Below are 57,671 nucleotides of genomic sequence, written 5' to 3'. Positions count from 1 at the left end.
AGCTGGCAGCACAATGCTCGGAGTAATTCTGCCGCCATGGGCTCACGATGGAGGCACAGATAAACTTCTAGAACGACTTAAAAGCCCGGAATTAAGGAAAAAGATGAAAGAAGACATAACTAATGGAATACCTGGATGGGATAATTTTATTGATTTTGCAGGCCTCGATGGCATTTATGTCACATTTGTTAAAACGGAAAAGAACCGAGATGTAGTTGGAAAGAATTTGGTTGAAATCGGCGAAATGAGAGGAAAAGACCCATTTGAAGCGGTATTTGACTTACTGCTTGAAGAAGAAAATGTTGTAGGAATGGTGGACTTTTACGGAAAAGAAGAACATGTTGTAGAGATTATGAAAAGAAAAGAACATAATGTATGCACTGACGGCATTATGGGAGCAAAACCACATCCTCGGCTGTACGGGACATTTCCTCGTATTTTAGGCAAATATGTTCGGGAAGAAAAGGTGCTAGATTTAGAGACAGCAATTTACAAAATGACAGGAAAGCCTGCAAGTGTTTTAGGATTAAAAGATAGAGGACTTCTAAAGAAAAATTATGCGGCAGATATAGTTATTTTCGATCCTGAAAAAGTAAAAGATACTGCCGATTATGTTAATCCTATCCAGTACCCTGAGGGAATTGATTGTGTAATTGTAAACGGGCAAATACTTGTAGATTGTGGTGAGCCGCAACCTAAAAAAGCAGGCAAGGTTTTAAGATTCAGTTAGGTATTAAAATTTTAAGGGAGGTGAGGAAGAAATGAAAAATGATCAAGACTATGACATGAAAGATATAGAAGTCGATGAAAGATTTGTGATAGCTAAAAAGGAAATGCTTATTGTTTTTGCGGTCCAACTATGCTACACATTTATAATGCTTATAGTTGCATATACTGTCGGGAAGGGCGATCCTAGAAATTACAATTTTATATTGGGGATGCCTGCATGGTGGTTTTATGCCTTACTGATTACAGTATTATTCCTAATTTTAATATACTATCTGGTTTCAAAAATATTCATTCCTGTCAGCGTAGAACCGTGGATTAAACAAATAAAAGAAAAAAGAGGTGAGCAATGATGGATATATCAGGCGCTAGAACTACTGTAATAATTTCTTTTATAGTATATTCCTTGATACTACTTGGAATCGGAGAATACTCAAGACGCTCAATGGCTAAAACAAAATTAGACGATTACCTAAGTGAATTTTATACCGGCGGTCGTGGAATGGGAACACTTGTAATTGTATTTATGCTCGCTGCAGGCTTATGCAGTGCCGGCACATTTTTAGGAAGTCCGGGGCTTGCATATAGTGTCGGTCTAGTATTTCCCTTTGTGGTTTTGTCTCAGAGCTTTATGAACTTTGTTGTATTAGGACAGATAGGAAAAAAATTAGGTATTATCGCACGACGTATAGATGCTCAATCATATCAAGACATCTTGACATATAGATACAATAACAGCAAAGCTGTAAGGTGGTTTAGTGCCATTGCTATTTGGATTTTTTATACGTCTAATGTAGTAGCTCAACTTAGCGGAGGAAGCAGATTAATTGAAGTAATGACCGGTCTACCATATGTTACAGCTCTAATGATATTTGGTATGGTAATTTTAATTTACACTGTTACGGGCGGAATTAAAGGCGTATCGACTGCTACAGTCTTTCAAGGGATAGTTATGACTTTGGCAATAGTGATGTTATTTGTCATGCTACTAGCAAAAGTGAGTCCTTTAGAAGCTACTTACAGAACTATTATTGACATCGATCCTAATTTGGTAACTCCTTGGGTTTGGAATCCCGCTTATGCCTTTTCGATGTTTGTTTCACTGGGCCTTGTTACTATAGGTCAACCGCATGGAGCTATGGGTTGCCTAATGTATAAAGATACAAAAGGTATGCACAATGCCATGATAATAGGCGCAGTTGTAGTGTTTATATGGAGCGCTATGATTGTATGGGCAGGAAACTTAGCAAGAGCCGTGGTTCCCAATTTAGATGTACCGGACTATGTAATTCCCTATTTATCAGTAAATATAATGCCTGGATGGATGGCAGGCTTGACATTGGCGGGGGTAGCTGCTGCTATTCAGTCCTCTATCGCAGCTGTCATCATTGTTATAAGTTCAGCTTTAGTAAGAGACATGTATTTAACCATAAAACCAACCAAAGATCCCAAAAAAGTAAAAAGAATAACTACAATAGCAACGATAATTGCCGCGCTAATACCGTTAATAATAGCTATTAACCCACCGGCAGCATTACAGTGGTTCATACTATTTGCAATAGGTGGTTTAACGTCATCCTTTTTCTGGCCCATGTTATTGGGGCTTTACTGGTGGCGCACCAATGAATACGGTGCCTTAGCAGGGATGATGGGCGGCATGGTCACTTTCATTCTCGTGCAAGGAAATATTATCCCATTTAACCTCGGGATGCATGGGATTGTAATGGGACTTATTGTTTCCGGCCTGCTCACAGTTTTTGTAAGTTTAGCAACTCCAAAACCTCCAAAGAAAGTTATAGAAGTTTTCTGGGGCAAATCAAAGCCAAATGAATTAATTTAGATAAAAACTAACCCCTTGGCAATGCAACTTGCAAAGCTGAGGGGTTAGTTTTTATCTTCGTTAGCAATTTCTTTATCTTTCCATTGTTTTTAGACCTTGATAAAAATTAGAAAACAGCTTTTTTCCTTGAGTTAATTTATTAAATCCTGAGTTAACTTAAATATTTTTTATTTTTTCTATGAAGCTTTATATCTATGATTGCATCTATTTCTTCCTTATCAACATCATCAAGTTTTCTATATTTGAGTAAAATATCGATTTCATTAGGGGAAAGCTTCCCTATATCGCTAGGGGATTTATTTTGTTTTTTATCAAAAGCAACATCTGCTTCACCAGTTAAAATCCAATCTATAGAAACTCCCAATTCTCGCTTTAACGATATTAAAGCATTAGCAGAAGGCAACACTTTATTATTTTCGATGTCACTGAGATTTCCGCTAGAGATACCTGTAAGTTTATAAATATCATTTTGAGTCAGACCTTTTAACTTTCGAGCATATTTGATTCTTTCCCCGATTGTCTTTAGACTTTCCATAAAAATGAGTCCCTTCATAAATATATTATTCTCGTAAAAAAGAAATTTATGCTTGATATTCTCTAAAAAACGAGTTATACTAATAATCAAGAAAAAATACTTAAAGTTACTCTGATCTTTACAATTCATGTTTCTTTTGATTTTTACAATTGCTCTTATAAGAAATAATTTAAAAGCTAGGGGAGGGATACCATTGTCACAAGCTTTCTTAATTATATTAGTAGAATCTTTTGGGTAAATTTGAATTCAATGGAAATTATTTATTAGTTCTGCAATAGCTATCTTGGTCAAAAACTAACTTATCGGTTTACTGGAACCCTGGGATAAAACCTTAATGATCTTTTTTAGAAGGCTTTCTTTTATCTGTTTCATATTTTTGAAGGGTGGTGAAATGAATATTATATGCAGTTATTTAGACTATTTGACTATTAATAGACAAAATATCGACTTAAAGAATAGAATTCTAATTTTCTAAAATAGATACAGATGCTTAAGATAATGAATAATAGTAAAGATTGTGAGCTAAATACCTATATAAACAAATAAATGTATTGTCAATTTAAGGCCTTTACGAATTTTATCTTACTATAATTATATTAAAAAAGCAATAATTGCAGAGTATATATTTTGAATATTCTTTAAAAATAGCATAGAATTTTTTGAAAATACTAGATGGGAGGAATACAAATGGATTTTCTAGTTTCTTTGGCAACAAATCTTATTGAATTAATGCAAAAATCGGGTGAAACTTTTTCTGGTATGATAATTGACATTATACCTATGCTTATAGCGCTGTTAACGGGAATGAATTTTATTATTAAACTCATAGGAGAAGAAAAAATAAATAAGTTAGCAATTGCATTTGGCAAAAATAAAATCCTAACATATGGTTTTCTGCCATCCATAGCATGGTTCTTCTTTTCTAGCCCCGGCGGTGTAGCATTGGGAAGATTTCTGCCTGAAAAATGTAAGCCGGGATACGAAGATGCCTTAGGTGCTACGGCGCATCCACTTACATCACTTTTTCCACATACGGTTCCCTTCGAGCTATTTGTGTGGCTGGGCATAGCAGAAGGAGTAAAAAAAGCAGGATATTCTACAACGACCCTAGCTGTTAGATACATATTAGCAGGAATGATTTTGGGTTTAATAAGAGGAGTTTTAACCGAATATATATTTATGAAAATAAGTAGGCGCAATGAGTATAATGTAGATTTTTTATAAATTATAAAATATTTATTTACTACGGGGGGAATAAATTTGTCAAAAGTAGTGAAAGTAACAAAAGGAAAGGGCGGATTTGGCGGACCGTTATACCTAGAACGTAAAGGAAAATGTAATAAAATTGTTTCGATGACCGGCAGAAACATAGATCCAATAGCTGAATATATAGGTAAATTACTAGGAGCCGAAATAGTTAACGGATTTAATACATCTGTTCCTGATGATGAAGTGATCTGTATTGTAGTAAATTGTGGTGGCTCGTTGCGATGCGGCCTATACCCACAGAAAGGCATTCCAACAATTAACATTAATGCGATTGGTCCTTCAGGACCTTTGGCAAAATATATAAAAGAGAATATTTATGTTTCAGGTGTAACAAAAGAAAATATAGAACTTATTGAAAAAGAAGAGACGAATCGGGTAGAAAACAGAAGAAGTTCAGCAGATAATTTTATGCAGGAAAAAAATACGGAGAAGAATTTTGTTAAACTAATAGAAAAACTTGCTAGTGCAATGTCCAAAGTAATTTCTATGCTTTATGGTTCAGGGAAGGAAGCTGTCCAAACCGTTATTCATATGGTTATTCCCTTTATGGCGTTTATTAGTGTAATAGTAACATTAATTTTACATAGCGGAGTAGGCACTTATGTAGCAAATGCACTATCTCCATTGACAAGTTCATTATGGGGGTTAATTGTAATAGCATTTATTTGCGGCATCCCATTTCTTTCACCTTTGCTAGGTCCTGGAGCGGCGATTCAGCAAGTCCTTAGCGTTGTCATAGGTGCCGAAATAGCGATAGGTAATGTACCTGTAGCCTTAGCTTTACCAGCTTTATTTGCGATAGATGTGCAAGTAGGAGCAGATTTTGTTCCTGTTGGCCTATCAATGCAAGAGGCGCAACCACAAACAATTGAATACGGAACCCCCGCATTTTTACTTTCAAGACAAATCACGGGTCCGCTTGCTGTTTTACTTGGTTATTTTATGAGTATTGGGTTATTTTAATTTGATATTTTTAAGAAGGGGTAAATGAGTATTAATAAAGGAAAAACATAAGTTTCGGGAGGAAAATATGGAAAAAATTAATATTGCTGTAATTGGAACGGGGATTTATGGAGAAAATCATGTAGCTTTTTTAGCATCTAGTCAATTAGCAAATTTGAAGTGCATCTGTGACATTAATAAAGCAAGGGCTAAGGGCTGAACTTATATGAGAAAAATACGATGTTAAAACATTTACTGATATTGAAGAAATGTTCGACAGCGAAGATATAGATGCTGTAGTTATTGCTACTCCAGATCCTTTTAATTATGAACCTGCAATAAAGGCGATAAACGCAAAAAAGCATGTGTTAATTGAAAAACCTATGGCTTTGTCGGTTGAGGAATGCTTAAGTATTAATGACTCTGCCATTAAAAACGGGGTAAGGGTAGCGGTAGACTTTCATAAAAGATGGGATCCTGCGGCTATTTCTATAAAAAATAATTTAGAATCAGAGAAATCTGATAAAATACTTCATGGCTATATGAGCATGGATGATATTATAGATGTTCCAACTAAGTGGTTGAGTTGGTCTTATCTTAGTTCCCCTGCTTTCTTTTTGGGAGTTCATTGTTACGATTTAATAAGATGGTACATGCAATGTGAGGCAAAAGAGGTATATGCAAAGGGACAAAAAGAAGAGTTGAAATTAAGGGGTATTGATACATATGATAGCATTCAAGCAATGATTACCTTTGAAAATGGGGCTGTATGGACTGTTGAAAATTCATGGATAATTCCTTCGTCATTTCCCAAATCAAATGATGGCAAAACACTAATTTTAGGCAACAATAGATACATCAGAATGGATTCGCAAAATAGAGGCTTAGAGATATTTGATAATATAAAGTCGTTTACGCCAAATCCTTATTTTATTAATTATTTTGATAATAAGCCTTTTGGGTTCGGAATTCAGCCGCTTGCTGATTTTATTAAAGATCTAGAGCAAAACAAGCCATTTTTGGCTGATGGCAAAGATGGTATTGAAGCTACTCGAATTGCCCAGGCTGTGCATCAAAGTCTAGAAAAAGGCTCTCCGGTTATAATTGACCATTAATAAAAATTCTACAACAGAGCGGAGGATGCCTTTATGGTGAAGCTTTTGTCTACTATAACAGATATAGGTGAAAAAGCAGAATCTTTGTTTAATGAAGGGATGGTTATACTTTTTTGCGAAAATGCCCCTAAAGAGCTAGCTCCTTATTGTGTTTTGCATCGACTTGCTTTTATGAAAGAAGATATAAAATCTGGAGATATTTTAAGCATAAGTGGTATATACTTTAAAATTACTGCAGTAGGAAGTGTAGCAAATAAAAATTTAAAAGAATTAGGTCATTCCACGCTTGTATTTGATAAAAATACCTCAGCTTTACTTCCTGGACATATACATCTTGGAACTTTAGATTTTATGCCATCTTACGAAGAACTAATTAGCATAGGAAGACAGATAATAATCAGTGACAAAGTGGAAAGATATAAAAAATCAGACAGCGTTTTGAAGCGATAAAAATCCCTTGAAAATATAATCTTTATATGATATCATAACTCATAATCAATTTAAAACTTTAAAGATAACAACCTTCAGGGCGGGGTGAAATTCCCCACCGGCGGTAAGCTCGAGAGAGTAAGCCCGCGAACTTCGATGAGGAGCCGATTTGGTGCAAATCCAAAGCCGACAGTATAGTCTGGATGGAAGAAGGTTCATTATATTTTTATAGGTGTATTTGCCCTGGAGAGTGTATTTTCCGGGGCATTTTTATTTTACATAAAAAGCGAGGGATTTTATGGAAACTGATGAGTATTTTATGCAAAGGGCATTGGAGCTTGCAGAAAAGGGCAGAAAAACAACGGGAGAAAATCCCATGGTAGGGGCAGTTATCGTAAAAGACGGCAAAATTGTAGGGGAAGGCTATCATAAAAAGGCAGGGGGACCTCATGCCGAAATAGAGGCTCTAAAGGAAGCCGGACTTAATGCAAAAGGAGCAACTATTTATGTAAATCTGGAACCTTGCTGTCACTACGGGAAAACGCCGCCTTGCACTGAAGCACTGATAAAAGCCCAAATAGCAAGAGTAGTTGCAGCCATAGAAGATCCCAATTCCAAAGTTGCCGGAAAAGGGTTTTCGCAATTGCAAAATGCCGGGATAGAAGTTTCGGTAGGCGTTCTAAAGAATAAAGCATCAAAGTTAAATGAAGTTTTTATTAAAAACATTTCCGAGCAAACCCCCTTTGTCATAGCAAAAATAGCTCAGAGCGTTGATGGAAAGATTGCCTTATCTTCCGGAAAATCAAAATGGATAACATGTGATGCTGCTAGAAAAAAGGGTCACGAGATAAGAAGCATGTATGATGCTATTTTAGTGGGTATAGGAACAGTTCTGGCGGATGACCCGATCCTTGACTGCCGTCTGGCAAATAACGCAGCAAATCCGGTAAAGATAGTCCTAGATTCATCGGCCGTAATTCCCATCGAGTCAAAACTCTTGCAAGGCAAAGGTAAAGTTATTTTAGCCACTACAGCGCAGGCTGACAAAGGGCGCTTGCAAAAGCTTGAGGAGATGGGTGCAGATATTATAATGACATCTCAGAATAAAGTAAACCTTAATGAACTATTGAAGGCTCTCTATAATAGTGGAATTTACAGTATTTTAGTGGAAGGAGGCGCCAAGGTATTTACTTCATTTCTTATAGAAGGGCTTTTAGATAAATTAATAGTTTTCCTTTCTCCAAAGATTATCGGAGGTGATGGCAAGGATTATGTGGAAAATCTTTTTCTAAGAGAAATGAAAGATGTGTATGATTTTTATATTGACGATGCAGAAAAAGTCGGCGAAGATATCATGCTTACAATGTATTCTAAAAAAGGATGAAGGGAGGTTACTTAGTGTTTACCGGAATTATAGAAGAAGTAGGAGAGATATCCAACCTGCAGCACAAAACTTGCGGAGCAATGCTGCATGTTTCCTGCAAGAAAATTCTTGAAGGGCTTAAATACGGCGACAGCATTGCGGTAAACGGTGTGTGCCTTACAGTAAAAGATATAAAAGCAGCGGGATTTTCAGCTGATATAATGTCTGCGACCTTACAGAGCACAAATTTAGGAAAACTTCTGCCAAAAAGCAAGGTAAATCTTGAAAGGGCTTTAAAGGCACAAGGCAGATTAGACGGTCATATTGTTCAAGGACATGTTGATGGGGTGGGCACTACCCGCGAAATTAAAAAGAGCGATGATTTTTTCACATTATACATCACGGCAGGACAAGAGCTTTTAAAATACATAGTTTTAAAAGGCTCGGTAGCTATTGACGGGATAAGCCTTACGGTGCAGGAAGTAAGAAGTGAAGGTTTTGGGGTTTCTATTATCCCTGCCACTTTAAGCGGCACTGCACTTGGGTTTAAGAATCCAGGCGATTTGGTAAATATAGAAACTGATATTATAGGTAAATATATCGAAAAGTTTTTAAAGCAAGAGCAATGCAATGAAACAATGACCATGGAAAAACTTATTTCTATGGGATATTGATATAATTGGAGGAGTTTAGATTGGAGGATATTTTTAGTTTTAATACCATAGAAGAAGCTATTGAAGACATTTGTGCAGGGAAGATGATAATAGTAGTTGATGATGAAAATCGTGAAAACGAGGGAGACCTTTTGATGGCAGCTGAAATGGTGACCGCGGAAGATATAAACTTCATGGCTACTTTTGGTAAAGGGCTTATTTGTGCACCGATTACTGAGGAAAGAGCCAAACAATTAAAGCTTGCACCTATGGTAGAAAAAAATACTGACAATATGGGAACGGCTTTTACCGTATCTGTAGACCATGTTGATACTTCAACGGGAATTTCGGCATATGACAGAGCCCTAACCGCAAAAACTCTGACCTATGTTAAGGCAAAGCCTGAAGATTTCCGGCGGCCGGGACATATCTTTCCACTTGCGGCAAAACCCGGTGGAGTGCTGAGAAGGGCCGGTCATACCGAAGCTGCGGTAGATATGGCGAATCTAGCAGGTCTTTATCCGGCAGGGGTTATTTGCGAGATCATGAAGGACGATGGCAAAATGGCAAGGCTCCCTGAGCTTATGGAATTTTCGAAAACACACAATATAAAAATTATTACTATTGAGGAACTGATAAAATATAGAAAAACAAGAGAAAAGCTTGTTGAAAAAATTGCCGAGGCAGATTTACCTACGGATTACGGATATTTCAGGCTTTACTGCTACGAAGATATCATAACAAAGGAAAACCACGTAGCTTTAGTTAAGGGAGATATAAACGAGGAAGATACACCCCTTGTAAGGGTCCATTCCGAATGCCTTACAGGAGATGTATTTGCCTCTCGCCGATGCGACTGCGGACTACAATTAAAAAGCTCATTAGAACAAATTCAGCGTGAAGGCAAAGGCATACTCCTTTACATGCGGCAGGAGGGGCGAGGCATAGGCCTTGCAAATAAGATAAAGGCATACAGTCTGCAGGATGAAGGTCTTGATACCGTAGAAGCTAACGAAGAACTGGGTTTTTCGGCAGATCTTAGAGATTATGGCATAGGCGCTCAAATACTAAGGGACTTAGGCATAAGAAAAATGCGGCTTTTAACCAATAACCCAAAGAAACTTATTGGGCTTTCAGGATACGGTCTCACTGTTACAGAATGTGTTCCCATAAAAATAAAACCTAATGAATATAACATGAAATATTTAGCTACAAAAAAAGAAAAAATGGGTCACTGGCTTTAAAAACAGGGAGGAGAATGTTACATGTCAAAAATAATCGAAGGTAAACTTATAGCTGAAAACTTAAAGTTCGGGATCGTTGTAAGCAGATTCAATGATTTTTTTACAAAAAAACTGTTGGAAGGTGCCGAAGATACACTCATACGCCATGGCGCAGCAGAAGAAGATATTGAAATTGCATGGGTGCCGGGAGGATTTGAAATTCCCCTTGCTGCAAAACTTATGGCCGAGAGCAAAAAGTATGACGCGGTTATATGTCTTGGAGCTGTGATACGGGGAGCTACGCCTCATTTTGAATATATATCCTCTGAAGCTGCAAAAGGGGTGGCACAGGTATCCCTGCAAACCCAGGTGCCCACAATCTTTGGAATTATAACCACTGACACATTAGAACAAGCCATCGAAAGAGCAGGGACAAAAGCAGGAAACAAAGGAAGCGAAGCTGCCCTTAGTGCTATAGAAATGGCCAATCTTAAAAAGCAGTTGAATTTCTAAAAAAAATAATTAATATATTAGACCCATTTTACTGAAAAGGTAAGATGGGTCTTTAAAATTTCTCGAATTGTTATTCCTTACAAAAAAGGAAAACTCCTGTTTTCATAGAATATATATTAATAAAGAGTTAACATTACAAAAACTATAATTATTATGAAAGAAAGAGGTTTCTATGGAATGGTTCTGCACCATCGATGCAGGTAACATCTATGAAATAATATATTCAAAGATGAACTAACTTAAGCCTAGAGGACTTGCAGGTAAAGAGTTTGATGAAGAAATGGAAAGAGATTATATCATCCAAAATGAAAGACTTGACTAAGCAGTTAAAGAAGTCTCAGAAAAGCTGAATGTAAGACGTGGCATAAATATTTCAGAAGATGAAATATGCTATATAATAACATTTTTTGATTATAGAGCAGCACTAACTAATGTATTAGCTAATTATGACAACCTGCTACCACTAAATGATGTGAATTTGTATCAGATAAGGAGTATAATAAACTTGTAAGAAAAAGTGAAGGCAGAACGGATGAATAATAAAGCTTTCTTGCTTTCGATGTCTGCCTTTGCTTTTGTCGGAAGGAAGCCGCTTTACCGTTAGGTTTTGCAGGAGTGATAAGAATCATCCTTTGCTAACTATCCTGTAGCTTTATTTTAGCATTAGGATATCTCTTTTAAAATAATAAAAATTTAATCAGGAGTATTGAAAAATACTACTTGATTTAAAGAGGAGCGAAAAAGTATGAGAAAAAATTTTGGAGCAAAAACCTGGTTTTACCCTCTGCCTGTTCTAATTGTGGGCAGTTATGATGAAAATGGCAATGCCAATGCCATGAATGCGGCATGGGGAGGTATCTACGACACTAACCGTGTGATACTCTCTCTTAGCGAAGATCATAAAACCACAAAAAATATCAAGACCAAGGAGGCCTTTACAATCAGTTTTGGCGATGCTGCTCATGTGACGGCCTGCGATTATGTAGGACTTGTTTCCGCCAATGATACCCCGGATAAATTAAAGAAAGCCGGATTTACCACTGAAAAGAGCAGCTTTGTGGATGCACCCATCATCTGTGAACTGCCAATGACATTAGAGTGTCGTTTGCTAAAAGTAAGTGAGGATGGAAATATTATCGGAGAGATTGTCAATATCAGCGCCGATGAAAGCATACTTGGTGAGGACGGTTTGATTGACGTAGCCAAGCTACGGCCAATCTCTTTTGACCCGGTTCACAATGACTATCTGGTGTTAGGCGAAAAGGTTGGTAATGCTTTTCAGGATGGAAATGCTTTTAAGTAGCTTGTGTTTTATACCTGTTGATGTTTTGCAAATGTCGAAGTAAGTATGTGCTTGTCGGCTGAAGGCCGCAGAAAATCCAATAAGCAATCACATTTGAAACATTTTAAAGCCGGACCGATAGAAGATACCTCCCAAGGCCCGGCTTAATGTTATCGATTATAGTTTAAATCTGCTTATTAAGTTTCTTAATTCCTCTGCCATATTGGAAAGCTTAACTGCGACTTCAGATACTTCTCGATTAAGCGCAGTCTGTTCTTCGCTTGCAGCTGCTGCGCTTTCAATATTGTTAAGGAAGTTTTGTGAAATTGAAGTTACCTGCTGCATAGAACTTGCCATTGTTTGAGTTTCAGCAGATATCTCCTCAACTACAGCAACCACATCTTGAAGCTGATTCGATATAGACGTGACATCTTGCAAGATCATATGGAAAGCTTCGCCGGCATTGCTCACAAGTACGCTGCCTTCCTTTGCCGATCGGGTTCCTTCTTTTGCTGCTGAACTTGCTGTTTTTACATCTGTCTTGATTGCATCGATAATTTCTTCTATACCCTTTGCGGCCTGTCTTGATTCTTCCGCAAGCTTTCTTACTTCTTCTGCCACAACAGCAAAACCCTTACCTTGGTCGCCTGCATGAGCTGCTTCAATAGCAGCATTTAATGCAAGAAGATTGGTTTGATCGGCAATTGAGGTGATTAGCGAGACTATCTCTCCGATTTGATCGGATTTTTTCTCAAGCTGGGTTATTTTTTCTTTGATTGTCTTTGTATTGTTGTCAATTTGCTGCATTTGGCTTACTGCCGAATTTACTACCTCATCTCCTTTACCTGCTTGCTGCACACTGCTGACAGCGGATTGAGTCACGCTTTGAATAGTCTGAGCAATTTGCTCTACGCCTTTTGCTATTTCTTCCGCTCCGGTAGATGTAGTGTCAATAATTTCCTGTTCCTTTTGTTTATCGGCGGCAAGGTTTTGCATAGTAACTGCAACCTGTTCGCTTGCCTTCATAGTTTCTTCTGTGCTTGTGCTGAGCAATTTTCCGGTTTCAAGTAGTTGCTCAATGCTATGCACAATTTTTATAATTACCTTTCTTACAGATTTAACCATAGAAGTTAGATTTTCTGTCATTTGCCCTAGTTCATCCTCGCTCTTTAAAGAAAGTGTCGCGGATAAATCACCGAGAGCGATGGTTTTAGAGAATTCATTAACCTTTAAGATGTTCTTGCTGATATAATTACTATAGCGAAATACAGCAAATACAACTGCCAGAATGGAAAGGAGCATAACAAGAAGTAAGGTCGAAAGTAGCCTTTGAACAGGCATGAAAAGCTCGCTTTCAGGAATAACAGTGCAGACAAACCATCCGGTGCTTGGAATAATATTATATCCAACCCTCATCTTTTCTTCGTTTTCTGTGTAGTAGCCTATTCCCGATGTGCCGCTCAAAATTTGTGATCCCAGCTCTGACAAGGACTCATTTTTGCTTTCTGTTATCTTTTCTTTCATAATTACATCCCTGTTGGGAGATGCGAGGTAATCACCATCTTTGCTCAGCAGAAAAGCATATCCTTTATTTCCTACTTTGATATCAGATATCATTTCTTGAAAGTGGGTTAAATCAATGTCGCCTGTGGTAAGACCAAGCAGTTTGCCATTTTCATCATAAAATGGAGCACTTACAGTTATCATAGTTACATTTGTAGTTTCATCATAGAAAGGTTCGGACCATTCAATACTGTTTTCTGTATTTGCTGCCATTTGATACCAAGGCCAGCTTGGATAATTATATGATTCTTCTTCATATTCAAGAGTGACTTTTATATCACTTCCTTCTTTATAGACATATGGTCCAAAATATTTGATTTTATTATCATAACAGTAAGGTTCAAACCAAATTCCTGCTCCAAAAGTATCTGCATTTGTAATAACCGCTTTCTTTAATACTTCTATATATTCCTCCTTTGTAAGCTTAGTTCCCGTTGCTTCGGCAAAGCGAGCCAGCATTTCGGGTATTTTACCGTGCTGGATCAGCAGCTTATCGATTGTTTCTTTAACTTCCTGTATTTGATAATCTAATCCCCTATTTACTTCTTCGTCAATAGTATTTCTAAAAAAGAAAAAGCTAAATGCTGATAATGCCACCATAATGCCGATAGTTAAAGGCAGGATGTAAATTAGGGTTCTCGTCCGAATACTTTTAAATTTCACATTGCATACCTCCTTCTGAATTTTCTTATTAACCTATGATATCAAAGAATTTATCTTATCGAAATTATACCATAATATAACAAAATTTTTCATAGTTAATAAAATAACTTGCAGTAAAGTAAAATATAGCTGACAATAGCTGACACATGAAATCCAAATGCCCATTCCCAAGGGTTTAGATATCGGCAAAAATAAATATAAACAAGTAAAATCTATAATAATATATAAAATGTGTGTTGATATATAATAAAAATATTATTGTAGAATTTTTCGGCAGGGCAAAAGTACAGCAGTGCATGATATTTGCAAGAACTAAACAAGATTCTTCGCTCCACTTCGTTTCACTCAGAATTCCCACGTGTTTCCACGCCACAAAAAACTTATTGTTGTCTGCTTTAGAAACGGGAAAAAAGCAGAAGTACGGGAGCTTATTGGAAACCTATCTATAACATTCTGGAATTACCAAACATTGATGTGATGGTTGTTGATGCACATCACATGAAAACTGTCCCCGGGCGTAAAACTGATATCAAAGATGCTCAATGGATAGCAGACCTTTTACAACATAGTCTTTTAAAGAGTAGTTTTATCCCTGATAAGGAACAACGCGAACTTCGTGAAATAGTACGCTACCGTAAAAATCTAATCGAAGAGCGTTCAAGAGAACTTAATCGTCTAGAAAAAACCTTAGAAGGTGCTAATATAAAGCTAAGTTCTTTCGCTTCCAGCTTAACCGGTGTAAGCAGCCGTAAGCTGATAGAGCAACTGCTGCCGTAGCCCATTCCATGCTCATTGCAATATACCACATGTTAAAAGATAATGTTCATTTTAAGGATCTAGGTAGCGATTATTATACAAAGTTCAATAAAGAGAAAAAAGCTAATTATTACTTTAAAAAATTACAAGAATTAGGAGTGTCATTTCCCGTTTCAGTGGCTACCTAAAATATAATTTTTTTTTGGGCATTGCTCTTTGAGCTGGTCGAAGGGTGATTAATCAACCACCCTTAGTTAAGTGCGTCTTTGTTTAGGTATATATTCATAACAATGACAGACCTCTGAATAGTTACTTCCATATAGAGATGTTTAAAAATTTTTATATAAAGGCCCTTGCGCAAAAAGTAATATTATGGTAAAATGCACTCAAAAGACCGCTTATAAAAATAAAGGCGGACATTGAGGTGTAAAATGATTAAAATCGATAAAATGAAAAACGAATTCAAAAAGCATGGTGGAGTTCTTAAGACATCAGAGCTTAATGGCTTGGGATTTTCTAGTCGCAAAATAAATAAGTTGATGGAAGAAGGCATAATTTCTAGAATAAAACATGGCTTTTATGAACTGACAGATTACATTCCGAAAGAAGAAGTTATTATAGCAAGGCTGTTTCCTGAAGCCGTAATTTTTCTTGAAAGTGCAATGTTAAATTATGGATATACAGATAGAATACCTCCGGCTTGGCAAATAGCAGTAGATAAAAATAGCCAAAAGACTAAGTATGATATTGAATATCCTTTAATAGAACCTTTCTATCTAGAACCGAAATTTATAGATATTGGTATAGATATAATACAGGTAGATGGTGTAGAAGTTAAAATATATGACAGAGACCGCACTATATGTGATGTCCTTCGCTATGAAAAGAAACTCGAGGAGGAAGTATTTACTAATGCAATAAAACGCTATGTAGAAGATTCAAAGAAAAATGTGAGGAAGCTGTTTGAGTATGCCATAATATTTAATATAAAAAATAAGGTGCAGACATATATAAGAGTGTGGCTGTAATGGGAAATATTGCGGGACGTAATTAACACGATTATTGATTTTATATCACCACCTTATCTGTTGATGATAAAGGAAGTTGAATTTTTCAAAAACTGGAGCTGTAAAGAAAAAAAGTATATTTAGCAAAAAGCGGGCGTTGAGCCTGCCTTTTATCTTTTAATTAATAAAATCGCTTGACAGAGCCCAAAGAAAAATGCAAATTAGAGATACCCATGGACGGGCACAGTGGCAGGACTTAAGAAATATCATAAACATGATTTACAGCAAGCGTCTTTAATTAAAGAGGCACTTAGCATATAGTGGAAGACGGTTTTGCTGGGGAAATACACAAGGCAGATATTAACGAAAGCCTTGAGAAGGTATCAGATAAAATAAAAGTGGGAGGATGCCCAAAATAGAATTTGATTTTGCAGAAGGGTTTCATTATGTTATGTCGAAATAGTAAAAAAACATAAGCAATCATTTTTAAGCAATAAGGGCTCTGACCCGGCTTGAAAAGTAATTCAGATGGAGGTTTACATGAATCTTACAAATCTATTTAGCAAAATCAACAAAAATATTATTATTGTGGTGCTGATTGTGTTGATTGCAACCTTTAGCATTATATCTATTAAACTGTATACTCTCCTATATACTATCCATCCTCCGGAGCCGGTAAAACCTCCGGATTATCACTTCTATCTGGTAGCTCAAAACTCTGTAGATCCTTTTTGGAAGGAGGTTTATCTTGGAGCATCAGATTCGGCAAAGGAGAATAATGTTGCCTTAGAATTTAAGGCTCCGCGTTTTAATGACAGTAATGAACAGATAAATTACATGGAGATTGCTATTATTTCTGATGTAGATGGTATAGCAACATATGTTCCATATGACGAAAGATTTGTTGACCTAATCGATAAAGCCGACTCCAAGGGAATTCCTGTAGTTACCGTTGACAATGATGCCTATAAGAGTAATCGCAAGTCTTTTATAGGGACCAACAGTTTTGTTTTAGGTGAGGAAGCAGGTAAAATCATGGTTGATGCTACCGGAGGGAAGGCAAATATAGCTGTTATCATGAGTAACGATGTACAAAAAGATACTGCTTATCATAACCTAAAGCTGAATGGATTTTTAAATGCAATTAAGAACTATCCCGAGATGCAGATTACAGATATATCTATTTCGAAGATGGGCATTATGAGCGCTGAAGATATTACACAATCTATTCTAAACAGCGATAAAACAATAGATGCCATTTACTGCATGGATTCCGTGGATACCGTGGGAGCTGCACAGGTAGTAGTAGACTTAAACAAGGTGGGCAATATAAAGATTGTAGGGTATGGAGATGCACCTGAGATAATAAGGTACATCGAAAAAAGTATAATATATGGAACTGTTATAAGTGACCCATATAAAATGGGCTATGAAAGCATTGAAGCTTTACTGGAAATTAAAAGAAACGGAAATTCATCTACATTTATCGATACCGGCGTAAAAACCATAACTAAGGAAAGCATCAAAAGGTATAAAGAAGCCTTGGAAAAATTAGAACAATAGGTGAAATTATTATGATGAAAGAATTACTGAATTTTACGGGAATCAGAAAAAAGCTTATTGTTTATTATTTAGTAGTTACATTGCTTATGGGCATGACAAGTATTTATTCCTATTATACCGCAAGGTCCGTGACTGCTAAGTTTAATGATATATTTGTCGGTTATGTTTATTTAAATAATTTATATGCCGATGTAAGTTCCCTTGAAATAAACGTAGAAAAATACTTGTCAAATAAATCTTCCGAGGCTCTTTTAGACTATTACATGTTAAACAATAAACTTCAAACCCAAGCTGATGAGCTTATCGGAAATCTAAGCTATGACAGTAATAGTCTGATGATTAAAGATATTGGGAATATGATAAAAGCTTTACTGAAAGAAACAGATGCGGCAATAAATGCAAAAAGAGGTCGTATGAGCAGTGAATACCTTGCAAGATTTACAGAATCTCATAAGATAGCCGGATTTATTAAACTTTATATTAATGAACTCTTGTATAATAAATTGCAAGAAGGTTCAAAAGAATATTATTCGATTAAGGGGAAAATGGCTGTTGTAAGCTATGTAAACCTTATTATTATAATAAGCTCCATAATATTCAGCATAGTTCTTGCTATGTATTTTACATATAAAATAACACGGCCTATCGTTGAACTCTCCGTTTCCGCAGGCAAAATATCTCAAGGAAATTTTGATGTGGAACCCATTAAAATCGAAACTAATGACGAATTGAGTATACTTGCCAAGGCCTTTAATGAAATGACCGTAAGCATAAAATGCTATATTGACACATTAAAGCATCAGGCAGAGGTAGAAGCGCGGCTGAAAGAGCAAGAAATGCAAAATCTTCGCATGAAAAGTATTTTAAAGGATGCCGAGCTAAAATCCCTTCAGTCCCAGATTAATCCACATTTTCTATTCAATACATTAAATGCTGCCTCTCAACTTGCTATTATGGAAGGAGCCGACAGATCTTCGACTTTTATAGAGAAAGTAGCCAATCTTTTCCGCTATAATCTTAGAGGGCTTGATAAACCGGTTACCTTAAAAGAAGAAATAGAAAATGCGAAGACCTATATGTACATATTAAAAACTCGCTTCGGAGACAAGGTGGAATTTCTTGTTGATGTAGATGAGAAGGCTTTAGATATAGAAATGCCCTGCACTATTATACAACCGCTGCTGGAAAACGCTTTTATTCACGGAATAGAGAATTTGGAACGAATTGGCACTATTGAGCTTAAAGTAATGATGAATACGGAATTTATAGCTGTTGAAGTAAGGGATGACGGTTTGGGCATGGATGAACAAACTATCAAAACCATATTATCAGTGTCTGAACATAACAGCACGTTTGACGATCGCTTAGGCGGTATAGGTTTGCAGAATGTCATTCGCAGGATGATGCTTTTCTATAATAAATATAATGCAGAAGATGTAATTGAAGTTATTAGCAAAAAGGATTATGGCACAAAAGTGATGTTAAAAGTGCCAATAGCGAAGGGGGTTTATACTTGATTAAGATTTTTATAGCTGATGATGAACAAATTGTCATTGATTCGTTAAAATATATTGTGGCAAATTTTATTAAAGATGCAGTTATAGTAGGTCATGCTAAGTCAGGTCGTGAAGCTATAGAAAAGATAGAACTGACAAAGCCAGATTTAGTGTTTATGGATATACGGATGCCTGGAATTGATGGGCTTGATGCTATTCGGCAGATAAAGAAAAGGCGCAAAGATATTTCCTTTGTGATAATAACTGCATACGAAAACTTCAATTATGCAAAGGAAGCTGTAAATCTTGGCGTTATTGAATATTTGCTAAAACCGGTAGGTAAAAATAAAGTAATTGAAGTTATAGAAAAAGCTAAAGGAGCACTTTTTGAGGATCGCCAAGCAGTAATGCAGGAGATAGAGCTTAGGGAAAAATTGTCAAGAGTTATGCCACATATAGAAAGAGAATTTATATATACCCTGTTTTTTGACAGTCAGTCCATTAAAGACTACTCTTTTTATGAAGAAATATTTAGTATGCCGTTGGATTATGGATATATTATGCTGCTGACCATTAATAATCCTGCCCAAAAAGAAAATGTAAAGGCAAGTCTTGATAGGTATAAAATGACATCTATGCTCCGAGAAACGGTTAAACGCGAAATAAAGTGTCTTGCCGCAACCTTTATGCTTGACAGAGTTATTGCTTTTGTACCTGCCGATAAAGACCAAGAGGAATATGTAATAAGGAATAGAGCCATAAAAAGAGCTGAAAAAATTTATCAAAGCCTTCAAGACAATGCACCTTTGCCGTTTTTTATCGGTATTGGGAGTCCTTATGATATAAAGAATTTTTTAAGGTCATATGAAGAAGCAGACTTAGCCATAAAACTTTCTAAAGATGAGGTTATAGTTTGCTACAAAGACCTAGTTTTGCCTGACTCTTCCACCGACTTATATCCAATTAGTAAAGAAAAACAGCTTATAAACCAAATTATGGTAGGTGATATTGAGGGTGTTCGAAAATTATTTGAAGATATTTTTCAGTGGCTTGCATTAAATTATGCAGGTGATATTGAAAAAATTAGAATAAAGTTAATAGAGATGTACATTGTTATTTCCAGGTCGGTATCTTACTATAAAGACGATGCTAAACTGGGCCAGAATAGCTTTACGGATTTAATTAATTTGACTGATTTAAAAGAATTAAAATCTGTGATTTACAACAATCTTTTAAAAGTGACAAAATATATACAGGAAATAAAACATGAGGAGATTAGCAGTGCCGTTGCAAAAGCTATGGAATATATAGATGAAAGATATAATCAGGATATTACTCTTGATCATGTGGCCAAGCATGTTAACATGAGTTACCATTATTTTTCTAAATTGTTTAAGGATGAAACTCATCGAACATTTTCCGAGTATCTCTTAGAAATTAGAATCCGGCAGGCAAAACAACTTCTTGATGCCAAAGACCTTAGTATAAAGGATGTGGCCTTGCATGTGGGATATCAAGATCCTAACTACTTCAGTAAAATCTTTCGAAAAGCTACCGGTATGACGCCTACCGAATATAAAGAGAGTTTGGAAATAAAAGAGGTGAAGCAAGGGTATGGGGGAAAATTTTAAGAAAGTATTACTTATCGTGCTGTTTTGTATTTTTATTTTGCTAACTGTATTTACAGTCTCCCTTATTTCTAAAGCCCGTCCAAGATTAAATAAAAGCTTGGCTGAAGAAACAAATATGAAGATTAGAGTTGGCATCTCCCTTGGTACATTGAAAGAAGAGAGGTGGCTTAAAGATCGTGATATACTAATGGCCAAGCTAAAGGAACTGGGTGCTGATGTTTTTGTGCAAAATGCAAATAATGACGACAATGATCAATTGAAACAAGTAAAATACTTACTTGATCAGAATATCGATGTACTCATATTAGTCCCTAATGATTTGGAAAAGGCCGCAGCTGTGGTACAAATGGCCCAGAAAAGCGGAGTAAAAGTAATATCATATGATAGGCTGGTTACCCGTTCGAATGCTGATTTATATATTTCTTTCGACAGTAAAGAAGTGGGGCGGCTTATGGCGAAGCTTTTAATTGAAAAAATACCTCAAGGGAATTACTTAATAATCAATGGCGCTAAAACTGATCACAATTCAAAACTGATTAAAGACGGGTATGATCAAGTATTGGAAGAAAAAATTATAAATAATGATATCAATATTATAGCAGAAGAGTGGGCGCCTGATTGGATGTCAGAATATGCTTTTGAAATTACAGATGAGCTGCTGCAGCGAGGAGAAAAAATTGATGCGATTATTTGCGGCAATGATAGTCTAGCCGGTGGAGCAATTGAAGCTTTAGCCGAGTATAGGTTAGCCGGTAAAACTCTTGTAGTTGGTCAAGACGCCGATTTAGCAGGTTGCCAGAGAATTGTAGAGGGAACCCAATTGGGAACCGTGTACAAGCCCATAGACTTTTTGGCTGAAAAGACGGCTCAAATGGCAATTAAATTAGCTAAAGGAGAAGAGCTTTTGATTGACAGGACTATATTTGACGGCAAATACGATGTACCCTATTATTTACTAAAACCTATTCCTGTAGATAAATACAATCTAGATTGCACAGTGCTAAAAGACGGCTTTCACCTAACTCAGGACGTATATCGATATTTACCTAAAAATCAGTAATGTCTTTATTTTTTTAGTACAAAAATATTACCAGCTATATTTAATCAATTTTAAAATTGATTAAATTACTCTCATTTTAACAAAAATATCCCCAGAGGTATACTGCTATTTTTGAAGAAAATATCAGTATAAAGTAAAAAATCCTAAGGAGGTATTATTTCAAATGAAGAAAACCATATCAATCATTCTCATGTCAGTTCTTCTGATAGGTATTCTAGCTGGCTGTGGAGGAGGCGGTCAACCTGCGGGAGGAGATAACGAACAAGCAGAAGGCGGCGAGAAAGCCGGCAGCGAAATCAAGATAGGCCTATGCCTTTACAAATTCGACGACACCTTCATCTCCACCGTACGCCAAGCGATAGAAAAAGACGCAGCAGAAAAGAGCAAAGCCACAGGCGACAAAATCACCATCAACGCCGTAGACGGCCAAGGCCAACAAGCGACCCAAAATGACCAAGTAGACACATTCATAACCCAAGGCTACGACATAATAGACGTAAACATGGTAGACCGAACCGCAGCCTCAGTCATAATAGACAAAGCCAAAAAAGCCGACATACCCATAGTATTCTTCAACCGTGAACCCGTATCCGAAGACATGGACAAATGGGATAAACTATACTACGTAGGAGCAAAAGCCGAAGAATCAGGGACCATGCAAGGCAGCATAGCCGTAGAGTACTGGAAAAACCATCCAGAAGCAGACAAAAACGGAGACGGCATAATGCAGTATGTAATGCTGGAAGGAGAACCCGGCCACCAAGACGCAATACTTAGAACAGAGTACTCCATCAAAGCCGTAGAAGAAGCCGGAATAAAAACCGAAAAACTAGCAAACGACACCGGCAACTGGCAAAGAGCTCAAGGCCAAGAAAAAATGGCAGCATGGCTTTCCGCCTTTGGAGACAACATCGAAGTAGTATTTGCCAACAACGACGACATGGCCCTAGGAGCAATCGAAGCACTAAAAGCCGCCGGCTACTTCCAAGGCGACAAATACATGCCCGTAATAGGCGTAGACGCCACAGCACCGGCCCTTGACGCACTAGCAGACGGCAAACTACTAGGAACAGTCCTAAACGATGCCAAAGGTCAAGGCAACGCAATCCTAGAAATATCCTACGCACTAGCCAAAGGCAAAGACCCCGAACTTGAAGGCCTAACCGATGGCAAATACTGCTGGGTACCATACCAGCCCGTAACCAAAGAAAACATGGACCAATTCAGATAACACAACAAACAACTTAGGGAGTGCATGCACTCCCTAAAATTCCCCAAACCCACATCTAACTTAAAAAAGGTGAGAACAATGACACAAGAACACATACTAGAAATGCAAAACATATCAAAAAGCTTTCCCGGAGTCCAAGCACTAGACAACATAACACTAAAACTAAAACCGGGCACAGTCCACGCCTTGGTAGGCGAAAACGGAGCCGGCAAATCCACACTAATGAAATGCCTATTTGGCCTATACACCCCGGACAAAGGCCGCATAATCCTAGACGGAAAAACAGTCGAATTCAAAACCGCCAAAGACGCCATAGAAAACGGCATCTCAATGATACACCAAGAACTCCAGCCGATACCCCACAGAAGCGTAATGGAAAACATCTGGCTTGGCAGATTCCCCACCAAAAAAATCATAGGCATACCGGCCGTAGACCACAAAAAAATGTACAAAGACACAAAAACACTAATAGAAGAACTAAAAATAGACATAAACCCAACCACACTAGTATCAAAACTATCAGTTTCACAAATACAAGCAGTAGAAATAGCCAAAGCCGTTTCATACAAATCGAAAATAATCATCATGGACGAACCCACATCATCCCTAACCGAAAACGAAGTAGAAAACCTATTTAGAATAATCAAAGACCTAAAAGCCCATGGTGTAGCAATAATATACATATCCCACAAAATCGAAGAAATCCTAGAAATATCCGACGAAATTACCATAATGAGAGATGGCAAAAAAATAGGCACATGGCCTGTCCAAGAACTAACAATCGACACAATAATCACAAAAATGGTAGGCAGAGAACTCACCCACAGATTTCCACCGCGCAAAAACATACCGGGTGAAACAATAATGAAAGTAGAAAACCTTACCTCCATCAACCCCAGATCATTCAAAAACGTAACATTCGACCTAAAACGCGGTGAAGTATTAGGCATAGGCGGCCTAGTAGGAGCACAGAGGACAGAACTAGTAGAAGCCATCTTCGGCATAAGAAACATATCAAAAGGCAAAATCTACATAAAAGACAAAGAAGTCACAATAAACCACCCATTTGACGCCAAACAAAAAGGCCTAGCACTACTAACCGAAGACAGGCGCTCAACAGGCATATTCCCCATGCTTTCCGTAGAAGAAAACGTCCTAATCGCAGCACTGCACAAATACCTAAAACTCAACTTCATAGTAGACAAAAAAACCAGCAGCACAGCAGTAAAAGCTGCAGTAGAAAAACTACAAATAAAAACCCCATCAATAAAAACCCAAATACAATACCTATCCGGAGGCAACCAACAAAAAGCAATATTCTCAAGATGGCTGCTAACCGAACCAGAAATTCTAATTCTAGACGAACCGACCCGAGGCATAGACGTAGGAGCAAAATACGAAATATACACCATAATAACCGACCTTACCAGACAAGGCAAAAGCATAATCATGATATCCTCAGAAATGCCAGAACTCATAGGCATGTCAGACAGAATAATGGTAATGTGCGAAGGAAAAGTCAGCGGCTTCATAGACGGCAAAAGAGCAAACCAAGAAACAATAATGAAATATGCGACGCAGTTTGCATAAAGAAAAGATAGAAGACACAGAGGAGGTAACAAATTGGCTATTACAAAACCAAAAACAAAACCAGGCCTGCAAACCAGCGAACTAAAAACCATATTAAGCAACAACGCCATATACATAGTACTTCTAGTATTATCCCTAACAATAGGCATACTCAACAAAAACTTCCTATCACCTTCAAACATAGGCAACATACTGCGCATATCCTCAGTGCGCATGATAATAGCATTAGGAGTAAGCGGTGCACTAATCACCCGCGGCACAGACCTTTCCGCAGGCCGTGTTGTAGCCCTTACGGCATGCATATCCGCAAGCCTGCTGCAACGACCTGACTACGCATACAAAATATATGAAAACCTGCCCGACCTGCCCATAATACTACCCATACTGCTAGCCGTACTCATAGGTGCCATCATAGGCATAATCAACGGCTCAGTAATAGCATACCTAAAAGTACCCGCATTCATAGCCACACTGGGCATGCAAGTAATAGTATATGGCTTTGCATGCATATACACCAATGCACAGCCCATAGGAGGCCTAAGAGACGACTTTACAAACCTTGCATCCGGCTCAATGCTTCTAATACCCAACCTAGTCCTCATAGCAGCAATAATAATAGCCGCAATTTGGTTTATGTATAACCACACACAATTTGGCAAATACATATACGCCATAGGCGGCAATCCCAGTGCAGCAGAAGTATCCGGAGTAAAAGTTGAGCCCACACTAGTTAAAGTCTATGCACTAGCCGGCGGTCTTTACGGTTTGGCCGGGGCACTACTTGCCGCAAGAACCGGAGGAGCTACAAACAACTACGGCCTAATGTATGAACTTGACGCCATAGCAGCCTGCACCATAGGAGGCGTATCCACTTCCGGCGGCATAGGTCGAGTATCTGGAATCATCACCGGCGTATTAATATTCGAAGTACTAAGCAACGGATTAGTTATCCTAGGAGTTTCCGCTTACTGGCAGCAAGTTATCAAAGGCATCATAATTATTACTGCCGTAGCTTTTGACATTCGCAAATATTTTGCAAAAAGATAAAACTATATTTGCATTACTTGAGATTTGTGATAGAATATACAAAGAAAAACATTTTGAGGAGGTCTTTCCCTTGAAACTAAGTGTTGATCAAGATCTTTGTATTAGTTGTGGTCTTTGCATTGATACCTGCCCATCGGTTTTTGATTGGAATGACGATGGGAAAGCTGATGTGGTAGTCGATGAAGTGCCTGATGATGCTGAGGATGATGCAAGAGAGGCAATGGAAAGCTGTCCGTCAGAAGCAATAAAAGAAGATTAAACTCATACACAAAAAACAAAGAAGATCTCATCTTAATTATATATAGATGGGATCTTTTTTTATTTTGTCATCCTGAGCAAAGCGAAGGATCTTTTATTCTTCTATTCAAAAGAAGGATTTTTGCATTTTGTGTAGAATAAGTAATATAATGAAACACAATATCGTAATATGAAACAAGGAGGATGTTTTATGAAAAAATTAGAAGTTATAAAACGCATTACAGATTGTGGCATTGTTGCCGTGGTGAGAGCCCAATCGGCTGATCAGGCACTAAAGATTGCCGAGGCTGTTAAGGCCGGAGGTGTCGAGGCTATTGAAATTACTATGACAGTACCCGGAGCTATTGATGTTATAACTGAACTTGCCAAAGCTTATCCTAACGGGGAAATTTTAATCGGAGCCGGCACAGTAATGGATCCGGAAACAGCAAGAGCAGCAATGCTTGCAGGAGCGGAATTCATAGTCAGCCCTTACTTTAATCCTGATGTAGTAAAAATGTGCAACAGGTACCAAAAGGTATGTATGCCGGGTGCTATGTCCATCAGAGAAGTTGTAGAAGTAATGGAATCCGGTGCAGACTTTGTCAAATTCTTCCCGGGAAGCGCATTTGGCCCGGCGATGATTAAAGCAATATTAGGGCCTCTACCTTATGCACCCATTGTTCCAACAGGCGGCGTAAGCCTGGAAAATGTCGGCGAGTGGATTAAGGCAGGATGCCAAGCCGTAGGCGTAGGCGGTGAACTGACTAAGGGAGCTAAAAAAGGAGACTATGCTGAAGTTGAAGAAACGGCACGCAAGTTCGTAGAAGCTATTAAAGCAGCAAGAAAATAAGCGATCTTTTACTTACTGATTGCGTCAATTTAATTGCAAAAGGAAGGTGTTTTTATTGGCTAATAAAGTTGTTACTTTTGGTGAAATAATGCTGAGACTTACCCCGCCTAATTACCTCAGGTTTGTTCAAGCCGATTCCTTTGATGTAACATATGGTGGCGGTGAAGCTAATATAGCTGCATCTTTGGCAAATTATGGCGAGGAGGCCTATTTCGTAACAAAAGTTCCTGATAATCCTATCGGTCAAGCCGCTATAAATCATCTTAGAAGATATGGCGTGCATACCGACTATATAGTAAAGGGCGGAGAGCGCCTAGGAATCTACTTTAATGAGATCGGAGCGTCTCAGCGGCCTTCGCTTGTTGTATATGACCGCAGCCATTCATCTATTTCAGAGGCAGAAGCCGGAGATTTTGACTGGGAAAAGATTTTAGAAGGTGCTAAATGGTTCCATTTTACAGGCATTACACCGGCTTTGGGCGATGATGTAGCTGCTGCATGCCTGGAAGCAGTTAAAACTGCAAACAAGATGGGTATAACCGTAAGCTGTGATTTGAACTACCGCAAGAAACTATGGTCCAAAGAAAAAGCTCGCATAGTCATGTCTGAACTTATGCAGTATGTGGATATTTCTATCGGAAACGAAGAGGATGCTCATGATGTTTTTGGAATCCAAGCCGCTGAATCTGATGTAACAAAAGGCGAGTTGAGTAAAGAAGGTTATAAGGAAGTAGCAAAAAAACTTATGGATAAGTTTTCGTTAAAAGGTGTGGCCATCACACTTAGAGAAAGCTACTCGGCATCTGACAACGGTTGGTCTGCAATGTATTATGACGGAAAAGAAATATATACCTCGAGAAAATATAAAGTGCATATAGTAGACAGAGTCGGTGGAGGAGACTCCTTTGGCGGCGGTCTAATCTACGCTCTCCTCAACGGATACGCTCCACAGGATGCGGTGGAATTTGCCGTAGCGGCTTCCTGTCTGAAACATACCATCGTAGGCGACTTTAACCACATGACAGTAAAGGAAGTTGAAAACTTAGCAAAAGGCGATGCCTCCGGAAGAGTCCAGAGATAGATAAGAACTGTAAAAAATCAAAGCTGCTGCAATAAACATGAGCAGCTTTGATTTTTTTAATTTAAAAGTAACAGTTAGCACAAACATAAAAATTTTAGAGAAAGATTTGCTGACGAATAAATATTTTATAAAAAATTTTTTAATGAAAGTAAATATTTTATTTAAAACTTTTTCATAAAAAAGAAGGATTTTTTAAATTTATGTCGAAGAATATAATTACAAACGATTTCACAAACGATTTCACAAATTATATTACAAAAGGTGGAAAAACATTGGTTACAATAAAAGAAGTTGCCAAGAGAGCAGGGGTTTCGGCCAGCACTGTATCTCGAGCACTTAGCGGCAAAATACCTGTTAATGAAGAGACTAAGAAAAAGGTAATGGAAGCTGTAGAAGAACTAAATTATCAACCTAATATCTTGGCACAAGGCCTAAAAGATGGGAAAAGTAAAACTCTCGGTCTTATAATTCCCAATATCAGAGATTTGGTTTTCCCTGCTGCAATACGTGGTATTGAAGATACTGCAAATAAGTACGGATATACGGTAGTATTATGCAATACCGATGAAGATGTGGAAAGAGAACAGTTTTACATTGATAGTCTACGTCGACGATTGATTGATGGATTTATATTTTCTACAGCTAGACCAGGTCACGAACATCTTTTAAAATTAAAAAATGAAGGTTTTCCAATGGTTTTTCTCATCCGACGAATCAGTGGTAATGTTGATGCAGTTACAGCCGACAACATAAATGGAGCCTATGAAGCAACTAAGTATCTTTTATCTCGAGGGTTAAAAAATATAGCACTGATTACCGGATCCTCCGATATATTACTGTATCAAGAGCGCTTTGAAGGATATAAAAAAGCACTTAAGGAAGCTAATATTCCTCTTAACCATGACATAATACTCCATGATGTTTATGGTTGGGAAGATGGCTATAAATCGATGATGACACTATTAGGAAAAGGCCTCAAACCTGATGCTGTGTTTGCTACTAGTGACCCCAAAGCCATAGGTGTGATTCGAGCCATTAAGGATTACGGTCTTTCAGTTCCTGAAGATATCTCTGTAATAGGATTCGATGATTTAGACATGGTTGCCTTACTTGATCCACCTTTAACTACCGTATCACAGCCCTTTTATGAAATGGGAGTAGCAGCCTGTAAAAGGCTAATCAAACTTATAGAGGCTAAAAACAAACCTAACCCAATAATAAAAACTTTACCATGTAAATTAAAAATAAGGAGTTCGGTAAGGTAATTTATTATTTTATTAATATATTATACCGTAAAATGATAACGATTGCGCAAACGATTGGATAAAAATAACTATTTTTAGGTGGTTGAAAAAATGAACAAAAACCATATTGTATCTGGGAAAACACAAATTTATGCTATTCTTGGCACACCTATAAGTCATTCACTCTCTCCCATTATTCATAATACTTTATTTTGCTATAACAATCTTGATAAAATTTTTCTCGCATTGAATACAGATACAAATAATCTTAAACTCGCAATTGATGCGGTAAGGAGCTTTGATATTAAGGGGCTTAGTATAACTATGCCGCTTAAAGAAGAGGTTGTAAAATATTGCGATAAATTGTTGCCTGAAGCTGAAATTATAGGTGCGGTAAATTGTATTTTAAATAAAAACGGTACTTTGGTGGGTTATAATACAGATTGCACGGGCTTTTCAATGTCTATAATAAATAAAGTTGGAGTCCTGCCGGATAGGGTGTTTATCTTTGGAGCGGGAGGCGTGGGAAAAGCTATTGCCGCTGAGTTGATACTAAAAGGGGTAAAGAAGTTGTTTTTGACTAATAGAAGTATTGATAAGGCTGAAAATCTTAGAAAGAGGCTAGAACATTTAAGTAAAACAGAAGTAGAAATAATACCTTGGGATAAAAAGTCATGGAACGAAGGCATAAAAGAATCTGATCTCATTATAAACTGTACATCTCTAGGAATGTATAACAATGGAAACCTTGCTGATATAGTGCCGTGGGAATTAGTGAGAAGTAATACATTAATTTACGAAACCATATATGAACCCCGTGAGACTACTTTAATAAGTAAAGCTCGAAGTTTGAATTTAGAAGTAATTGAAGGAATAAACCTTCTGGTATACCAAGCTGCTGCTGCTTATAAAATATGGACTGGACTTGAACCGGATATAAATATCATTTTCAAGGTGGCAAAAGCTTCAGTCTATGACAATTAATTGTTTTAACATATTACCCTACTATGTATTATGTGAGGGGGTGTAATAATTAATTAATAAATAAAGTAACAGGTAACAAGTGTCAGCCGAAAATTTAAAAGATTAATAAGGGGAGGTTGTCAATTTGTCAATTAAAAAAATACTAGTAATTCTTCTTGTAATTGCATTAACTATAGGTGTATTAGCAGGATGCGGGATTAACAATGCGGGAGAATCGGATAATAAAGAAGACAAGGGTGGTTCGGCTCAAAAATATACATTCAGAGTTTCAACAAATCACCCTGCAGAACACCCAATGACTGAAGCATTATATGTCTTTGCCAAAGAAGTAAATGAGCGCACCGGCGGTCAGGTAGAGGTAAAAGTCTATCCTGCGGCCCAATTAGGTGAAGAAACTGAAGTAATTGAACAAGCCCAACAAGGTATTTTAGAATTTGTTAGGGTATCTGCAGGTAATATGAGCGGTTTTGCTCCCATGATGGACATTTTCAGCGTTCCTTTTTTATTCAGAGATGCTGATCATTATTGGAAGGTATTAAATGGAAGCGTAGGAGAAGAAATTTTTAAAGATCTTGAAAATAAACAACTTAAAGGCATTGTCTATTACGAGGCAGGTGCTCGCTCTATTTACAACAGCGTTCGCCCCATTAATAAACCGGAGGATTTGAAAGGTTTAAAAATAAGGGTTATGCCTAGTCAAGTTATGATAAAAACCATAGAAGCATTTGAGGCTATACCTACAACAACAACTTTTGCCGAGGTTTATTCAGCTTTACAGACGAAGGTAATAGACGGAGCAGAAAATAGTCCCATAAGTTTATTGACTATGAAGCATTATGAAGTTGCAAAGTATTTTTCTTTGGACGAACACATGAGAATCCCGGACATGCTGATTATGAGCCTAAAAAAGTGGAATGAAATGCCAGAGGAAATTCAACAGGCAATAATGGATGCGGCTAAGGCGTCTCAAGAATACCAAATAAAAGCTTGGGCAGAGTTTGAAGAAGAGACAATTGAAGAGTTGAAAGCGAAAGGGGTAAAAATTAACACAGTTGATCAAGCTGCCTTTGCAAAAGTAGTTGAACCCCTAATTAATGAGTTAAAACCACAATTCAATGGCTTAATTGAAAAGATACAAGAATTAAAATAACTTACTTAATAAAATATGTAAAACTATGGACTACAAAAAAATAAACGAGCTCCTAAATTTTAGGAGCTCGTTAAAAAGGAGGAGGTAATAATCATGTCAACTTTGGCAACACTTACTAACTTTTTAGAGAAGATTTCAAATATTATAATAGGTACATTAGTTGCGATTATAACAACAACTGTATTTATTCAGGTTGTTTATAGAATTTTAGGACTTTCAATTCCATGGACCGACGAGGTTGCTCGGTTTTCCTTTATTTGGCTTGTATTTATAGGAGCAAGTGTCCAAGTTAAAAACAATGCCCATTTTTCTGTGACTATAGTAAAAGATAGAATAAAAAATCATAAGTACCTTGACATATTTGTTTATATTGCAATGCTCGCATTAAGCTTTGTTCTATTGATTTATGGTAAAGAGTATATGCTCATGGGGTTAGGAAGGGTATCTCCTGTAATGCATATAAGAATGATCTGGATTTATGCCGCAATACCTGTGGGAGGATTACTTATGATTATATATATTGTAGAAAAGCTATTGCATAGCATAATCTGACGAGGAGGGTATATATGATTATACTTTTTTTACTAGTTTCTCTCTTTATATTAATACTATTTTCCGTACCTGTTTCTTTTTCCATAGGGTTATCTTCATTTCTTTTGTTTGTCAGTGAAAAGAGTTTGCCGCTATGGGTGCTAACACAAAGGATTTTTGCTGGTTTAGATAGTTTTGTTATTCTTGCGGTTCCGCTTTTTATATTGACAGGAGAATTAATGAATGAATGTAAGATTACTGATAAGCTGATTGATGCCTGCTACGCACTCGTCGGACATGTTAGAGGTAGTCTTGCCCAAGTAAATGTTTTGGTCAGCATGATCTTTGCCGGTATATCGGGTTCTTCTCAAGCAGATACAGCAGGAATCGGTTCTGTACTCATTCCGGCAATGATAAAAAAAGGATATAGTAGGGATTTTACAGTAGCCGTGACTTGTGCTTCATCTACCATGGGAGTTGTGATACCACCAAGCATTACAGCCGTAGTTTATGCGGCAAGTGTAAATATCTCTGTTGGAACATTATTTTTAGGAGGAATTATTCCGGGTATATTAATAGCAGCATCTCAAATGGCAATATGCTACTATTATGCCGTAAAATATGATTACCCACGTGAAGAAAGTTATCCTATAAAAGAAAGGATAGCAATAATAAGCAAAGCGGCTTTGCCATTATTGACTCCGCTGATAATCATAGGAGGTATTATTGGAGGCGTTTTTACTGCTACTGAAGCGGCTGCAATAGCCGTAGTTTACTCACTGCTGTTGGCATTTATTGTATACAGAAACATAACATTAAAACAATTATGGCAGATTTTGATTAGAACCGGAAAAATGAGTTCAGTAGCGTTGTTTTGTGTGGGCACGTCCACAATATTTTCTTATATTATGGCATATTATAATGTTACTGATATGCTGGGAAGCTTTATAACAAGCATTTCCACAAGTCCCGTATTATTTTTAATGTTTATAGTGGGTTTTTTTATTGTTATAGGTACCTTTATGGATGCAACTCCAGCTATAATTGTTTTTGCACCTATAATAGCTCCTATAGGTGAATCTTTGGGCCTAAACCCCATACAGTTAGGAGTAATAGTTATCGTAACACTAGCATTAGGTTTAATTACTCCTCCATATGGTTTATGTTTGATGTTGGCAGCACAAATCGGAGAAATATCAATTGAAAAGGCCTTCAAAGCTACTTTTGTATTTATAATCGCTCTATTGCTAGTAATAATGTTATTAGTATTATTTCCAAAGCTAATTTTATTCATTCCGACCAAATTTGCTCCTAATTTAATGTAAAATACTGCAAAGGTAGGTGAGATGAAATGAATCACAGCATTTCAACATTTCTATACTATTATTATTCATTGGAAGATGCGATTAAAAGGATAGCTGCGTTTGGATATGATGGCGTAGAAATTTGGGGTGGAACTCCTCATGCATATCCGTATGATTTAATAGAAAAACAAATAAAAATTTTAAGAGCATTGATTGAAGATGTGGGTTTAGTTATTTCTGGCTTTATACCGGCCCAGTTCAGATATCCCACAAACATTGCTATAGATAACGAGATTATACGTATACGCAGCATTGATTATCTTAAAAAAAGCATAGATGTAGCCGTTGAATTAGGATCACCTTTGGTTAGTGTATGCCCTGGCCACAGTAGATTTGGTCAGGGTTATGAGAATGCTTGGGAAAATATGATTAAAAGCATAAATGAGCTGTTAGATTATGCAGGTGAAGATATTAAGATAATGATGGAGCCCGGTAATAGATATGAAACAGATTTAGTAGTTACGGCGGATGATGCCAAGAAGGTCTTAAAAGATGTGGACAATAAAATAGGATTTGTATTTGATACCGGTCATATGTATCTAAATCGTGAATCAATTTCCGATGTATTATACCAGTTTGATAAGAGCATGCTTCATTTTCATATTGATGACAATATGGGAATTACCGATGACCATATGGTTCCGGGAACGGGCAAAATAAATCATGATATTTTCTTTGAACGTTTGAAAGAATCGGCTTATACAGGCTTTATCACTGCCGAATTAGGATTTCAATACTGTAAAGATCCTGATCCGGCGGCCTTTGAAACTATAAGTTATTTAAAAAGGAAATTACCGTAAGGAGGGTGCATAATGAGTAAGATATCTTTTCATCCAGGCCAGAGCGCTGTTTTCTCAAAAACTATCAGTGAATCTGATATATACTTATTTGCGGGGATTACAGGTGATTTTTCGCCAAATCATATAGATGCCGAATATATGAAACGAACACATTACAAAAAAAGGATAGCACATGGAGTTTTATCTATAGGGATTTCGTCAACAGCTTCAACAAAATTTGCAGAAATGTCTACGTCACCATGTGTATCATATGGATACGACAAAATAAGGTTTTTAAAACCTATATTTATTGGAGATACAATAACAGTAACATATACTTGCTTTGAAGTAGATTACGAAAACAATAAAACATTTTCAGAGATAGAAATTACGAATCAAAATGGAGAACTCTGTACAGTAGGAACGCATATTCTTAAATTTTTATAAGGAGGATCCAAATGAAAAAACTTTTTACTCCTGAAGAAGCGGTAAAACTGATTAACGACGGAGATACAGTTGCCACTACGGGCTCTGGAGGTGCTGTCTTAGAACCGGGTCTTTTATTGGAAATGGTAGAAAAAAGCTTCTTAGAAACAGGTCATCCATGTGATATGACTTTTGTTCATGCAACGGGACTTGGTGACAAAAAATCCACCGGGACAAACCGTTTTGCTCATGAAAAAATGGTAAAAAGGGTTATTGGTGGCCATTGGGGATGGTCTCCAAGAATGGCAGAACTTGCAAATAACAACAAAATAGAAGCTTATAATTTACCACAAGGTGTAATGACACAACTTTATCGGGAAATTGCTGCAAAAAGGCCGGGATTACTAACTCACATAGGATTAAAGACCTTTGTAGACCCGCGAGTTGAAGGCGGAAAACTAAATAAGGTAACTACAGAAGATTTGGTCGAACTAATTGTAAAAGACGGTAAAGAATATCTACTATATAAAGCTTTTCCCATAGATGTTGCAATAATCAGAGGTACTACAGCTGATGAGGATGGAAATATATCGATGGAAGAAGAAGCAGTGTTTTTAGAGGTGTTAGCATTAGCCCAAGCTGCTAGAAATTCAGGCGGAAAGGTTATATGCCAAGTAAAGCATATCGCCAAAGCCGGCACATTAAATCCAAAAGATGTTAAAATCCCCGGCATTTTAGTAGATGCGGTTGTGCAAGACAAGGGACAGTGGCAAACGAGTGAGGGGGAATTTAATCCCGGTTTTAGCGGACAAGTAAAAATACCTTTAGGTCAACTTAATCCCATGCCATTAAATCAACGAAAAGTTATAGCTCGACGGGCTGCCATGGAATTATTTCCCGGAGCCGTGGTAAATCTCGGTTTTGGTATGCCGGATGGTGTAGCAGCAGTAGCTGCGGAAGAAGGTGTAAGTGAGTACTTAACGCTAACAATTGAACAGGGTATAGTCGGCGGAGTGCCTGCTCAAGGGGATATATTCGGAGTAGCTACAAATCCTGCATCTATGATTGATGAACCCTCACAGTTTGACTTTTATAGCGGTGGCGGTCTAGATATAACCTTTTTGGGACTTGCACAAGCTGATATGGATGGAAATGTTAATGTAAGTAAATTTGGACCAAATATTGCCGGATGCGGCGGCTTCATAGACATATCTCAATCGGCAAAGAAGGTTGTTTTTTGCGGGACTTTTACTGCTGGTGGGTTAAAAGTAGAGGTTAAAGACGGAAAACTATCAATTTTAAATGAAGGAAAACATAAGAAATTTATAAAAAACGTGGAGCAGATTACCTTTAGTGGAGAATATGCAAAAGAGATTAACCAAAAGGTAATATATGTTACTGAAAGGGCGATATTTGAATTAACCGAAGAAGGTTTAACATTGATAGAAATCGCACCAGGTATAGACTTGGAAAAAGATATCATTCAAAAGATGGATTTTAAACCGATAATAGATGATAATTTAAAAATCATGGATGTTAGCATATTCCATGAAGACAATATAAATTTAAAAAACATAATTAAAAATTATTAAGGAGGAATTTCAAGTGAATGAAGGTTGGAATTTGGAAAAGGTAGGTCATGTGGCAATTCTGAGTATTAACAGGCCTAAATTTATGAATGCTTTAAACACTACGATGGTAGAAGAATTAGACGACATATTGACAAAGGTTGAAGAAGACAAGGAGATTCGGGTTCTTGTAATTACAGGAGCTGGAGAAAAATCCTTTATAGCTGGTGCAGATATAGATCAATTGTCTACCATGAGTCCGAAGGATGCAAAATATTTAATCGATGTAGGGCATAAAGTATTTTCTAAGTTAGAACAATTAAGGATTCCTACTATTGCGGCTATTAACGGATATACCCTAGGTGGAGGTTTAGAGCTAGCCTTGTGTAATGATATCAGAATATGTTCGCAAAATGCCAAATTTGGTCTACCGGAAATAAAACTGGGCGTAATACCTGGTTGGGGAGGTCCGGGCAGGCTAACTAGAACGATCGGAGCAGGTCGAGCTAAAAATATGGTTTACAGGGGTATATTTATTAATGCACAACAGGCATTGGAATATGGTTTAGTGACTGAGGTTTTTAATAGTATAGAAGAGCTGAGAGACGGAGCGTTAAAAATTGCTGAAGAAATAGCGCAAAAAGCGCCTATAACCATGGAGATAGATAAACATATTATCAATGATGTGGCTATTAACAACAATTGCATTAACCCCTCTAGAGATGCACTGGCTTTGGCTTATTGCTTCACAACCGAAGATACAAAAGAGGGCGTAAAAGCATTTGTGGAAAAGCGTAAGCCTAAATTTGAAGGAAAGTAAGGCCTAATCCGATGGATAAGAATATATTTTTTGAATATGAATTTGAAAGAACCGGTTTCAACACCATTGTTAATCCTGAAAACTCACCGTTAAAATATATATCCAGTGGGACATTAACATTGATTAATGACAGTAATGTTGTTAATACAAAACAGGAGGAAATGGGTCTATTCTGCATAAAGGGTAATGCAACAGTTGAAATAGAAACTAAATGTAAGGCCATAGCAAAATATGATGGGCTATTTATATCACCAAATAGTAAAGTTAAGGTTACTTCAAATAATGAAGTTCAGCTAGTATGGTTTTCAACGCCGTCGAATATCGTTTCAATTCCAAAAGTCCTATATTTTGACGATATCAAGAGGGATCAAGATACCTATATGATTGCCGGTGAAAGGGAGAATTCTACCAAAAGAGAAGTCCATCAAATAATATCAAAAAAGGTTAATGCATCTAGATTGCTGGCAGGTATAACCATAGGAGATAGTGGCAATTGGACGAGTTGGCCTCCTCACGAGCATGGAGACAAGAGAGAAGAACTATATATATTTTTTGACATGCCATATCCTCAATTTGGGATTCAAATGGTATACTCCAAGGATATAACCAATCCGGAAGTATGCAAAACTGTGCTGAACGGTTCAGCTGTAGCGATTCCTAGTGGCTTTCATCCGAATGTTGCGGGGCCTAATACCAAACTAAGCTACATCTTTATTATGGCTTCATTAAATGAAAGCGAAGATAGAAATTTTTCTAAAGTTAATTTTGATAAGCGTTTCAGGGGAGGTAAATAATATGAAAATCAATAATGTTTACAATGTAAAAGGAACGAAATTCCCGGCAGGCAGATTAACAAGAGTTATAGTAGGACCTGATGCTCCGATGGAAGCACAAAATTTTGTTATGGGACATGTAACAATATACGCTGGAGGTTCAGTGCCTCTTCATTCCCATGAACAAGAAGAAGTATATCTTATAGTGTCCGGAAGCGGTATGATTTCCATTGATAATGAGAGTGAGCGCGTGACGGAAGGAAGCTACGTATATATACCACCAAACTCAACGCATATTTTAGAAAACACTTCGGACGATAACATGATAATGGTTTTTTGTTATTCACCGAAAAGTATAGTGGAACATTGGAAACAAGAGCTAAATGGAGAAATAAAGTAAGGAACAAACCTTGTTATAAACGTTATAAACATAGAGAGGAGAAAAATAAATGGGGATGAAATGCTTAGCTTATATTCTTAAAGATTTTAATAAACCCTTAGTTCCGGAAAAAATTGAGATTCCGGAACTAAGGCAAAATGAAATGCTTGTTAAGATAAAAGCAGCCGGAGTATGTGGATCCGATGTTCATATGTGGAAGGGCCAGGATCCGAGATTAAAACTTCCAATGATTTTAGGTCATGAAGGTGTAGGAGAAATAGTCGAAATCAATGGTGACTTAAAAACCGTAGAAGGCGAAAGCTTGAGCATTGGAGATGCTATATTATGGAATAGAGGAATAAGTTGTGGTCATTGCTATTATTGTGCTGTATTAAACGAGCCCTCCTTATGTACTGATAGAAAAGTTTACGGAATCAATATATCTAGAAACGAATTTCCTTACCTAAATGGTTGCTATGCCGAATACATTATTTTGCGTGAAGGTACCGATATTTTTAAAATATCAAAAGAAGCTGATCCGGCTGTATTAGTGGCAGCTTCATGTTCAGGAGCAACTACTGCCCATGGATTTGATATGATAAGACCTGATACATCTGATATTGTATTAGTTCAAGGACCTGGGCCAATTGGTTTGTTTAGTGTAGCTTTTGCTAAAGCTTCCGGTGCAAAAGAAATAATTGTTATCGGCGGCTCTGAAACTAGGCTTAATATGTGCAAAGAATTTGGAGCAACCGTAATTTTAAATAGAAGTAAACTAAGTATAGAGGAGCGAAAGAATATTATCATGAAGTTAACCGGCAATCGAGGTGTAGATTTTGCAATCGAGGCGGTAGGATATCCTGAAGCACTTCGTGAAGGCTTAGATTTGATAAGACCCGCAGGAACATATGTATCCATTGGATTTGGACAGCCCATGGGAACCATAGAATTTGATGGGTACACTGATCTTGTCCATAAAAATATTAAAATCCAAGGTGTTTGGGTAAGTGCTACAAGACATACCCATCAAGCACTGAATTTAATTCTAGGCAACTTAAACACTTTTGAAAAAATGATAACGCATCGCTTCAAATTGAATGAAGTAAATGAGGCTTTACGCGTTATGGAAAATAAGGAGGCAGTTAAAGCAGTACTAATACCATAATCTGCTGGAAGTCTCTGCCGAAACCAATGAATTATAATTTTTATAGTCAGCGGCGGTGCTGCTCGTAGGGCAGCTATATTGATGTGGATGGCGGATTCCACATACAGAGGCTGTAGGTGACATATGTTGTGTGCTTAGAAATGAGGTGATAGCGTGATCGAATCGTCAATTAAAATAATGGGATATGACATTAAAGTGTATTCTCTTAATACAGTAGTTGTCGGCACAGGCGCAGCAGGCCTTAATGCAGCGGATAGATTATCGGCTTTCGGTCAAAAGGATATTGCAATAGTGACAGAGAATTTAAAAGCAGGTACATCGCGCAATACAGGCTCTGACAAACAAACCTACTATAAGCTGACACTGGCCGGCAGTGAGCCTGATTCCGTATATGACTTTGCCGAAACACTATTCGAGGGTCTGTGTGTTGACGGAGATATAGCACTGTGTGAGGCGGCACTGTCCACTCAGTGTTTTCTAAAACTGGCAGAGCTCGGCGTGCCATTTCCTCGAAACAGATACGGAGAGTATGTGGGCTATAAAACCGACCATGACCCGAAGCGGCGCGCCACATCTGCAGGCCCGTACACTTCGAAGTATATGACAAAATGTCTTGAAAATTCGGTAAAACAAAAAAACATCAAGATTTTTGATAAAATGCAGGTAATTAAAATCTTAACCGACGGCAATAAACTATTAGGCCTTCTATGCCTGGATGTTCAAAATTCACAGAACCCAAATCGAAGATATGTGGCATTTAACTGCAAAAATGTAATATACGCCGCAGGCGGTCCTGCTGGCATGTATGCCGACTCGGTTTATCCCTTCAGCCAGAGAGGAGCTTCAGGGATTGCCTTTGAGGCAGGTATTATGGGCAAAAACCTTACCGAATGGCAGTATGGATTAGCCTCGGTGAAACCCCGCTGGAACGTATCAGGCACATACATGCAGGTACTTCCGAGATTTATATCTACTGATAAAAACGGCAATGATGAGAGAGAGTTCCTTGCGGATTTTTTCAAATATAAGGGTGATATGCTTTCAAAGATATTTCTGAAGGGTTATCAGTGGCCTTTTGATGTCCGCAAGGTCAGTAATGGTTCGTCAATTATAGATATTCTCGTATATATTGAAACCTGCATAAAAGGACGGCGGGTTTTCCTTGATTTTAGCCGTAATCCCGGCGATAGTATGATAGATTTCTCCAAGCTTTCATCTGAGGCAAAGGACTATTTGGAAAAATCTGGGGCAACCTTTGGCACGCCGATTGAAAGGCTTATGCATATGAATGCTCCTGCAGTAAAGTTCTACAAAGAAAAGGGCGTTGATCTTACAAGTGAGCCTTTGGAAATTGCAGTCTGTGCCCAGCACAATAATGGAGGTCTTTCGATTAATAAATGGTGGCAGACGAATATTGAAGGATTTTTTGCCGCAGGTGAAGTAAGCGCAAGCCACGGCGTATATCGTCCGGGCGGGACGGCACTAAATGCCGGTCAGGTAGGTTCTACAAGGGCAGCTCAGTACATTGCCGCAAATCGCAAGGGTGCTCCGGCAGATTCTGCAGTATTTGCCGGGCAAGCCGCATATGCAATTGCCGATGCCATTACTATGGGTGAAGCAGTATTTTCAGATTGTGACAATGTAAGAGAAATCTGGGATAATGCGGCAAAACGCATGAGCCGTTTCGGTGGTGCAATTCGCAGTATAGAAAATATTGCAAAAGCAGCCGAAGAAGTAAGGAATGAACTTATGAATTTTAATAAGACTGTAAAAGTTTCTTCCGCATCCGGCCTTTGCCGGGTATACCGCTTACATGACATGCTTTTAAGCCAGTATGTTTACCTTGAAGCGATGTTAGATTATGTAAGATGCGGTGGCAAAAGCCGTGGTTCCGCACTATACACAGACAAAAACGGTATAAAACCTCATGATGCCCTGCCGGATCTTTTCACATTCACCCTTGATGACGGTACAAGAGGAGATATGGTGCAGGAAGTTATTTACCAAAACGGCAAATGTGAATTTATCTGGCGTAAAGTTCGCCAGATTCCTAAAGATGATGACTTCTTTGAAAATGTATGGCGAACTTACCGGAAAAACGGCAATATATATTGACCTATTATCCTGTAGAGATTCACGTTGTGGTGCACCTGCCGTATGACTCGGTGCAAAAAGAACGTATCCGATTTGTTCTATCCTGCGTTCACAACATTAAAAATACTCATTTTTTCAATTTTCCTTGTTGGTGAAATCACTGCAATAAAGGTCGTCAGGACTGCGACTGAAACGGTAACGACCAGAACCGCAAGGGGCGGCTGCCAAAGCTCTCCCCAATTTGATGTAATTAACATTCCAAAAAAGAAACGGTGTAAGATTAGCCCTAAAATGCCACCCGCAAGGCTGCCGGATATTGCGTAAGCGGCAGCCTCGGCTGCTACCATTTTTTTAAGCTGTTTACCTGACATGCCTACCGCACGCATCATTCCATAATTGTTTATTCTACTTGAAACACTTGCATTTACCGTATTGATAATGTTAATCAGAGCAACAAGTGCAATGACCATCAAAAATCCGTAGACAAATACCGCCATTGCAAAATAACCTGTGCGTACTTCGTTGTTTTGCTGCTGTAAATCCAGAAGTTTCATTTCCGGTGTAATCAGGCTTCTAACTTGCTCGGAAATGTCCTGCCTAACCTGTATATCAATAACCTTGTAGCTATCTATTCCGGTTAAAGCTGTGAAAGTGTTTTCAGAGCAAATTATAATCCATTCCCCATTAGACGAATCAAACGGTACATCAGAAAGAATACCCGCAACCTGTACTTCATGCGGTTTCCCGTCAATGTTCAGTGTAATCATATCTCCAATCTGCCAGTTAAATTCCTGTGAATATCCGTAATCAACCAATACACCGCTGCCATTTTGCACATTGTCAATGCTGCCGAAAATAAGCGAATCTTTCGCCCACGCAAATTGAGGTTCGTCATAGGAAACCAGTGTAGCCATATTGGTATCCTGCTTGTCATTTGCAGGAATGTCCGTACAAAACATACGGCCATATATATTCTCAATATGCGGAAGCGCATTTATTTCTTGCTTGAGCGAACGGTCGAGCAGAACGGTATCCTGCGTTCCCTCAATAGATAAATCCGGCGCATAAGGCTTTAAGGGATTTAACGCATGATTCATAAAGGTAATTAAGATTGTAAAGCACAAGAACAGGACTATGCTGAGTGCAAAAGAACCAGCAATTAATACCATGCTTTTTTTATTGGAAAAAGCGTGACGAATACCCATTGCCGTATCTACATGGAACAGTTTTGTATTGGACGCTTTATTCACCGCTTGGTTATTCGTCTGATTGATATTTCCAGTTATAGCGGCCTGCGGGGATACCCTTGCGGCGCGTTTTGCGGGGGAATTGGAAGCTATCATTACTACCAAGACCCCTAATATCGTTCCGGCTGCAATCCCAAGCCAGCTTATTTGAAATGTCGGCATTGCAGGAAGATACTGCGAGTTGAGTTTGTTTAAGACGAACATTGCCGCCCATAATATCACGCACCCGGACAACAATCCAACGGGGATTGCTTTTGCACAATATTGCAAGCCCTCCAGCTGGATATACCGTTTTACCTGTTTTTTCGTAGCGCCAAGACAACGCAAAAGTCCAAAAAATTGTGTTCTCTCCAATATACTCATGTTGAAGCTGCTTGCAATCATAAAAGTCCCGGCCATAGCGACAAGAATAAACAGTATTCCGGCCGTAAGATATATTTCCTGCATGGTCGTGTCGTTTGATTGCCCCATCAACCCAAGAAGCATGGTGTTTGTGGAAACCTGTTCGTCACTTATGCTATACTTTGCCTTAATATCTGCAATCGCTCCATTGATGTTCACTCTATCGTCGAATTGAACATAATAATATTCTTTGTACAAATCGGCAGGAAGCGCACGCATACCCTCTGTTGATAACTGTAAGCCGTGAGCGTCTGACCCTTTCAGGATGGAATAGTCCCCAAAAGTCCCGGTAATCGTATACTGCCGCACTGGACCGTCAGGAAAGGTAATTTCTATCGTATCTCCAATGGAAAGGCCAAATTGTTCAAGACCCTGCTTGTCAAGCAAGGCTTCCTGCGCGGCAACAGGATAATGGCCCTCGGTAACAACCATGTTCATTTGCTCGGCAAGTTCTTTACTGCTGCTCTGCACAACCAATTCTTTCCCATGATAGGTTGTTTCATCGATCAAGCCCAGCCAGCTTGATACGTTCACATCATCACGGCTGCTTATTTCTTCCGCTGTGCTGTCTGATATATCCGTAAATATAGCGTGCCAGTTTCCATATCGGCGGATAGTTTCCTCTTTTTGCGATTTCAGGCTCATGTCAGCCATGCCGAAAATCGCAGTTACCAGCATGACGGATATCGCAATACAAATCACCGTCAGCCTGTTTTTGTTTTTGTGTGCTTTCGCATATTCTGAAACAAGACCGAGATAACTCTTCATTCGGCGTATCCCCCCAAATCGGTTAATACGCCGTCCGACATTTGCAGTACACGGTCAGCCGTGGAAGCAATACTACGATTATGCGTAATCATGATAATTGTCTGTTGGTAGCGTTTGGATGCTGTTTTCAGAAGAGAAATTACCTCGCTCGAGTTTTGGCTGTCCAAATTGCCGGTCGGCTCGTCTGCAAGTATCAACATGGGGCGGGTAATCAAAGCGCGGCCAATCGCCACACGCTGTTGCTGCCCGCCAGATAACTGCCGGGGTAGGTGGTTTCGTCTGTCCTGCAGAGAAAGGACTGTAAGAATTTCCTCTACATACGCCTTATCCGGCTTTTTATAATCGAGCAATACGGGAAAAGTGATATTCTGCTCAACGTTGAGTTCGGGAATAAGGTTATATGCCTGAAAGATAAAGCCTATGTTACGACGACGAAAAATAGTAAGTTTTTCGTCGCTCATGCGGAATATATCCTTGCCGTCTATCAGAACATTCCCGGACGTAGGCGTATCGAGCGCCCCTATCATATTCAAGAGTGTGCTTTTCCCGGAACCCGATTCACCAACAATGGCGACAAATTCCCCTTTGGGAACGGAAAAACTGACATTCTTTAATGCGTTGACTGCGGCTTCCCCTGTACCATAGGTTTTGCTAACAGCATTTACTTCCAATAAATTCATTGTATATCCTCCTCATTTGATCGGTTGCCTAGATTCTTTCGGTAGACGAGGTATGCTGCCAATTCATATAAGCAGGCGAGCAGCAAAGCGGCACCGGAAACCTTTATAAGTCCGGGAATACCACCAATGCCAAATCCAAATGTAAAGACGAGGACAGCTGCACCGCCCAAAAAGACAATTCCAGAAAGAGCAACCAGAAGCCCCCTTTGCATGAATGTATTTGCGCACAGGGCGATTACAAAATAAAGGATACCCCTGAGCAGCAGTAATCCACCAAGATAGACAGGGGTTACTTGAATCAGCAAATCTCTAAAGATAATGGAATGGATTACTACCACAAGCAGCAAAACAGCAACCACGAGACTAAAATAGCGAAGAGGCGAACCCGCTTTCTTTTCGTGAATGTGATTCGCGGCACTCTCCCGGACAAAATCCACAATACGCAAGATACCATCCACAAGCATATATCCGACAATCGCATAGAACATCCCGTCAAGGAAAAAGTCCGGCAGGGCGAACAGAATAATCCCCATGATTCCCCAAAATGCCGCCCGAAGCAGTGCATACTTTGTAAAATTTTTAAATAATAATGCACTCAAAATAAATCCCACCTTTCTATATAAGGTAGGGTAATACTCTTATCTTACTCCCACATGAATTTCCGCTTACATTTTAGTAAGGTTTAAAAAATTTATAACAAATGTGCTACCTTTACCCAAAGCACTGTCCACTGTGATATTACCGTCGTGTGCTTCTACGATTGTTTTTGCAAGCGGCAATCCAAGGCCGATACCTTGCGTATCTTTTGAAAAGCGGCTGCGGTAAAATCGCTTAAAAATATGGTGTATATCTTCCGGGTGTATGCCGCTGCCATTGTCCTTTATGGTTATCTGTATGACAGCCGGGAGCTTTTTCCACTCAACTGTAATCTGACTTCCTGCGTTCGTATGGTCAAGTGCATTTTTTACAATGTTACTAATGGCTTCTGTTATCCAATCTCTGTCACAAAAAAGCATGGTATCATCTGGCCCTGACAAGGTAATGATTTTCTTTTCCTCATTGGCACGAAATTCAAAATGCTGATAGATATCATTCATCATATTTGCTATATTTTCAGGTGCCTTTTTTATAACAATAGCACCTGCGTCTAATTTCGTAATTTTCAAGAGGTTTTGAACGAGCATTTCAATCCGTTCAATCTCTTTCTCTGACTTTACTGCAAATTCTTTTACAGCGGTAATATCTTCCGTTTCGTCCTGTAAAAGTCCGTTGTAGATAGCGAGAGCGGCAAGGGGAGTTTTTAACTGATGAGAAATATCGGAAATAGTACCTTTCAAAAACTCTTTTACTTTCTGTTCTTTTACTGCATGAGCATTGAGCGCCGTAGCCAATGTGTTGACTGCATGGAAAAGCTTATACAAGCTGCCTTCCTTGTCACAATCAATTCGGATATCTGTATTTCCTGAAAGGTATAAATTGATTTGAGATGCGGCTTCTTCCATAATCTGATTTTGCTTACGAAAATAGAGAAAGCAAACTCCTAAAATGCATAATGCAGCGAGCAAAGACAGTAATAGCATGGCAAGGTTCAATGTGCCGTAAAACAGCCTTACAAATAACTGAAATAAAAGGATAAAACCGCCTAATATGCACGATATTGCAACAAAGAAATTTTTAATATCCTTATTGGTAAAAATTTTCACCTGTCCACCTCAATTCAATACATTCCATTTGTAACCCATGCCCCTGACTGTCAGCAGCATTTGCGGGTCACCCGGATTGTTTTCTATCTTCATTCTTAGCCTGCGAATATATACCGCCAATGTATTATCGTCCACATAGCTGCCCTCGCCGTCCCATAGCTTATCCAGAATTTTTTCTTTGGATAGTATGATGTTGGGATTTTGCATGAGCAGACAAAGTAATCGGTACTCGGCTGTTGTCAAATCCAAAAGCTGCCCATCTTTATATACTTGTCCTTGCAGCAACAAAACTTTTATTCCATTGGATATTATCTCCGTATCCGCCGTTCCAAAGTTCTTTACCCTCCGAAGCAAAGCGTTAATTCTCGATATGAGAACCCCTAGTTTAAAGGGTTTGGTGATATAATCGTCACCGCCAATATCAAGCCCTGTAACAATATTCATTTCTTCATCTGACGCAGTTAAAAAGATAATCGGCACTTTGGATACCTGACGTACTTTTTGACATACCTCAAAGCCGGAACCGTCCGGCAAGGACACGTCCAGTATCAATAAATCGTATTTACCGTCTGCCCAAATGGTATTGGCTTCTCTTACGGTTCGGGCAATATCTAATTCAAAACCCTGCCTTTTTAGTAAACGGGAAAGTCCATCTATTAGGCTTAAATCATCTTCAAGAAGTAATATTCTATTCATTGGTTTTTTCCTTTCTCCGTCCATCAACGGGTTTCGTTGCGTCTTTTGGAATAAGCCACATTCGGCTGAACCTTACCACACCGGGTATACGGTTTTCCTCACAAAGTTTTTGTACTCGTCGCTCTGAAATGCTCCATTTCTTAGCCGCCTCCGGGGCAGAAATATAATCCATAATCACCCGTCCTTTCTGGTTCGTAGCAATATTATATTCGGACAGCAGAATAATAGCAACATACTGACAGGATAAATATGATTTATTCTTATCAGTTTACGGGTATCCACTTCTTTAAAAAATTAATTCTCAAAGAAGGACTTTTAGATTTAATGTAGAATACTCATTATAGAAAAGGTTTTCTATAATGTTAATAAAAACAAGGAGTGCATACTTTGAGGAGAGTCACAATAACTGAAGTTGCAAAAAGAGCTAATGTTTCAATTTCAACAGTCTCCAGAGTATTAAATAAAAACTACCCGGTAAGTGATGAAGTAAAAGAGAGAGTATTACAAGCTATAAGTGAATTGAATTATCAGCCCAATGCTGTAGCTAGAAGTTTGAAAAAACAAAAAACAAATATGATTGGTGTTGTAGTAGCTGATATTTCAAACCCGTTCTTTATGCAAATAGCAAAGGGTATTGAAAGCGTTGTGGGCCCGGAAAAATATAATCTTATTTTTTGCAGCACTGATGAGAATCCGTCGAAAGAACATGCCTTGCTTAGACTTCTGAGCGAAAAACGAGTTGATGGCATTATTCTAGCTTCATGCAATACTGATAGTTCTTATATTAATCAATTGGCGGAAAAAAATTTTCCTATAATATTAATTGACAGAAAGGTTCCTAATTGCAGTGCGGATGTTATAGTCGAAGATAATTTCAGCTCAGCATATAAGCTTACGAAATATCTTATACAAATGGGCCACAAAAAAATCGGAATAGTAAACGGTCTTCTAAAAGTAAGTTCAGGGGCAGAAAGGTTTGCAGGATATAAAAAGGCTCTGGAAGATGATGATATAAAACTAAGAGATGATTATGTATTACAAGGAAATTTCAAAAGGCTGGATGCCTATAATGCTGCCAGGCAACTGATTTTAAATAATAAAAATGACCTGCCTACGGCGATATTTGCAGCAAACAACCTTATGGCCGAAGGCATAATGGTTGCATTGCGTGAGTTTGGTCTAAAAATTCCGGAAGATATTTCACTTGTTTCTTTTGGCGATATAAGTACACCGGACTTAATTGATCCAAGATTAACTGTGATTTCTCAAAATACCTTTGCGATAGGGCAAAAAGCAGGAGAGACAGTATTATATAGAATCCAAAACGGTGTAGAAAGTGCAGATTTTAAAGAATTTATAATGGTTCCAGAAATGAGTATAGGAAATTCAGTAAAGAAAATAAACTAAATTTTTTACCAAAAAAAGAAAACGTTTTCTATATTTTACCATTGGGAGGTGCTATATTGATGCTTGATAAATAGTTTTGTGAAATTGAAATTAACATAATAGTAAAAAGGAGGAGAAAAGTGGTTAAAAAAATTATTTTTACAATAATTGCACTGGTTATGGTAATTACTATAGTGGGTTGTGGGTCAACTGCTAAAAAATCCGAAACTCAGATATCTTCGGAGTTTGATGGTGAGATTAGAATAGGTGTTGTTACAGCCATTACAGGTAGCTTTCCCTTAGCAGGCGAGAGAACAAAGCAAAGTGTGCAAATGCGTTGCGATGAGATCAATGAAAACGGCGGTTTACTTGGCAAAAAAGTTGTTATTGTAGTAGAAGATGATCAATCGACGCAGACAGGTGCAGTGAATGCGGTTAACAAGATTATTAATGATAATATTGTAGCTCTAATTGGGCCTCATCTTAGTGGTAATGTTATGGCAGTGGATCAAATTTTAAAAAATGCTGGTATGCCATTTCTAACAGGGGGTACAAGCCCAAAATTATCAGAATTAGGAAATCCTTATTTATTTAGAATAAGACCGTCAGATACTATGGTTGCTGAGGCAGCAGCAAAATACGCTGTTGAAAAACTTGGCGCTGAAAAAGTCGGCATATCTTACAATAATGATGACTTTGGTATCGGTGGTAAAAACGTTATTGAAAGCTATCTAAAATATGTAGGTATTGAGTATGTTGCCGAGGGGCACAATTCGGGAGACAAGGATTTAACTGGTCAAATCATGAAATTCAAGAATGCGAATGTTGATGCAATAATTTCTTGGACGCATGACTCAGAGGTTGCATTGTTCGCTCGTCAGACATATGAGCTTAACTTGGGGAAACCAATCATTGCCTCTGCTGGTATAACTATGCAACAGGTGCTAGACATGGTGGATTCTGAAGAGGTAGAAGGATGGTATTCTGTTACCGATTTTGCTATTTCCGATGAATCGAGCGTTGTTCAGGACTTTGTAAAACGTTTCGAAGCAAAATATAATGTTAAACCAGAACTTTATGCCGCATCATATTATGGTGCGATGACCGTACTTGCCGATGCTATTGAAAGGGCTGGTTCTACCGATCCTGATGCTATCCGTAAGGCTCTTGCGGAAACACAAAATGTGCAGGGCATTATCGGGACATTTAACTGTAATGAATTAGGCGATATGATAAATGAAGCAAAGATTGTGCAAATCAAAAACAAAGTACCTAATGTAATTGATACTGTGTTTAGGTAAGTAAATAAAATGGCTTGCTATTCCTCTACTTACCATGGAATAGCAAGCCGTTAAGAGGTGGTAATAATATGATACAAAACGCATTACAATTAACAGTCAGCGGCATAGCCATGGGCTTCATATACGCATTGGTTGCTATTGAATATACATTAGTTTGGAACTCTACAGGTTTATTAAACTTCAGTCACGACAAGTTCATTATGATAAGTGCGTATCTTTTTGCTGGAACATTTATATTAAGAATGAATATGACTCCTATGATGGGCGTTATAATGAGTTTATTAGTAATGTTTATATTTGGTGCAGTAGTGGCTATGACGATATTTAACCCGTTGAGAAACATGTCATCTCCAATATTTGCTGTTATGGGAACAATCGTTTTAGGTCGAATACTTACAGAATTAGCAAGAATAATCTGGGGGCCTGCTCCTTTTTCTCTTCCTAAGTTTTTATCGGGTAAATATAAAATCGGAAATGTAATTATTGCACGGGCTAATGTTTGGATAATTGTTGTATCCCTTATCATTGTCGCAGTAATGCAATTTTTTTTCAAGGCAACAAAAGCGGGCAAGGCTATGCGCTGTGTATCCCAGAATAAAATGGCCGCGAGCCTTATGGGTATTGATGTTACAAAGAATATAGTATTAACTATTGCGTTGAGTGCTATGATATGCACAGCCATAGGTATTTTGGTAATTCCGCTTTTTAATATAGACAATACCATGGCTAATATGATTGGGTTAAAGGGTTTTGCAGCGGGTGTAGTAGGTGGTTTTGGATATTTGCCTGGAGCAATTGTTGGTGGCTTGATTATAGGAATACTTGAAAATATAAGCGTTACGGTGTTTCCTGCAGTATACAAAGACTGTGTAGCCTTTGTTTTGCTGATAGCATTCTTGCTTTTTAAACCAACAGGGGTTTTAGGAAACAGAAAGTGATATAGGAGGGCTTGAAGGATGAAAAAACCAAAGATAATATTGCTGATAATATTAGCCGTCATATTGGTCGCGTTACCAGTCATAGATAAAAATGCGTATCATCATATGCTTTTAAACCAGACGCTTATTAATATAATTGTTGTGATGGGTTTAAATTTCATCACGGGTCTAACTGGTCAAATGAATCTTGGGACTGCTGGTATATATGCGATGGGGGCATATTCATCGGCATTACTGTCCATTAAGCTGGGAGTTTCAGCATGGCTTGGTATAGCGTTTGCATTGTTAATTGGTTATATTATTGGGCATGCATTAGGTTATCCAAGTTTACGCGTCAAAGGTGTATATTTATCACTGACAACAATAGGTTTCAGTGAAATTGTCAGATTAATTCTCACGAATTGGGCTAACTTTACGGGTGGTGCGCAAGGACTTCAAAACATACCATGTATTTCTTTGTTTGGTTTTAAGTTTGATAATGCGTTTAAAATCTACTACTTATATTTATTTATTACTGTTCTGCTGTGCATAACTGCAAAACGGTTAGTGGCCTCCAAGTGGGGCAGGGCTTTTAAATCAATTAAAGACAGTGCAGAGGCAGCAGAAGCCTGTGGAATAAATATTGCTGACATTAAAATTAAAGCATTTACTTTGGCTACACTCTATGGTTGCCTTGGAGGAGCAATGTATGCACATCTAATCGGATATATTAATCCAATGGGCTTTACTCAAGATATTTCAATTAATTATCTGGTGATGCTGATGATTGGGGGAATAGGATCCGTTGAAGGAAACATAATTGGAGCAATAACAGTTACAATTCTCCCTGAGCTGTTGAGGTTTTTGAAAGATTATTATTGGTTGATATTTAGCGTGATAACGCTAATATTTGCCATTCTACTACCAAATGGTATTATAACACTCATTAAACCATTAGAGAGAGTGAAATTGCCCATCACATACAATCTTAAGCCTAAAAAGGGAGGAAGGTGAAGTGAAAACGATATTAAAGCTAGAAAATGTGGTCAAGAAATTTTCCGGCCTTGTTGCTGTAGAAGATCTTACCATTGAAATGGCAGAAAGAAGCATACATGCACTTATAGGTCCAAATGGTTCGGGAAAGACTACAACAATTAATTTGATTACTGGTGTATTGCCGCTTACAAGTGGTGTAATAAGATTCAATGATACTGTTATCAGTGGAATGCCGACATATAAAATCGCTCAAAAGGGTATTGGCCGAACATTTCAGAATTTAAAACTTTTTAATTCTATGACTGTGATTGAAAATCTTATGGTTGGCGGACATCAGATGACAAAGATGGGAATGTATAAATTTTTATTTGATTGTCATACAGCAAAAAGAGAAGAAAAAATACTAAAAGAACGTGCTAGGGAAGTTTTAACATTTATAGGGATTGATAAATGGCGCAATGAAAAGGTAAGTAATTTACCTTACGGAAGGCAAAAAATGACAGAGTTAGGGCGTGCACTTATGATGAAGCCTAAACTTTTATTACTAGATGAACCAGCTGGTGGATTAAATCCTTCTGAACGTGTAGAATTTGTAAATATTTTGTTAAAGACCTATGATTTGGGGATAGATTTATTATTAATAGAGCATAACATGGATGTTGTAATGAATGTTAGTAACAAGATTACTGTACTTAACTTTGGGAAAAAAATTGCGGAGGGATCGCCGGAAGAAATCCAGAAAGACAATGAGGTTATTAAAGCTTACCTCGGAGAAAAATATGCATCAGCAGTAAGGGTAAGTAGGGGTGATTGATGTGTTAAAAGTAAAAAACATAGATGTGTTTTATGGAAAAGTTCAAGCACTTTTCAATGTATCAATGGAGGTTCATCCAGGCGAAATAGTATCAGTTATTGGGTCTAATGGTGCTGGTAAGTCTACTTTATTGAAAACTATAATGGGAATTAATAGACCTGTTAGTGGTTCGATCGAGTTTCTAGGGAAGACAATAAGCAACTTAAATGTTCATAGGATTGTGACTGAAGGAATTGTCTATGTACCGGAAGGTCGCGAAATATTTGCAAATATGACTGTTAGGGAAAATCTTGAAATGGGTGCTTATAGCAAAAAATATTCAAAAAGTCTGTTGGAAGAATACATTACATCGGCATATGACATGTTTCCTCGGCTAAAGGAGCGTTCTCGACAAACCGCCGGAACACTTAGTGGTGGCGAGCAGCAGATGTTAGCAATATCTAGAGGCCTAATGAGTAATCCCAAGATAATCATGCTTGACGAACCATCTCTTGGTTTGGCACCTGTTCTTGTAGATGAAATGTTTGAAGCTATAGTAAAAATTAATAGGGATAGAAAAATACCTGTAGTTTTAGTTGAACAAAATGCATATATGGCTATGTCAATTTCTAAAAGAACTTATGTACTTGAAGTCGGATATATAAAAGAAAGCGGAGATAGTAATATACTTATGAACAGCTCCGAGATTAAAAAGGCATATTTGGGTGGATGATTAAACGTCATATTATAACACTGGGCCTGAACCTTTTGGCTTATCATTAAAGAACTTATGAAAGGGTTTGACAAGAAAACTTTAAATTATATTATGTTGGGTAAAATGGCTAATTGGAGGATGTAAATATGGTAGAAAAAAGATATAATTACGAAAGTCTAAAAGAACTTTCATTAATGATTTTTCAAAAACTAGGTTATTCCAATGAAGATAGTAGCTGTATTACAGATGTGCTTTTGACTGCAGATTTATTTGGCATTGAGTCACATGGCCTGCAGAGGTTGTGGTTATATCAATATGGTCTTGATACTGGAAGAATTAATTTAAATGCTAAACCTCGTGTTATTAAAGAAACGAAATTATCAGCGGTAATCGATGCCGACGACGCAATAGGACACCCTACCAGCGTCAAAGCAATGAGTATGTCAATGGATAAGGCAAAAACATTTGGGGTTGGAATAGTAGTTGTAAAAAATTCCACTCATTTTGGCATTGCTGGATATTATTCACAAATGGCTGCTAAAGAAGGATTGCTCGGTATTACAATGACCAACACTGAGGCTTTGGTTGTCCCAACTTACGGGAAACGGGCGATGCTTGGGACGAATCCTATTGCAATTAGTATGCCTGCTAAACCATATCCTTTTCTCTTAGATATGTCAACCTCAGTTGTTCCTAGAGGAAAGCTGGAGGTGCATATAAAAAGAGAACAACCTATACCTTTAGGATGGGGTGTGAACGAAGAAGGTGAAGTTAGCGACAATCCAAATGAGGTAAATGAATGTATTAGCAAAAAGATATGTGGAGGAATTCTTCCATTAGGTGGTGCAGGAGAGACATTCGGAGGTCATAAAGGTTATGGTCTTGCTTTAGCTGTTGAAATATTTACTGCCATTCTTTCAGGAGGATACACAAGTGATCTTGTTCGAAAAAGACAAAATGTGGAAAAGTGCTGCCATGCATTTATCGCCATTGATTATGGCATTTTCGGTGACAAAAAATATATAGAGAAGTATTTATCTGAGTTTCTTCAAAAGCTACGCGATTCAGAAAAGGCTAAAGGGGCTAGTAGAGTATATACTCATGGCGAAAAAGAGATTCTCAATAGTGTAGATCGTATGAAGAACGGAATTATTATTAACGAGAAGACCCTCAAAGAAATTAAAGATATTTGTAAAAGGTACAACGTTCCTTTACGCAAGTATTTGATACCAGTACAAAATGATCTATATGTTGACAATCGATAATGTCTGATTTAGTTTTGCATAAGCTGGAAAATTAGTTATATAGCAGAAAGGATATATAATTATGAAAGATACTAAATTTAGAGGAATTATTTGCCCAGTAGTAACTCCTTTTGATGTAAATGGAAAGATTGATGAAACTATCTTTCGAAGAGAAGTTAAATACTTGTTAAACACAGGAATACATGGCATAAGCCCCGGTGGCAGTACTGGTGAGGGTGCAGCTTTGCATGACGATGAGCTAACCAGATTAGTAGAGATAATTCAAGAGGAAAATGCAAACCAAATTCCAGTAGTAGCAGGAATTATAAGAAACTCAACGCAAGATGCAATTCGTGCAGGGTTAGCAGTAAAAAAAGCTGGAGCAGATGCTTTAATGGTAACTCCGACCTATTATAATGTCCTTGTGCCTGATAATGCAGGCAACTACGAATTTTTTAAAAGTATTGCAGAAGATGTTGGTTTACCAGTGATTATTTATAATGTAGTGCCGCAGAATGAAATTACTCCTGAACTTTTTTATCGCATGCTTGACGTAGAAAATATTATCGGCATCAAACAAAGTGTTGGCGGGATACAAGCTTTCTATAAAATGAAACTTATGTGTGGGAATAAAGGGCTTATTTATAGTGCAACTGATGATATGCTTTATTCAACATTTGCCCTAGGTGCAGACGGAGCTATTGCTGCTATCTTGACTCTTTTTCCTGAGCAGTGCCTCAAGATATGGGATTTCGTTGAAAGTGGTGATTATGATGGTGCTAGAGCATTGCAAGATAAGATGTATCCTATTTGGCAGATCATATCAGGACCACAATTTCCTAGACGAATTAAACAAGCACTTCAGTTTGTTGGTAGATATTCAGGCTATTGCAGAAGTCCAATATTGAGCGCATCTACCGTCGAAAAAGAGAAACTAGAGGTACTAATGAAGGAACTTTAATTGTTATTAATTGGGTATTTTACCATGGAGGTATGAAATATGAAAATAGTGTCATTTCAGCTGAATGATAATATATCATATGGTGTTATAAAGAATAAAGAGGTCATGCTAATAAAAGGAAATATTTTTGGTGATTTTGTTGTATCAGATATACGAATTCCTTTAGATGGCATAAAAATATTACCACCTGTCATGCCAAGCAAAGCAGTATGCGTAGGCTTGAACTATCGTGACCATATAGAAGAGTCCCATGCACAAGTTCCTCGGAATCCAGTTATATTTATAAAGCCTTCAACTTCGGTTATAGGCAATATGGATGATATAGAATACCCTAAATTATCCAACAGAGTGGATTACGAAGGAGAACTTGCCATCGTAATCGGCAAGAAAACAAAAAATATAAGCGTTAAAACAGCGAAAGAACACATTTTTGGATACACTTGTAGCAATGATGTTACTGCAAGGGATCTTCAACCTTCTAATGGTCAATGGACTATTTCAAAATCCTTCGATACATTTTTGCCTCTCGGTCCATGCATTGAAACAGAATTAGATCCGATGAATCTAGATATTCGTACTTATTTAAATCATGAGCTTAAACAGTCATCAAATACATGCCATTTAATTTTTGACCCATATACTCTGATAAGCTATATTTCTGAAATAATGACCCTCCTTCCTGGAGATGTTATTTTAACCGGTACGCCGTCAGGGATTGGTCCAATGAAAAAAGGTGATAGGGTTATAGTTGAAATAGAGAATATTGGCAGACTGATAAATTATGTAAAATAACTTCTATACATGGACAAGGAAATATGAATTTACTTTAGCTTCTTTTATACCGATAAGGTCTTTATGCCAATTAGTATTAAGTAATTTACACAAAGCATATACCATAATACCAATAAGCAACAGGTTGATAAAAAAGGAGCGATAGGGTTGTGAATATATATGAGGTGTTATTACAAGATGTTAAAATACCACGGTTTGCGAAAGTTAACTATAACATAAGAAGAGGTAACATAAAAAACATTAATGACGAGCTAGAAGAGACTATTAAAGAGCGTCACGTATTAGAACGTATACGCCCCGGGGATAAGGTAGCTATTGCTACAGGCAGCAGGGAAATAAAAGATATAGATAAAATTATTCATTGCTTAGTTCAAACAATAAAAGACTGCGGTGGCAAGCCATTTATAATACCTGCTATGGGTAGTCATGGTGGTGCAACAGCTATGGGTCAGGAAGAGATATTAGCTGGATATGGAATTACTAGTGAAGCAGTAGGGGCTCCTATAAAATCCTGTATGGATACTATTGAAATCGGAATAACTTCCTCAGGTATTCCGGTACATATTGATAAATTTGCAAATGATGCTGATTGCATAATTCCTGTTGGTAGAATTAAACCTCATACGGATTTTAGAGGTGCGGTAGAAAGCGGTTTGATGAAGATGTTAGCTATAGGGCTTGGTAAACAGCATGGAGCCGCCACTTGCCATAAATATGGTTTTGATGTTATGTCGAAGAACATAATGGAAATAGCTAAAGTAGTAATAGATAAAAAGAATGTAGCTTTTGGAATAGGTATCATAGAAGATGCTTTTCATGAAACTTATAAGTTGGCAGCTATACCTGGAGAGAAAATAGAAAAAGAGGAACCGGTTTTATTAGTTGAAGCTAAATCTCTTGTACCCAAAATTCCTTTCAGCAAGGTAGATATATTATATGTAGATGAAATAGGTAAAGATATTAGCGGTGCGGGGATGGATCCCAACGTTACTGGTCGTTCAGCAATTCTCGGTATTTCCGAACCGTTTATTGAACGCATTGCTGTCCTAGATTTATCTAATAAATCTCATGGTAATGGATGTGGGATAGGAAATGCGGATGTAACTACTGAAAGGTTTTTCAAAAAGATGAATCTTGAAATCTCTTATCCCAATGCAATTACTAGTCGAGATCCTATTGGAGTAAAAATACCAATGATTATGCCTAACGACTATCTGGCATTTAAGATGTGTATACAAACATCAACAAAAATGGATCATGGAGTTGGACCACGAATAGTATGGATTAAAAACACATTGAGTATGGATTCGTTTTATATTTCTGAGGCCCTGATTTCAATTGCCAAGAAGATGCCTAACTTAACAATTGTCGGTGATCTTATGAGAGTTACTTTTGATAATTTAGGTAACGTCAACGGTTGGGCTGAATAGCAATAATAACACCGAATTGGCTAATTTAAATTCAGCAGGAAAACAATTATATTTGATACAGGAGGAAACGGAATGCATGATATAAAACGAGAAGCATTGCAAAAACACAAAGAATGGAAAGGCAAAATTGAGGTAACAGCAAGAGTGCAAGTGAGAACCAATGAAGAATTATCTATTGCTTATACTCCAGGTGTTGCAGAGCCATGTATAGAGATTTCTAAGAATCCTGATCTTTCGTATGAATATACCCGAAGGTGGAATTTAGTAGCAGTTGTAACAGATGGTACTGCCGTTCTAGGCTTAGGTGATATCGGACCAGAAGCAGCCATGCCCGTTATGGAGGGAAAGTGTGCATTATTCAAAGCTTATGGAGATGTTGACGCTTTTCCTTTATGTATACGTTCAAAAGATGTTGATGATATTGTGAATACGGTTTCATTATTGTCAGGCAGTTTTGGTGGGATAAATTTGGAAGATATTTCTGCTCCTAGATGTTTTGAAATTGAAAAAAGGCTTAAACAATTATGTGATATACCGATCTTTCATGATGACCAACATGGTACTGCCGTTGTTATACTTGCAGGTTTAATAAATGCTCTGCGTGTAGTTGGAAAGAAGATGAAAGATATAAGGGCTGTTGTAAGTGGGGCTGGTGCTGCTGGAATAGCCATTGCGAAGCTTTTAGTTTCTTGTGG

At 37.8% G+C, this 57,671-nt stretch carries 56 protein-coding genes, 1 pseudogene and 1 riboswitch (2 of these 58 running past the window's edge); of the genes and pseudogenes, 49 read left to right on the top strand and 8 right to left on the bottom strand.

All coding sequences use genetic code 11. The annotated features are described in order from the left end of the window. The 3 genes in view from TEPIRE1_RS09270 to panF are tightly spaced (at most 31 nt apart) and all read left to right on the top strand, a layout consistent with a single transcriptional unit that may run on beyond the window. Nucleotides 1-730: the final stretch of an N-acyl-D-amino-acid deacylase family protein gene (locus tag TEPIRE1_RS09270; RefSeq protein ID WP_013778910.1), read on the top strand. 866 nt of this gene lie to the left of the window's left edge; 730 of the gene's 1,596 nt are visible here — the last part of the coding sequence; its start codon lies off the left edge, out of view; its stop codon occupies nt 728-730. A gap of 31 nt (nt 731-761) precedes the next feature. Further along, nucleotides 762-1,079 (top strand): YhdT family protein, encoded by a 318-nt coding sequence (locus TEPIRE1_RS09265; RefSeq protein WP_013778909.1) that lies wholly within the window; start codon nt 762-764, stop codon nt 1,077-1,079. Further along, nucleotides 1,076-2,566, top strand: a complete 1,491-nt coding sequence (gene panF / locus TEPIRE1_RS09260; protein WP_015295652.1) for a sodium/pantothenate symporter — start codon at nt 1,076-1,078, stop codon at nt 2,564-2,566. The genes TEPIRE1_RS09265 and panF overlap by 4 nt, the downstream gene beginning before the upstream one ends. A 151-nt stretch (nt 2,567-2,717) precedes the next feature. Here the strand turns inward: panF and TEPIRE1_RS09255 are convergent, their stop codons facing one another. Beyond that, entirely contained in the window at nt 2,718-3,101 is a 384-nt protein-coding gene (locus tag TEPIRE1_RS09255; RefSeq protein ID WP_013778907.1) for a helix-turn-helix domain-containing protein, read from the bottom strand. Nucleotides 3,102-3,788: 687 nt separating this feature from the next. Here TEPIRE1_RS09255 and srlA point away from each other — a divergent pair. The 10 genes from srlA to TEPIRE1_RS09210 all read left to right on the top strand — a co-directional run bounded on the left by srlA (nt 3,789) and on the right by TEPIRE1_RS09210 (nt 11,911). Beyond that, a complete protein-coding gene (gene srlA / locus TEPIRE1_RS09250; protein ID WP_013778906.1) occupies nt 3,789-4,325 on the top strand; it encodes a PTS glucitol/sorbitol transporter subunit IIC in 537 nt (178 codons plus the stop codon). A gap of 36 nt (nt 4,326-4,361) precedes the next feature. Continuing rightward, the gene (gene srlE / locus TEPIRE1_RS09245) at nt 4,362-5,333 is read left to right on the top strand and encodes a PTS glucitol/sorbitol transporter subunit IIB (protein ID WP_013778905.1); all 972 of its coding nucleotides are present in this window, start codon (nt 4,362-4,364) and stop codon (nt 5,331-5,333) included. A gap of 67 nt (nt 5,334-5,400) precedes the next feature. Then, nucleotides 5,401-5,532, top strand: coding sequence for a Gfo/Idh/MocA family oxidoreductase (locus TEPIRE1_RS14265; protein ID WP_015295651.1), 132 nt, complete (start codon nt 5,401-5,403; stop codon nt 5,530-5,532). 49 nt (nt 5,533-5,581) lie between these two features. Continuing rightward, nucleotides 5,582-6,427 carry a Gfo/Idh/MocA family protein gene (locus TEPIRE1_RS14130; RefSeq protein ID WP_015295650.1) on the top strand — a complete coding sequence of 282 codons (846 nt, stop codon included), beginning with the start codon at nt 5,582-5,584 and terminating at the stop codon, nt 6,425-6,427. Nucleotides 6,428-6,460: 33 nt separating this feature from the next. Next, nucleotides 6,461-6,877 carry a PTS glucitol/sorbitol transporter subunit IIA gene (locus tag TEPIRE1_RS09235; protein WP_013778904.1) on the top strand — a complete coding sequence of 139 codons (417 nt, stop codon included), beginning with the start codon at nt 6,461-6,463 and terminating at the stop codon, nt 6,875-6,877. A 66-nt stretch (nt 6,878-6,943) separates the two neighbouring features. Further along, nucleotides 6,944-7,075, top strand: a riboswitch (FMN riboswitch). A gap of 79 nt (nt 7,076-7,154) precedes the next feature. Next, on the top strand, nt 7,155-8,240 hold the full coding sequence (gene ribD / locus TEPIRE1_RS09230; protein WP_013778903.1) for a bifunctional diaminohydroxyphosphoribosylaminopyrimidine deaminase/5-amino-6-(5-phosphoribosylamino)uracil reductase RibD: 1,086 nt from the start codon (nt 7,155-7,157) through the stop codon (nt 8,238-8,240). 14 nt (nt 8,241-8,254) lie between these two features. Next, a complete protein-coding gene (locus TEPIRE1_RS09225; protein WP_013778902.1) occupies nt 8,255-8,893 on the top strand; it encodes a riboflavin synthase in 639 nt (212 codons plus the stop codon). Nucleotides 8,894-8,913: 20 nt separating this feature from the next. Further along, nucleotides 8,914-10,116, top strand: coding sequence for a bifunctional 3,4-dihydroxy-2-butanone-4-phosphate synthase/GTP cyclohydrolase II (locus TEPIRE1_RS09220; RefSeq protein WP_013778901.1), 1,203 nt, complete (start codon nt 8,914-8,916; stop codon nt 10,114-10,116). A 21-nt stretch (nt 10,117-10,137) separates the two neighbouring features. Then, nucleotides 10,138-10,608 carry a 6,7-dimethyl-8-ribityllumazine synthase gene (gene ribH / locus TEPIRE1_RS09215; RefSeq protein ID WP_013778900.1) on the top strand — a complete coding sequence of 157 codons (471 nt, stop codon included), beginning with the start codon at nt 10,138-10,140 and terminating at the stop codon, nt 10,606-10,608. Nucleotides 10,609-11,353: 745 nt separating this feature from the next. Beyond that, entirely contained in the window at nt 11,354-11,911 is a 558-nt protein-coding gene (locus tag TEPIRE1_RS09210) for a flavin reductase family protein (protein ID WP_013778899.1), read from the top strand. A 156-nt stretch (nt 11,912-12,067) separates the two neighbouring features. Here TEPIRE1_RS09210 and TEPIRE1_RS09205 read toward each other — a convergent pair whose 3' ends face one another. Continuing rightward, nucleotides 12,068-14,116, bottom strand: a complete 2,049-nt coding sequence (locus TEPIRE1_RS09205) for a methyl-accepting chemotaxis protein (RefSeq protein ID WP_013778898.1) — start codon at nt 14,114-14,116, stop codon at nt 12,068-12,070. 417 nt (nt 14,117-14,533) lie between these two features. On the opposite strand from TEPIRE1_RS09205, the pseudogene TEPIRE1_RS14125 reads away from it, so the two are divergent. The 25 genes and pseudogenes from TEPIRE1_RS14125 to TEPIRE1_RS09080 all read left to right on the top strand — a co-directional run. Further along, a pseudogene (locus TEPIRE1_RS14125) lies at nt 14,534-14,887 on the top strand (IS110 family transposase); the annotation flags it as partial. A gap of 416 nt (nt 14,888-15,303) precedes the next feature. Then, a complete protein-coding gene (locus TEPIRE1_RS09195) occupies nt 15,304-15,900 on the top strand; it encodes a type IV toxin-antitoxin system AbiEi family antitoxin domain-containing protein (RefSeq protein ID WP_013778897.1) in 597 nt (198 codons plus the stop codon). A gap of 519 nt (nt 15,901-16,419) precedes the next feature. After that, nucleotides 16,420-17,442 carry a substrate-binding domain-containing protein gene (locus TEPIRE1_RS09190; RefSeq protein WP_013778896.1) on the top strand — a complete coding sequence of 341 codons (1,023 nt, stop codon included), beginning with the start codon at nt 16,420-16,422 and terminating at the stop codon, nt 17,440-17,442. An 11-nt stretch (nt 17,443-17,453) separates the two neighbouring features. Then, on the top strand, nt 17,454-18,959 hold the full coding sequence (locus TEPIRE1_RS09185) for a sensor histidine kinase (RefSeq protein ID WP_013778895.1): 1,506 nt from the start codon (nt 17,454-17,456) through the stop codon (nt 18,957-18,959). After that, a complete protein-coding gene (locus TEPIRE1_RS09180; protein ID WP_013778894.1) occupies nt 18,956-20,569 on the top strand; it encodes a response regulator in 1,614 nt (537 codons plus the stop codon). The genes TEPIRE1_RS09185 and TEPIRE1_RS09180 overlap by 4 nt, the downstream gene beginning before the upstream one ends. Next, on the top strand, nt 20,553-21,629 hold the full coding sequence (locus TEPIRE1_RS09175) for a sugar ABC transporter substrate-binding protein (RefSeq protein ID WP_013778893.1): 1,077 nt from the start codon (nt 20,553-20,555) through the stop codon (nt 21,627-21,629). Before TEPIRE1_RS09180 ends, TEPIRE1_RS09175 begins: the two co-directional genes overlap by 17 nt. A gap of 163 nt (nt 21,630-21,792) precedes the next feature. Continuing rightward, on the top strand, nt 21,793-22,860 hold the full coding sequence (locus TEPIRE1_RS09170; protein WP_013778892.1) for a galactose ABC transporter substrate-binding protein: 1,068 nt from the start codon (nt 21,793-21,795) through the stop codon (nt 22,858-22,860). 78 nt (nt 22,861-22,938) lie between these two features. Next, nucleotides 22,939-24,450, top strand: coding sequence for a sugar ABC transporter ATP-binding protein (locus tag TEPIRE1_RS09165; RefSeq protein ID WP_048894712.1), 1,512 nt, complete (start codon nt 22,939-22,941; stop codon nt 24,448-24,450). A gap of 33 nt (nt 24,451-24,483) precedes the next feature. Continuing rightward, nucleotides 24,484-25,497 carry a galactose/methyl galactoside ABC transporter permease MglC gene (gene mglC / locus TEPIRE1_RS09160; protein WP_013778890.1) on the top strand — a complete coding sequence of 338 codons (1,014 nt, stop codon included), beginning with the start codon at nt 24,484-24,486 and terminating at the stop codon, nt 25,495-25,497. Nucleotides 25,498-25,567: 70 nt separating this feature from the next. Then, entirely contained in the window at nt 25,568-25,756 is a 189-nt protein-coding gene (locus tag TEPIRE1_RS09155; RefSeq protein WP_013778889.1) for a ferredoxin, read from the top strand. A gap of 189 nt (nt 25,757-25,945) precedes the next feature. Beyond that, on the top strand, nt 25,946-26,587 hold the full coding sequence (locus TEPIRE1_RS09150) for a bifunctional 2-keto-4-hydroxyglutarate aldolase/2-keto-3-deoxy-6-phosphogluconate aldolase (protein ID WP_013778888.1): 642 nt from the start codon (nt 25,946-25,948) through the stop codon (nt 26,585-26,587). Between the two features lie 55 nt (nt 26,588-26,642). Then, a complete protein-coding gene (locus TEPIRE1_RS09145) occupies nt 26,643-27,668 on the top strand; it encodes a sugar kinase (RefSeq protein ID WP_013778887.1) in 1,026 nt (341 codons plus the stop codon). Nucleotides 27,669-27,940: 272 nt separating this feature from the next. Further along, on the top strand, nt 27,941-28,933 hold the full coding sequence (locus TEPIRE1_RS09140) for a LacI family DNA-binding transcriptional regulator (protein ID WP_015295641.1): 993 nt from the start codon (nt 27,941-27,943) through the stop codon (nt 28,931-28,933). Between the two features lie 90 nt (nt 28,934-29,023). Then, nucleotides 29,024-29,896 carry a shikimate dehydrogenase gene (gene aroE / locus TEPIRE1_RS09135; RefSeq protein ID WP_013778885.1) on the top strand — a complete coding sequence of 291 codons (873 nt, stop codon included), beginning with the start codon at nt 29,024-29,026 and terminating at the stop codon, nt 29,894-29,896. Between the two features lie 124 nt (nt 29,897-30,020). Further along, nucleotides 30,021-31,046, top strand: a complete 1,026-nt coding sequence (locus TEPIRE1_RS09130) for a TRAP transporter substrate-binding protein (RefSeq protein WP_013778884.1) — start codon at nt 30,021-30,023, stop codon at nt 31,044-31,046. Between the two features lie 93 nt (nt 31,047-31,139). Beyond that, on the top strand, nt 31,140-31,598 hold the full coding sequence (locus TEPIRE1_RS09125; RefSeq protein ID WP_013778883.1) for a TRAP transporter small permease: 459 nt from the start codon (nt 31,140-31,142) through the stop codon (nt 31,596-31,598). A gap of 14 nt (nt 31,599-31,612) precedes the next feature. Next, nucleotides 31,613-32,902: a TRAP transporter large permease gene (locus TEPIRE1_RS09120; RefSeq protein ID WP_013778882.1), complete on the top strand. Its 1,290-nt coding sequence runs from the start codon at nt 31,613-31,615 to the stop codon at nt 32,900-32,902. A 26-nt stretch (nt 32,903-32,928) separates the two neighbouring features. Further along, nucleotides 32,929-33,741, top strand: coding sequence for a sugar phosphate isomerase/epimerase family protein (locus tag TEPIRE1_RS09115; protein ID WP_013778881.1), 813 nt, complete (start codon nt 32,929-32,931; stop codon nt 33,739-33,741). A 12-nt stretch (nt 33,742-33,753) separates the two neighbouring features. Then, the gene (locus TEPIRE1_RS09110) at nt 33,754-34,167 is read left to right on the top strand and encodes a MaoC family dehydratase (protein WP_013778880.1); all 414 of its coding nucleotides are present in this window, start codon (nt 33,754-33,756) and stop codon (nt 34,165-34,167) included. Between the two features lie 11 nt (nt 34,168-34,178). Next, complete coding sequence (locus TEPIRE1_RS09105; protein WP_013778879.1) at nt 34,179-35,738, top strand: acyl CoA:acetate/3-ketoacid CoA transferase; 1,560 nt, start codon at nt 34,179-34,181, stop codon at nt 35,736-35,738. A 13-nt stretch (nt 35,739-35,751) separates the two neighbouring features. Further along, the gene (locus TEPIRE1_RS09100; RefSeq protein ID WP_013778878.1) at nt 35,752-36,534 is read left to right on the top strand and encodes an enoyl-CoA hydratase/isomerase family protein; all 783 of its coding nucleotides are present in this window, start codon (nt 35,752-35,754) and stop codon (nt 36,532-36,534) included. Between the two features lie 11 nt (nt 36,535-36,545). After that, nucleotides 36,546-37,328 carry a 5-deoxy-glucuronate isomerase gene (locus TEPIRE1_RS09095; protein WP_013778877.1) on the top strand — a complete coding sequence of 261 codons (783 nt, stop codon included), beginning with the start codon at nt 36,546-36,548 and terminating at the stop codon, nt 37,326-37,328. A 1-nt stretch (nt 37,329) separates the two neighbouring features. Continuing rightward, on the top strand, nt 37,330-37,707 hold the full coding sequence (locus TEPIRE1_RS09090; RefSeq protein WP_013778876.1) for a cupin domain-containing protein: 378 nt from the start codon (nt 37,330-37,332) through the stop codon (nt 37,705-37,707). Between the two features lie 49 nt (nt 37,708-37,756). After that, nucleotides 37,757-38,851 carry a zinc-binding dehydrogenase gene (locus TEPIRE1_RS09085; RefSeq protein ID WP_013778875.1) on the top strand — a complete coding sequence of 365 codons (1,095 nt, stop codon included), beginning with the start codon at nt 37,757-37,759 and terminating at the stop codon, nt 38,849-38,851. A 153-nt stretch (nt 38,852-39,004) separates the two neighbouring features. Then, the gene (locus TEPIRE1_RS09080; RefSeq protein WP_013778874.1) at nt 39,005-40,966 is read left to right on the top strand and encodes an FAD-binding protein; all 1,962 of its coding nucleotides are present in this window, start codon (nt 39,005-39,007) and stop codon (nt 40,964-40,966) included. Nucleotides 40,967-41,043: 77 nt separating this feature from the next. Here the strand turns inward: TEPIRE1_RS09080 and TEPIRE1_RS09075 are convergent, their stop codons facing one another. The 6 genes from TEPIRE1_RS09075 to TEPIRE1_RS09050 form a co-directional block, all read right to left on the bottom strand. Further along, nucleotides 41,044-43,362 (bottom strand): FtsX-like permease family protein, encoded by a 2,319-nt coding sequence (locus TEPIRE1_RS09075; protein WP_013778873.1) that lies wholly within the window; start codon nt 43,360-43,362, stop codon nt 41,044-41,046. Continuing rightward, nucleotides 43,359-44,042, bottom strand: coding sequence for an ABC transporter ATP-binding protein (locus tag TEPIRE1_RS09070; protein WP_013778872.1), 684 nt, complete (start codon nt 44,040-44,042; stop codon nt 43,359-43,361). The genes TEPIRE1_RS09075 and TEPIRE1_RS09070 overlap by 4 nt, the downstream gene beginning before the upstream one ends. Continuing rightward, nucleotides 44,039-44,641, bottom strand: coding sequence for a DUF308 domain-containing protein (locus TEPIRE1_RS09065; RefSeq protein ID WP_013778871.1), 603 nt, complete (start codon nt 44,639-44,641; stop codon nt 44,039-44,041). Before TEPIRE1_RS09065 ends, TEPIRE1_RS09070 begins: the two co-directional genes overlap by 4 nt. Nucleotides 44,642-44,707: 66 nt before the next feature. After that, nucleotides 44,708-45,745, bottom strand: coding sequence for a sensor histidine kinase (locus TEPIRE1_RS09060; protein ID WP_013778870.1), 1,038 nt, complete (start codon nt 45,743-45,745; stop codon nt 44,708-44,710). A 9-nt stretch (nt 45,746-45,754) separates the two neighbouring features. Then, the gene (locus TEPIRE1_RS09055; protein ID WP_013778869.1) at nt 45,755-46,441 is read right to left on the bottom strand and encodes a response regulator transcription factor; all 687 of its coding nucleotides are present in this window, start codon (nt 46,439-46,441) and stop codon (nt 45,755-45,757) included. Continuing rightward, complete coding sequence (locus tag TEPIRE1_RS09050; RefSeq protein WP_013778868.1) at nt 46,434-46,613, bottom strand: helix-turn-helix domain-containing protein; 180 nt, start codon at nt 46,611-46,613, stop codon at nt 46,434-46,436. The genes TEPIRE1_RS09055 and TEPIRE1_RS09050 overlap by 8 nt, the downstream gene beginning before the upstream one ends. 215 nt (nt 46,614-46,828) lie before the next feature. Between TEPIRE1_RS09050 and TEPIRE1_RS09045 the strand changes: the two genes are divergently transcribed. The 11 genes from TEPIRE1_RS09045 to TEPIRE1_RS08995 form a co-directional block, all read left to right on the top strand. Further along, complete coding sequence (locus tag TEPIRE1_RS09045; protein WP_013778867.1) at nt 46,829-47,848, top strand: LacI family DNA-binding transcriptional regulator; 1,020 nt, start codon at nt 46,829-46,831, stop codon at nt 47,846-47,848. 119 nt (nt 47,849-47,967) lie between these two features. Then, nucleotides 47,968-49,128, top strand: coding sequence for an ABC transporter substrate-binding protein (locus TEPIRE1_RS09040; protein ID WP_013778866.1), 1,161 nt, complete (start codon nt 47,968-47,970; stop codon nt 49,126-49,128). A gap of 68 nt (nt 49,129-49,196) precedes the next feature. After that, the gene (locus tag TEPIRE1_RS09035) at nt 49,197-50,066 is read left to right on the top strand and encodes a branched-chain amino acid ABC transporter permease (RefSeq protein WP_013778865.1); all 870 of its coding nucleotides are present in this window, start codon (nt 49,197-49,199) and stop codon (nt 50,064-50,066) included. Nucleotides 50,067-50,084: 18 nt separating this feature from the next. Further along, nucleotides 50,085-51,059, top strand: a complete 975-nt coding sequence (locus tag TEPIRE1_RS09030) for a branched-chain amino acid ABC transporter permease (RefSeq protein ID WP_013778864.1) — start codon at nt 50,085-50,087, stop codon at nt 51,057-51,059. Between the two features lies 1 nt (nt 51,060). Next, nucleotides 51,061-51,855 (top strand): ABC transporter ATP-binding protein, encoded by a 795-nt coding sequence (locus tag TEPIRE1_RS09025; RefSeq protein ID WP_013778863.1) that lies wholly within the window; start codon nt 51,061-51,063, stop codon nt 51,853-51,855. Between the two features lies 1 nt (nt 51,856). After that, nucleotides 51,857-52,567 (top strand): ABC transporter ATP-binding protein, encoded by a 711-nt coding sequence (locus TEPIRE1_RS09020; RefSeq protein WP_013778862.1) that lies wholly within the window; start codon nt 51,857-51,859, stop codon nt 52,565-52,567. Between the two features lie 128 nt (nt 52,568-52,695). Then, nucleotides 52,696-53,814, top strand: a complete 1,119-nt coding sequence (locus TEPIRE1_RS09015) for an Ldh family oxidoreductase (RefSeq protein WP_013778861.1) — start codon at nt 52,696-52,698, stop codon at nt 53,812-53,814. Nucleotides 53,815-53,875: 61 nt separating this feature from the next. Beyond that, nucleotides 53,876-54,754, top strand: a complete 879-nt coding sequence (locus TEPIRE1_RS09010) for a dihydrodipicolinate synthase family protein (protein ID WP_013778860.1) — start codon at nt 53,876-53,878, stop codon at nt 54,752-54,754. Nucleotides 54,755-54,793: 39 nt separating this feature from the next. Further along, complete coding sequence (locus TEPIRE1_RS09005) at nt 54,794-55,546, top strand: fumarylacetoacetate hydrolase family protein (protein ID WP_013778859.1); 753 nt, start codon at nt 54,794-54,796, stop codon at nt 55,544-55,546. Nucleotides 55,547-55,695: 149 nt separating this feature from the next. Continuing rightward, nucleotides 55,696-56,976, top strand: coding sequence for a nickel pincer cofactor-dependent isomerase, group 22 (locus TEPIRE1_RS09000; RefSeq protein ID WP_013778858.1), 1,281 nt, complete (start codon nt 55,696-55,698; stop codon nt 56,974-56,976). A 72-nt stretch (nt 56,977-57,048) separates the two neighbouring features. Then, nucleotides 57,049-57,671, top strand: the 5' portion of a protein-coding gene (locus TEPIRE1_RS08995; protein WP_013778857.1) for an NAD(P)-dependent malic enzyme. The gene runs 556 nt beyond the window's last position; 623 of the gene's 1,179 nt are visible here — the first part of the coding sequence; its start codon is at nt 57,049-57,051; the stop codon falls past the right edge of the window.

The sequence above is a fragment of the Tepidanaerobacter acetatoxydans Re1 genome, assembly GCF_000328765.2.
GTDB lineage: Bacteria > Bacillota > Thermosediminibacteria > Thermosediminibacterales > Tepidanaerobacteraceae > Tepidanaerobacter > Tepidanaerobacter acetatoxydans.
This window is presented reverse-complemented; position numbering and strand designations above follow the sequence as displayed.

What these genes read in the sequence shown, in the direction of transcription:
- aroE (WP_013778885.1), top strand. Translation starts at nt 29,024, where the DNA reads ATGAACAAAAACCATATTGTATCTGGGAAAACACAAATTTATGCTATT.
- TEPIRE1_RS09055 (WP_013778869.1), bottom strand. Translation starts at nt 46,441, where the DNA reads ATGAATAGAATATTACTTCTTGAAGATGATTTAAGCCTAATAGATGGA.
- TEPIRE1_RS09095 (WP_013778877.1), top strand. Translation starts at nt 36,546, where the DNA reads ATGGATAAGAATATATTTTTTGAATATGAATTTGAAAGAACCGGTTTC.
- panF (WP_015295652.1), top strand. Translation starts at nt 1,076, where the DNA reads ATGATGGATATATCAGGCGCTAGAACTACTGTAATAATTTCTTTTATA.
- TEPIRE1_RS09125 (WP_013778883.1), top strand. Translation starts at nt 31,140, where the DNA reads ATGTCAACTTTGGCAACACTTACTAACTTTTTAGAGAAGATTTCAAAT.
- TEPIRE1_RS09005 (WP_013778859.1), top strand. Translation starts at nt 54,794, where the DNA reads ATGAAAATAGTGTCATTTCAGCTGAATGATAATATATCATATGGTGTT.
- TEPIRE1_RS09035 (WP_013778865.1), top strand. Translation starts at nt 49,197, where the DNA reads ATGATACAAAACGCATTACAATTAACAGTCAGCGGCATAGCCATGGGC.
- TEPIRE1_RS09015 (WP_013778861.1), top strand. Translation starts at nt 52,696, where the DNA reads ATGGTAGAAAAAAGATATAATTACGAAAGTCTAAAAGAACTTTCATTA.
- TEPIRE1_RS09150 (WP_013778888.1), top strand. Translation starts at nt 25,946, where the DNA reads ATGAAAAAATTAGAAGTTATAAAACGCATTACAGATTGTGGCATTGTT.
- ribH (WP_013778900.1), top strand. Translation starts at nt 10,138, where the DNA reads ATGTCAAAAATAATCGAAGGTAAACTTATAGCTGAAAACTTAAAGTTC.
- TEPIRE1_RS09195 (WP_013778897.1), top strand. Translation starts at nt 15,304, where the DNA reads ATGATTAAAATCGATAAAATGAAAAACGAATTCAAAAAGCATGGTGGA.
- TEPIRE1_RS09090 (WP_013778876.1), top strand. Translation starts at nt 37,330, where the DNA reads ATGAAAATCAATAATGTTTACAATGTAAAAGGAACGAAATTCCCGGCA.
- TEPIRE1_RS09255 (WP_013778907.1), bottom strand. Translation starts at nt 3,101, where the DNA reads ATGGAAAGTCTAAAGACAATCGGGGAAAGAATCAAATATGCTCGAAAG.
- TEPIRE1_RS09085 (WP_013778875.1), top strand. Translation starts at nt 37,757, where the DNA reads ATGGGGATGAAATGCTTAGCTTATATTCTTAAAGATTTTAATAAACCC.
- TEPIRE1_RS14130 (WP_015295650.1), top strand. Translation starts at nt 5,582, where the DNA reads ATGTTCGACAGCGAAGATATAGATGCTGTAGTTATTGCTACTCCAGAT.
- TEPIRE1_RS09110 (WP_013778880.1), top strand. Translation starts at nt 33,754, where the DNA reads ATGAGTAAGATATCTTTTCATCCAGGCCAGAGCGCTGTTTTCTCAAAA.
- TEPIRE1_RS09265 (WP_013778909.1), top strand. Translation starts at nt 762, where the DNA reads ATGAAAAATGATCAAGACTATGACATGAAAGATATAGAAGTCGATGAA.
- TEPIRE1_RS09105 (WP_013778879.1), top strand. Translation starts at nt 34,179, where the DNA reads ATGAAAAAACTTTTTACTCCTGAAGAAGCGGTAAAACTGATTAACGAC.
- TEPIRE1_RS09070 (WP_013778872.1), bottom strand. Translation starts at nt 44,042, where the DNA reads ATGAATTTATTGGAAGTAAATGCTGTTAGCAAAACCTATGGTACAGGG.
- TEPIRE1_RS09075 (WP_013778873.1), bottom strand. Translation starts at nt 43,362, where the DNA reads ATGAAGAGTTATCTCGGTCTTGTTTCAGAATATGCGAAAGCACACAAA.
- srlA (WP_013778906.1), top strand. Translation starts at nt 3,789, where the DNA reads ATGGATTTTCTAGTTTCTTTGGCAACAAATCTTATTGAATTAATGCAA.
- TEPIRE1_RS09170 (WP_013778892.1), top strand. Translation starts at nt 21,793, where the DNA reads ATGAAGAAAACCATATCAATCATTCTCATGTCAGTTCTTCTGATAGGT.
- TEPIRE1_RS09185 (WP_013778895.1), top strand. Translation starts at nt 17,454, where the DNA reads ATGATGAAAGAATTACTGAATTTTACGGGAATCAGAAAAAAGCTTATT.
- TEPIRE1_RS09010 (WP_013778860.1), top strand. Translation starts at nt 53,876, where the DNA reads ATGAAAGATACTAAATTTAGAGGAATTATTTGCCCAGTAGTAACTCCT.
- TEPIRE1_RS09030 (WP_013778864.1), top strand. Translation starts at nt 50,085, where the DNA reads ATGAAAAAACCAAAGATAATATTGCTGATAATATTAGCCGTCATATTG.
- TEPIRE1_RS09235 (WP_013778904.1), top strand. Translation starts at nt 6,461, where the DNA reads ATGGTGAAGCTTTTGTCTACTATAACAGATATAGGTGAAAAAGCAGAA.
- ribD (WP_013778903.1), top strand. Translation starts at nt 7,155, where the DNA reads ATGGAAACTGATGAGTATTTTATGCAAAGGGCATTGGAGCTTGCAGAA.
- TEPIRE1_RS09175 (WP_013778893.1), top strand. Translation starts at nt 20,553, where the DNA reads ATGGGGGAAAATTTTAAGAAAGTATTACTTATCGTGCTGTTTTGTATT.
- TEPIRE1_RS09210 (WP_013778899.1), top strand. Translation starts at nt 11,354, where the DNA reads ATGAGAAAAAATTTTGGAGCAAAAACCTGGTTTTACCCTCTGCCTGTT.
- TEPIRE1_RS09050 (WP_013778868.1), bottom strand. Translation starts at nt 46,613, where the DNA reads ATGGATTATATTTCTGCCCCGGAGGCGGCTAAGAAATGGAGCATTTCA.
- TEPIRE1_RS14265 (WP_015295651.1), top strand. Translation starts at nt 5,401, where the DNA reads ATGGAAAAAATTAATATTGCTGTAATTGGAACGGGGATTTATGGAGAA.
- TEPIRE1_RS09190 (WP_013778896.1), top strand. Translation starts at nt 16,420, where the DNA reads ATGAATCTTACAAATCTATTTAGCAAAATCAACAAAAATATTATTATT.
- TEPIRE1_RS09115 (WP_013778881.1), top strand. Translation starts at nt 32,929, where the DNA reads ATGAATCACAGCATTTCAACATTTCTATACTATTATTATTCATTGGAA.
- TEPIRE1_RS09165 (WP_048894712.1), top strand. Translation starts at nt 22,939, where the DNA reads ATGACACAAGAACACATACTAGAAATGCAAAACATATCAAAAAGCTTT.
- TEPIRE1_RS09120 (WP_013778882.1), top strand. Translation starts at nt 31,613, where the DNA reads ATGATTATACTTTTTTTACTAGTTTCTCTCTTTATATTAATACTATTT.